General features: G+C 67.7%; 52 protein-coding genes and 3 pseudogenes (1 of these 55 cut by a window edge). 34 read left to right on the top strand and 21 right to left on the bottom strand.

All coding sequences use genetic code 11. The features are described from left to right. Positions 1–539: the end of a DNA polymerase III subunit gamma and tau gene (locus BLV31_RS00930; protein ID WP_064061185.1), read on the top strand. It extends 1,717 nt beyond the left edge of the window; only the last 539 of its 2,256 coding nucleotides appear in the window; its start codon lies beyond the left edge, outside the window; it ends in the stop codon at positions 537–539. Between the two features lie 33 nt (positions 540–572). On the opposite strand, the pseudogene BLV31_RS25755 reads toward BLV31_RS00930, so the two are convergent. Continuing rightward, positions 573–1,428: pseudogene (locus tag BLV31_RS25755) on the bottom strand (PDDEXK nuclease domain-containing protein). 108 nt (positions 1,429–1,536) lie between these two features. Here BLV31_RS25755 and BLV31_RS00920 point away from each other — a divergent pair. Continuing rightward, complete coding sequence (locus tag BLV31_RS00920; RefSeq protein WP_033097936.1) at positions 1,537–2,115, top strand: DUF2231 domain-containing protein; 579 nt, start codon at positions 1,537–1,539, stop codon at positions 2,113–2,115. A 79-nt stretch (positions 2,116–2,194) separates the two neighbouring features. On the opposite strand, the gene BLV31_RS00915 is transcribed toward BLV31_RS00920, so the two are convergent. The 8 genes from BLV31_RS00915 to BLV31_RS00880 all read right to left on the bottom strand — a co-directional run bounded on the left by BLV31_RS00915 (position 2,195) and on the right by BLV31_RS00880 (position 8,989). Next, complete coding sequence (locus BLV31_RS00915) at positions 2,195–2,614, bottom strand: RidA family protein (protein WP_006552495.1); 420 nt, start codon at positions 2,612–2,614, stop codon at positions 2,195–2,197. 28 nt (positions 2,615–2,642) lie between these two features. Continuing rightward, entirely contained in the window at positions 2,643–4,241 is a 1,599-nt protein-coding gene (locus tag BLV31_RS00910) for a gamma-glutamyltransferase family protein (RefSeq protein ID WP_064061170.1), read from the bottom strand. Next, a complete protein-coding gene (locus tag BLV31_RS00905; RefSeq protein WP_006552493.1) occupies positions 4,238–4,594 on the bottom strand; it encodes a Rieske (2Fe-2S) protein in 357 nt (118 codons plus the stop codon). Before BLV31_RS00905 ends, BLV31_RS00910 begins: the two co-directional genes overlap by 4 nt. Before the next feature lie 39 nt (positions 4,595–4,633). Continuing rightward, the gene (locus BLV31_RS00900; protein ID WP_019290277.1) at positions 4,634–6,088 is read right to left on the bottom strand and encodes an aldehyde dehydrogenase family protein; all 1,455 of its coding nucleotides are present in this window, start codon (positions 6,086–6,088) and stop codon (positions 4,634–4,636) included. Then, a complete protein-coding gene (locus BLV31_RS00895; RefSeq protein WP_064061169.1) occupies positions 6,085–7,311 on the bottom strand; it encodes an NAD(P)/FAD-dependent oxidoreductase in 1,227 nt (408 codons plus the stop codon). Before BLV31_RS00895 ends, BLV31_RS00900 begins: the two co-directional genes overlap by 4 nt. Further along, complete coding sequence (locus BLV31_RS00890; protein ID WP_024102767.1) at positions 7,308–7,709, bottom strand: Rieske (2Fe-2S) protein; 402 nt, start codon at positions 7,707–7,709, stop codon at positions 7,308–7,310. The genes BLV31_RS00895 and BLV31_RS00890 overlap by 4 nt, the downstream gene beginning before the upstream one ends. A gap of 69 nt (positions 7,710–7,778) precedes the next feature. Next, positions 7,779–8,498: an iron-containing redox enzyme family protein gene (locus tag BLV31_RS00885; protein ID WP_006552489.1), complete on the bottom strand. Its 720-nt coding sequence runs from the start codon at positions 8,496–8,498 to the stop codon at positions 7,779–7,781. A gap of 41 nt (positions 8,499–8,539) precedes the next feature. Next, positions 8,540–8,989 carry a GlcG/HbpS family heme-binding protein gene (locus BLV31_RS00880; protein WP_006552488.1) on the bottom strand — a complete coding sequence of 150 codons (450 nt, stop codon included), beginning with the start codon at positions 8,987–8,989 and terminating at the stop codon, positions 8,540–8,542. A gap of 328 nt (positions 8,990–9,317) precedes the next feature. Between BLV31_RS00880 and BLV31_RS00875 the strand changes: the two genes are divergently transcribed. Next, complete coding sequence (locus BLV31_RS00875) at positions 9,318–10,970, top strand: PucR family transcriptional regulator (RefSeq protein ID WP_064061168.1); 1,653 nt, start codon at positions 9,318–9,320, stop codon at positions 10,968–10,970. Here BLV31_RS00875 and BLV31_RS00870 read toward each other — a convergent pair. Continuing rightward, positions 10,957–12,429 carry an MFS transporter gene (locus BLV31_RS00870; RefSeq protein ID WP_006552486.1) on the bottom strand — a complete coding sequence of 491 codons (1,473 nt, stop codon included), beginning with the start codon at positions 12,427–12,429 and terminating at the stop codon, positions 10,957–10,959. The two genes, BLV31_RS00875 and BLV31_RS00870, sit on opposite strands and share 14 nt — an antisense overlap. Before the next feature lie 326 nt (positions 12,430–12,755). Between BLV31_RS00870 and BLV31_RS00865 the strand changes: the two genes are divergently transcribed. After that, the gene (locus tag BLV31_RS00865) at positions 12,756–14,426 is read left to right on the top strand and encodes a TRAP transporter large permease (protein ID WP_064061167.1); all 1,671 of its coding nucleotides are present in this window, start codon (positions 12,756–12,758) and stop codon (positions 14,424–14,426) included. Positions 14,427–14,466: 40 nt separating this feature from the next. On the opposite strand, the gene BLV31_RS00860 is transcribed toward BLV31_RS00865, so the two are convergent. Beyond that, positions 14,467–16,065 carry an FUSC family protein gene (locus BLV31_RS00860; protein ID WP_064061166.1) on the bottom strand — a complete coding sequence of 533 codons (1,599 nt, stop codon included), beginning with the start codon at positions 16,063–16,065 and terminating at the stop codon, positions 14,467–14,469. Between the two features lie 623 nt (positions 16,066–16,688). On the opposite strand from BLV31_RS00860, the gene BLV31_RS00855 reads away from it, so the two are divergent. From BLV31_RS00855 to BLV31_RS00845, 3 genes are all read left to right on the top strand, one after another. Then, entirely contained in the window at positions 16,689–17,384 is a 696-nt protein-coding gene (locus tag BLV31_RS00855; RefSeq protein WP_019290270.1) for a hypothetical protein, read from the top strand. Positions 17,385–17,454: 70 nt separating this feature from the next. Beyond that, a complete protein-coding gene (locus tag BLV31_RS00850) occupies positions 17,455–19,386 on the top strand; it encodes a sensor histidine kinase (RefSeq protein WP_064061165.1) in 1,932 nt (643 codons plus the stop codon). After that, positions 19,383–20,033: a response regulator gene (locus BLV31_RS00845; RefSeq protein ID WP_033097928.1), complete on the top strand. Its 651-nt coding sequence runs from the start codon at positions 19,383–19,385 to the stop codon at positions 20,031–20,033. Before BLV31_RS00850 ends, BLV31_RS00845 begins: the two co-directional genes overlap by 4 nt. Positions 20,034–20,041: 8 nt before the next feature. Here the strand turns inward: BLV31_RS00845 and BLV31_RS00840 are convergent, their stop codons facing one another. Next, the gene (locus BLV31_RS00840; protein ID WP_006552480.1) at positions 20,042–20,758 is read right to left on the bottom strand and encodes a GntR family transcriptional regulator; all 717 of its coding nucleotides are present in this window, start codon (positions 20,756–20,758) and stop codon (positions 20,042–20,044) included. A 16-nt stretch (positions 20,759–20,774) separates the two neighbouring features. Between BLV31_RS00840 and BLV31_RS00835 the strand changes: the two are divergent. The 4 genes and pseudogenes from BLV31_RS00835 to BLV31_RS00820 form a co-directional block, all read left to right on the top strand. Further along, positions 20,775–21,770 (top strand): annotated as a pseudogene (locus BLV31_RS00835) (FAD-dependent oxidoreductase); the annotation flags it as partial. Positions 21,771–21,811: 41 nt separating this feature from the next. After that, complete coding sequence (locus BLV31_RS00830; RefSeq protein WP_064061164.1) at positions 21,812–22,474, top strand: hypothetical protein; 663 nt, start codon at positions 21,812–21,814, stop codon at positions 22,472–22,474. After that, complete coding sequence (locus tag BLV31_RS00825; RefSeq protein ID WP_006552477.1) at positions 22,449–23,663, top strand: acetyl-CoA C-acetyltransferase; 1,215 nt, start codon at positions 22,449–22,451, stop codon at positions 23,661–23,663. The genes BLV31_RS00830 and BLV31_RS00825 overlap by 26 nt, the downstream gene beginning before the upstream one ends. Before the next feature lie 23 nt (positions 23,664–23,686). Beyond that, the gene (locus BLV31_RS00820) at positions 23,687–25,834 is read left to right on the top strand and encodes a 3-hydroxyacyl-CoA dehydrogenase NAD-binding domain-containing protein (RefSeq protein WP_019290266.1); all 2,148 of its coding nucleotides are present in this window, start codon (positions 23,687–23,689) and stop codon (positions 25,832–25,834) included. 93 nt (positions 25,835–25,927) lie between these two features. On the opposite strand, the gene BLV31_RS00815 is transcribed toward BLV31_RS00820, so the two are convergent. After that, a complete protein-coding gene (locus tag BLV31_RS00815; protein ID WP_019290265.1) occupies positions 25,928–27,235 on the bottom strand; it encodes a class I SAM-dependent methyltransferase in 1,308 nt (435 codons plus the stop codon). Next, a complete protein-coding gene (locus tag BLV31_RS00810; RefSeq protein WP_033097925.1) occupies positions 27,232–28,692 on the bottom strand; it encodes an FAD-binding oxidoreductase in 1,461 nt (486 codons plus the stop codon). The genes BLV31_RS00815 and BLV31_RS00810 overlap by 4 nt, the downstream gene beginning before the upstream one ends. Positions 28,693–28,840: 148 nt before the next feature. On the opposite strand from BLV31_RS00810, the gene BLV31_RS00805 reads away from it, so the two are divergent. The 5 genes from BLV31_RS00805 (at position 28,841) to BLV31_RS00785 (ending at position 32,491) form a co-directional block, all read left to right on the top strand. Then, entirely contained in the window at positions 28,841–29,275 is a 435-nt protein-coding gene (locus BLV31_RS00805) for an SRPBCC family protein (RefSeq protein WP_006552473.1), read from the top strand. A gap of 104 nt (positions 29,276–29,379) precedes the next feature. Continuing rightward, a complete protein-coding gene (locus BLV31_RS00800; RefSeq protein WP_019290262.1) occupies positions 29,380–29,703 on the top strand; it encodes a YbaB/EbfC family nucleoid-associated protein in 324 nt (107 codons plus the stop codon). Positions 29,704–29,712: 9 nt separating this feature from the next. After that, positions 29,713–30,321, top strand: a complete 609-nt coding sequence (gene recR, locus BLV31_RS00795; protein WP_019290261.1) for a recombination mediator RecR — start codon at positions 29,713–29,715, stop codon at positions 30,319–30,321. Further along, positions 30,318–30,917: a TetR/AcrR family transcriptional regulator gene (locus BLV31_RS00790; RefSeq protein ID WP_064061163.1), complete on the top strand. Its 600-nt coding sequence runs from the start codon at positions 30,318–30,320 to the stop codon at positions 30,915–30,917. The genes recR and BLV31_RS00790 overlap by 4 nt, the downstream gene beginning before the upstream one ends. 95 nt (positions 30,918–31,012) lie before the next feature. Continuing rightward, a complete protein-coding gene (locus tag BLV31_RS00785) occupies positions 31,013–32,491 on the top strand; it encodes an MFS transporter (protein WP_064061162.1) in 1,479 nt (492 codons plus the stop codon). A gap of 97 nt (positions 32,492–32,588) precedes the next feature. Here BLV31_RS00785 and BLV31_RS00780 read toward each other — a convergent pair whose 3' ends face one another. Together BLV31_RS00780 and BLV31_RS00775 are read right to left on the bottom strand one after the other, a co-directional pair. Beyond that, positions 32,589–33,554 carry an oxygenase MpaB family protein gene (locus BLV31_RS00780; RefSeq protein ID WP_006552468.1) on the bottom strand — a complete coding sequence of 322 codons (966 nt, stop codon included), beginning with the start codon at positions 33,552–33,554 and terminating at the stop codon, positions 32,589–32,591. 4 nt (positions 33,555–33,558) lie between these two features. Continuing rightward, positions 33,559–35,094 (bottom strand): aldehyde dehydrogenase family protein, encoded by a 1,536-nt coding sequence (locus BLV31_RS00775; RefSeq protein ID WP_064061161.1) that lies wholly within the window; start codon positions 35,092–35,094, stop codon positions 33,559–33,561. Between the two features lie 130 nt (positions 35,095–35,224). Between BLV31_RS00775 and BLV31_RS00770 the strand changes: the two genes are divergently transcribed. Together BLV31_RS00770 and BLV31_RS00765 are read left to right on the top strand one after the other, a co-directional pair. After that, positions 35,225–35,974 (top strand): GntR family transcriptional regulator, encoded by a 750-nt coding sequence (locus BLV31_RS00770; protein ID WP_162836420.1) that lies wholly within the window; start codon positions 35,225–35,227, stop codon positions 35,972–35,974. An 80-nt stretch (positions 35,975–36,054) separates the two neighbouring features. Continuing rightward, positions 36,055–36,912: an oxygenase MpaB family protein gene (locus BLV31_RS00765; RefSeq protein ID WP_064061160.1), complete on the top strand. Its 858-nt coding sequence runs from the start codon at positions 36,055–36,057 to the stop codon at positions 36,910–36,912. Positions 36,913–36,978: 66 nt separating this feature from the next. Here BLV31_RS00765 and BLV31_RS00760 read toward each other — a convergent pair whose 3' ends face one another. The 3 genes from BLV31_RS00760 to BLV31_RS00750 all read right to left on the bottom strand — a co-directional run bounded on the left by BLV31_RS00760 (position 36,979) and on the right by BLV31_RS00750 (position 39,386). Then, the gene (locus BLV31_RS00760; RefSeq protein WP_039586668.1) at positions 36,979–37,455 is read right to left on the bottom strand and encodes a DUF4334 domain-containing protein; all 477 of its coding nucleotides are present in this window, start codon (positions 37,453–37,455) and stop codon (positions 36,979–36,981) included. A 195-nt stretch (positions 37,456–37,650) separates the two neighbouring features. Next, the gene (locus BLV31_RS00755; RefSeq protein ID WP_064061159.1) at positions 37,651–38,112 is read right to left on the bottom strand and encodes an alcohol dehydrogenase catalytic domain-containing protein; all 462 of its coding nucleotides are present in this window, start codon (positions 38,110–38,112) and stop codon (positions 37,651–37,653) included. Next, positions 38,109–39,386, bottom strand: coding sequence for a TetR/AcrR family transcriptional regulator (locus BLV31_RS00750; RefSeq protein ID WP_064061158.1), 1,278 nt, complete (start codon positions 39,384–39,386; stop codon positions 38,109–38,111). Before BLV31_RS00750 ends, BLV31_RS00755 begins: the two co-directional genes overlap by 4 nt. Before the next feature lie 255 nt (positions 39,387–39,641). Between BLV31_RS00750 and BLV31_RS00745 the strand changes: the two genes are divergently transcribed. From BLV31_RS00745 to BLV31_RS00680, 14 genes are all read left to right on the top strand, one after another. Next, positions 39,642–40,631 (top strand): NAD(P)H-dependent flavin oxidoreductase, encoded by a 990-nt coding sequence (locus tag BLV31_RS00745; RefSeq protein ID WP_072740574.1) that lies wholly within the window; start codon positions 39,642–39,644, stop codon positions 40,629–40,631. Further along, positions 40,628–41,407, top strand: a complete 780-nt coding sequence (locus BLV31_RS00740; RefSeq protein WP_064061157.1) for an enoyl-CoA hydratase — start codon at positions 40,628–40,630, stop codon at positions 41,405–41,407. The genes BLV31_RS00745 and BLV31_RS00740 overlap by 4 nt, the downstream gene beginning before the upstream one ends. Before the next feature lie 293 nt (positions 41,408–41,700). Continuing rightward, entirely contained in the window at positions 41,701–43,299 is a 1,599-nt protein-coding gene (gene fadD5, locus BLV31_RS00735) for a fatty-acid--CoA ligase FadD5 (protein WP_064061156.1), read from the top strand. Positions 43,300–43,362: 63 nt separating this feature from the next. Then, positions 43,363–44,172: an MlaE family ABC transporter permease gene (locus tag BLV31_RS00730; protein WP_064061155.1), complete on the top strand. Its 810-nt coding sequence runs from the start codon at positions 43,363–43,365 to the stop codon at positions 44,170–44,172. Continuing rightward, complete coding sequence (locus tag BLV31_RS00725) at positions 44,172–45,035, top strand: MlaE family ABC transporter permease (RefSeq protein ID WP_064061154.1); 864 nt, start codon at positions 44,172–44,174, stop codon at positions 45,033–45,035. The genes BLV31_RS00730 and BLV31_RS00725 overlap by 1 nt, the downstream gene beginning before the upstream one ends. A 53-nt stretch (positions 45,036–45,088) precedes the next feature. Beyond that, complete coding sequence (locus BLV31_RS00720; RefSeq protein ID WP_232512435.1) at positions 45,089–46,321, top strand: MCE family protein; 1,233 nt, start codon at positions 45,089–45,091, stop codon at positions 46,319–46,321. Next, positions 46,318–47,340, top strand: coding sequence for an MCE family protein (locus BLV31_RS00715; RefSeq protein ID WP_064061153.1), 1,023 nt, complete (start codon positions 46,318–46,320; stop codon positions 47,338–47,340). The genes BLV31_RS00720 and BLV31_RS00715 overlap by 4 nt, the downstream gene beginning before the upstream one ends. After that, positions 47,337–48,374: an MCE family protein gene (locus tag BLV31_RS00710; protein WP_174556317.1), complete on the top strand. Its 1,038-nt coding sequence runs from the start codon at positions 47,337–47,339 to the stop codon at positions 48,372–48,374. The genes BLV31_RS00715 and BLV31_RS00710 overlap by 4 nt, the downstream gene beginning before the upstream one ends. Next, positions 48,371–49,486, top strand: coding sequence for an MCE family protein (locus tag BLV31_RS00705; protein WP_232512434.1), 1,116 nt, complete (start codon positions 48,371–48,373; stop codon positions 49,484–49,486). Before BLV31_RS00710 ends, BLV31_RS00705 begins: the two co-directional genes overlap by 4 nt. Beyond that, positions 49,483–50,550: an MCE family protein gene (locus BLV31_RS00700; RefSeq protein ID WP_248846262.1), complete on the top strand. Its 1,068-nt coding sequence runs from the start codon at positions 49,483–49,485 to the stop codon at positions 50,548–50,550. Before BLV31_RS00705 ends, BLV31_RS00700 begins: the two co-directional genes overlap by 4 nt. Then, positions 50,547–51,758 (top strand): MlaD family protein, encoded by a 1,212-nt coding sequence (locus BLV31_RS00695; protein WP_064061151.1) that lies wholly within the window; start codon positions 50,547–50,549, stop codon positions 51,756–51,758. The genes BLV31_RS00700 and BLV31_RS00695 overlap by 4 nt, the downstream gene beginning before the upstream one ends. After that, entirely contained in the window at positions 51,755–52,324 is a 570-nt protein-coding gene (locus BLV31_RS00690) for an Rv1363c family protein (RefSeq protein ID WP_064061150.1), read from the top strand. The genes BLV31_RS00695 and BLV31_RS00690 overlap by 4 nt, the downstream gene beginning before the upstream one ends. Before the next feature lie 79 nt (positions 52,325–52,403). Further along, positions 52,404–53,309, top strand: coding sequence for an LLM class F420-dependent oxidoreductase (locus BLV31_RS00685; RefSeq protein ID WP_081263455.1), 906 nt, complete (start codon positions 52,404–52,406; stop codon positions 53,307–53,309). Positions 53,310–53,320: 11 nt separating this feature from the next. Further along, positions 53,321–54,190: an SDR family NAD(P)-dependent oxidoreductase gene (locus BLV31_RS00680; protein WP_064061149.1), complete on the top strand. Its 870-nt coding sequence runs from the start codon at positions 53,321–53,323 to the stop codon at positions 54,188–54,190. On the opposite strand, the gene BLV31_RS00675 is transcribed toward BLV31_RS00680, so the two are convergent. Together BLV31_RS00675 and BLV31_RS00670 are read right to left on the bottom strand one after the other, a co-directional pair. Beyond that, the gene (locus BLV31_RS00675) at positions 54,139–55,287 is read right to left on the bottom strand and encodes a hypothetical protein (RefSeq protein WP_064061148.1); all 1,149 of its coding nucleotides are present in this window, start codon (positions 55,285–55,287) and stop codon (positions 54,139–54,141) included. The two genes, BLV31_RS00680 and BLV31_RS00675, sit on opposite strands and share 52 nt — an antisense overlap. Further along, complete coding sequence (locus BLV31_RS00670) at positions 55,287–56,222, bottom strand: metal-dependent hydrolase (RefSeq protein ID WP_064061147.1); 936 nt, start codon at positions 56,220–56,222, stop codon at positions 55,287–55,289. The genes BLV31_RS00675 and BLV31_RS00670 overlap by 1 nt, the downstream gene beginning before the upstream one ends. Before the next feature lie 233 nt (positions 56,223–56,455). On the opposite strand from BLV31_RS00670, the gene BLV31_RS00665 reads away from it, so the two are divergent. Both BLV31_RS00665 and BLV31_RS00660 read left to right on the top strand, forming a co-directional pair. After that, positions 56,456–57,115, top strand: a complete 660-nt coding sequence (locus BLV31_RS00665) for a TetR/AcrR family transcriptional regulator (protein ID WP_006552456.1) — start codon at positions 56,456–56,458, stop codon at positions 57,113–57,115. Continuing rightward, positions 57,112–57,400 (top strand): annotated as a pseudogene (locus BLV31_RS00660) (rhodanese-like domain-containing protein); the annotation flags it as partial. The gene BLV31_RS00665 and the pseudogene BLV31_RS00660, both read left to right, overlap by 4 nt.

Genomic DNA, 57,400 nt, shown 5'->3' with positions numbered 1-57,400 from the left:
TCGTGCACGACTCCGCTCCGCTCGCGAAGCGACTCGCCGACGCGCGCAACGCCACGGTCATCGCCGATGCGCTGAAGACGGTCTTCGGTGGAGAGTTCGAGGTCACCTGCGTCCACGGATCCGCTGCTGCGGAGGCGCCTGCCAGAACCCCGGCACCCGAAAAGAATTCGCGTCCGGCGGGTCAACCGCGTTTCTCCCGGCCGAGCCAGGCGAAGAATGCCGCGCCGCCCGCACCCGCCGAAGCCCCCGCGCCGCAGCGACCGGCGGCCGCACCGTCGGCTGCCCCGACGTTCACGCGTCCGTCCGTGGAGAGCGTCGACGACATCCCGCCGCCCGAAGCCCCCGATCTTCCCGACGACCCGGGCCCTGGCTACGACGCGCCGCCGCCCGACCCGTCGCAGATGACGGAGGCGGACGTCGAGGAGATGTTCGCCGAGGCCGCCACGCCCGGCGACCCGTCGACGCGCCGCGATCCGGAGGAAGTCGCGATCGAACTGCTCAAGGACGTGCTGGGAGCGAAACCGCTCGACGAGAAGTAGTCGTACCGGGCCTGGAGTTGCCGACGAACGGTGTCAGGTCTGCAGGTTGTCTCCGTCGGTGCGGTCCGTCGTGAGCTCGTCCCAGGTCGCATCGACCGCGTCGGCGAGTTCGCGGTCGGTAGGCACAAGTTCGCGGATGGGTTCGGGCAGGGTGTCGTAGGTGTAGTTCGCAACCGCCAAGGGAGCGGTCGTGCCCGCGAGCGAATAGCGCACGACGTGGTCGTTGCGCCCCGCGCACAGCAGGATCCCGATGGTCGGTGCGTGCCGGTCCGCGACTCGCAGGTTCTCGTCCACCCAGGAGACGTAGAAACCGAGTTTGCCGGCGTACTCGGGCTCGCTTCGAGTTGCTGTGCGAGGTCGGAGTCCTGTGGAGGAAGATGGTCCGGAAAATTCGACGGCGCGGCACCTACACGGCGATGTAACTGCCCGACGATCTGATGAGTCAGAACGTGACGCGACCACCCGTGTTCTGCTGCGCGAGCTGCGTACCAGTCGCGAAGCTCTCGGTTGTCGGGCTTCTCGAGAAGGACCGTCACATGTCCCCATGGCAATTGTGCGACAGGCTGTTGCACTATTTCCTGGGCCAGGCGTCCGCGAAGGACCGCATGTAGAAGAGATTGCGGCGCGAGAGACCGCGCATGTGTGGAAACTCGGAGCGCAGGTCCCTGGCCAGTTGGTCGACGACCTTCGATCCCCAGCCGTGTACACGTTGACGCTCGAGAAGGGAGTGCCCGAGCGTCCAGTACAGGATCAGCAGTTCGGTATTCGCGGCGCGTGTAGCCCGTAGACGCGCTCGACGAACCTGTGCTTCGAGTTCGTCCAGGAATTGCGGATAGTCCTCGGGAAGCCGATGGTCTTCTCGGTCACGGCCACATGGTGCCCTCGGGATACGACAGAAATACGAATGCCGACGTCGTCATGGCCAGCGATCGAAGGGTGCCGTCGCATCGCGCTCACCCGGCGATTCGTATCTGTTGCCGACGGGTATCGCCTCATCATGAACCTGCACGAACTCCTGCGCGCCGTCGAATCGTTCGACGCTGTGGATCGGCCCGCCGAGCGCATCGCGCAGCGCATACGGCGAGTCCTCGACGGCTCCGTCGTCGACGACCTGCTCCGAGGTTCCTGGCTCGGACACCCCGTCCATCCGCTCCTCGTCACCGTCCCGATCGGGTCGTGGGTGTCCGCGGCGGCGTTGGACGCGCTGCCCGGACAGCGCACCGCGTCCCGGCGACTCGTCGCGTTGGGACTGGGCGCGGCGGTCCCGACGATCGTCACCGGCTACACCGACTTCTCCACCCTGGAGGATGCCCCTCAGCGCAGGGTCGGTGCGGTGCACGCCGTGTCCAACGCGATCGGGGTGATCTGCATGGCGACGTCCTATCGCGCGCGACGTGCCCGCCACGACCGGGCGGGGACGATGTGGACTTTGATCGGTCTCGGCGCGGTCGGAGTCGGTGGCGCTCTCGGCGGTCACCTCTCCTACGCCCAGGGTGGCGGAGTGTATCGGTGGCAGCGACCGTCCGAGAGTGTCGATCTTGCAGCCGAACTCGAGGACATCGGCGCCAAGCGCTGAGCACTAGTCCCCGAGGTTCACAACCGAGAAACGAGGCTCACAACCCTGATGGTCGACCACCAGGATTGTGAACCTCCGTCTATCCGCACACGGCGGTCAGCGCGATCTCGAGCGGTGCCCCGCCGGGCAGGGTGTGGACGCCGACGGCGGTGCGCGCCGGTAGCGCATCCACACCGAGTTCGCGTTCGATCAGGTCCGACGCGCCGTCCGCGACCACCGACAGATCGACGAAACCGGGCGCGCTCGCGACGTAGACGACCATCTCGACCGGCCGGAACGACGTGCCCTCCGGCAGCGTCGCGCGGATCGCTGCCAACGCGTTGCCCACCGCGACGACCGCGGCGGCCCGGGCCTGTTCGACGGTGACCTCCGCGCCGACCCGTCCGGTGAGGATCAGCTCGCCGTCTCGCCGTGGGGTCATGCCCGCCGTGCGGACGGTGTCGCCGGCCAACACGGCCGGGACGTATCGCCCCTGCGGACGCGGTGCGACAGCGGTCACATCAGTGGACACCCATTGCGAAGCAATGTCAGAGGACACCCAGAGCCACCCCCTCCTGTCGTGGATCGCTGCCGCCGGAGAGCACCCCGCGGTCGTCGATCGAGATCACCTGCGCGCTGCCCTCGGCGTCGAGTGGTTCGAGCACTTCCACCAGGTGACCGAGTACGCGCAGTTCGTCGCACACGCCGTCGGCGACGTCGCCTTCGATCCGCAATGCGGTCGGTTCGCCGAGCACGTTGGCGTCCGATCCCGGGAAGACGGTGAAGCGCGGCGCCGAGACCGCCTCCTGGGGGTCGAGACCGTGGTCGAGCAGGTGCGACAGCAACTGCATGTTCCACTGCACCTGGCCGTCGCCGCCGGGCGTGTTGCCCACATGCCGCAGCTCACCCGCCGAGTCGGTGACGATCCACGCGTTGAGCGTGTGCAGGGGCTTGCGGCGCGGCGCCACCTCGTTCGGATGCCCGTCGATCAGGTAGGCACCGCGACCGAGCCGGTTGTTGAGCACGATGCCCGTCCTGGGCACCGTGAGCTTCGCTCCGAAGGTGAACGCCAGCGAGTGGATGAACGACACCGCCCGCCCCTCGGAGTCCACGGCGACGAACGACGTCGTGTCCCCGGCGGAGACGGCGAACGCCTCGGCCGGTGCACGCCCGTCGATCCGTGCGCGACCGGCTGCGATGTTCGCGGGATCGAGCACCCGTGCGACCCCGTCGTTGTCCGACGAGCACCAGCGGAGCCTGTCTTCGAAGGCGACGGTGGCCGCGCGGGCCATCCGGTCGATCGATGCCGCGCCGAGCACAGGGTGGGTGCCGAGCGCGTCGTCGCACAGGGCGGCCTGGTGCAGCACCATCCATCCCGGTGTGGGGAGCGGGGTCTGGTGCACGACGTGACCGGCATAGCTGCCGGTGAGCGCCGCCTCCGCATCCACTGACGCCCCGGCCTGCCATTCGTCGCCGCTGAACGGTGCTCCGCCCCCCTGCAGCGCAGCCACGCAGCGTTCGGCGAGCGTGCCGGTGTAGAACGATGCCGGATCCTCGGCCAGGGCACGGATCGTGCGGGCCAGATCGGGCTGGGGAAGCACGTCGCCGAGGCGCGGGACCCGGTCGCCCGGTGCGTACACCGAGGCGAGTCCGGCGTCGCCGCGGATCGCATGCAGAGCGGTCTGCACGTCGGTTCGGGTCTTCGCCGAGCACGGCAGGCCGCTCTCGGCGATCCGGGCTGCCGGCGCCCACAGCTCGGGCAGCGACCTGCTCGCTCCCCGCCGGTGCAGTGCCGCCAGCGCGGCGGGTGCGCCGGGAACGGCGACGGCGAGCGCCCCGTCGAGTGGGATCGCGTCGAGTCCCCGTGCCCGGTAGAAATCCGGTGTACCGCCGTCGGGTCCGTAACCGCTGCCGTTGACGGTCCACACCGACCCGTCGGGCTCGCGGACCACGGCGAACGCGTCGCCGCCGATGCCGCACTGCCCGGGCAGGGTCAGCCACGTGACCGCTGCCATCGCCAGGGCCGCGTCGACGGCGTTGCCACCGTCCTCGAGGACGCGGACCCCGGCGAGGCTCGCGAGCGGATGACTCGACGCGACCATGCCTCCGGTCGCGACCGTCGCCGGTCGTGTCACGCGCCGACTCATGCCGACCGCATCCGACGTCGACGGGGTCCTTCCGGCGGCTCGGCGGGGTCGATCCCGACGAAGATCTCGCCGTCGCGCTCCTCGCACGGATAGGTCTTGATGGGCTCGGTGGCCGGCGGGCAGATCGGCTCACCGGTCTCGAGGTCGAATGCGCTTCCGTGGCAGGAGCATCCGATGCCGTCCTGGACGAGCTTGCCGGACGACAGCAGGCAGTCGAGGTGTGAGCAGTAGTTGGACGTCGCGTACGCCTTGCCGTCCAGTCGGGAGATGGCGAACTCGTAGTCCTCGGCGTAGAACCGGCGGACGATGCCTTCGGGCACCTGCCCGGATCGGGCCACTCGCTTGAACTCCATGGTCTTTCCTCCAGGCTTGTCGAGGGTCGGTGTCGCCGGTCAGGCGTCGGGGGACAGGTAGACGGTCTTCTCGGACTGGTAGAACTGCATGAGCGTGGGGCCGGCCTGTTCCTTGAAGGTCTGCGTGCTCGACTGCTTGTAGCCGCCGAACGGCGCGTTCATGGCCATTCCCGTCGTGGGCTGGTTGACCTTCACGAGCCCGGTCCGCGACCCGGCGATGAAACGCTGTGCAGCGGAAAGACTCCGGGTGACGACCGAGGCGCTGAGCCCGAAGGCGGTGTCATTCGCCAGAGCCAGGGCCTCGTCGAAGGAGCCGGCGCGCTGGAAGGCCAGGACCGGGCCGAAGATCTCGTCGGTGAGCAGGCGCATCCCCGGGGCGGTGTCTGCGAACACTGTGGGCCGCACGAAGAATCCGTCTCGCAGCGCGTCGTCCTCGCATCGCACGCCGCCGCACACGAGCCGTGCGCCTTCGTCCGTGCCGATGGTGACGTACTCGAGGAACTTGTCGAGCTGACCGCGACCCGCGAGCGGGCCGACATCGACGGCGGCACCCGAACCTGGTCCCACCCGCAGTGCGAGGGTGCGTTCGGCGACCTTCTCGAGCAGTTCGTCGTGGATCGCGTCGACGGCGACGACCCGGCTGGTGCCGGTGCACGCCTGGCCCGACAACCCGAAGGCACCCTTGACGATCAGTGCGGCTGCGGCGTCGAGGTCGGCGTCGGCCAGCACGACGACGGGGTTCTTGCCGCCCATCTCCAGCTGCACGCGCCGGTCGGGGCCGACGCTGCGGTGGATGGCGCGTCCGACCTCGGTGGAGCCGGTGAAGGTCACGGCCGCGACCCGTTCGTCGCCGGACACGGCCGCGCCTGCCTTGCCGTCGCCCTGGACGAGTGCGATCGCGCCGGGCGGCAGACCACCGGCGAGCAGGGCCTCGACGAGTCGCTGCCCCATCAGCGGGGTGATCTCGGACGGCTTGAACAGCACCGTGTTGCCGGCGGCGAGCGCCGGACCGAGCTTGCGGGAGGGGATGTTGAGCGGGAAGTTCCACGGCGTGATCGCACCGACGATCCCGATCGGTTCGCGCACGGTGTAGATCGTCGTGGATCCGGGGGCCGGGAAGGTCGCACCGGTGGCGCGCAGTGCCTCACCTGCGTAGAAGCGCAGGTTCATGGGGGTGCGAGTCACCTCCATCGACGCCTCGGCGCGGGTCTTGCCCTCTTCGCGGATCAGTTCGTCGACGAGTTCGGCCGAGTGTGCGGCGAGGTGGTCGGCGGCTGCTTCGAGGATCGCGGCGCGGCGTTCGGGCGGGGCGGCGGCCCATTCGGGCGCGGCCTTGTCGAGAGCATCGACCGCGTTGCGGACGTCGATGGCGTCGGAGTCCGGGAAGGTGCCGATCAGATCGGTCTCGTCGGCGGGGTTGCGGCGTTCGAAGACCGCGCCGGAGGCGGCCGGTACCCAGTTGCCGTCGATGTGGTTCAGTCCGGTGATCGTCATGCGGGCTCGACCTCCTCGTACATCTCCCACAGATCGGTGTCCTCGTCGGCGAGCAGCGCTGCGTCGACCCTGCGGCCGATGAGTTCGCGGGCCGCCATGATGTCCTCGCCGCGGTCCATCGCGAAGGCAGCGGTCAGAACGTCGCCGGCGAGGTAGAAGACCGAGAACTCTCCGCTGTCGGTGTCACCGCGGACGACGAGTTCGGTTGTTCCGGAAGCTGATCCGGCGAACTGGATGTTGGTGTCGTACTGATCGGACCAGAACCAATGCGGGTCGTCGGAGAGCGACTGCCGCCCGACGATCGTGTCGGCGACCACCGCGGCCTGGCGGTTCGCGTTGTCGAAGTGTTCGACGCGCACGTGCCGGCCTTCGCGCGGGGAGAACCGCTTCGCGACATCGCCTGCCGCGTAGATGTTCTCGACCGAGGTGCGCCCGGTGGCGTCGACGACGATCCCGCCGTCGACGGCGAGTCCGCTCGCCGCCGCGATGTCGGTGTTGGGGACGATGCCGATGCCGACGACCACGGCGTCGGCCTCGACGATCCCGCCGGTGGTGGTCTCGATCCGCACACCGCGATCGGAAGTGGTCACCGACGCGACGCCCGTGCCGGTGCGCAGGTCGACACCGTTGCGGCGGTGCAGTTCGGCGCAGTGCCGGCCGACCTGCTCGCCGAGGATGCCTCCGAGAAGGTGTTCGGCCTGTTCGAGGACCGTCACCGTCACGCCGAGAGATCTTGCGGTCGCTGCGATCTCGAGTCCGATGAAGCCGCCGCCGACGATCGCGAGACTCGAACCCGGGGTCAGGCGGGCTGCGAGGGCGGTCGCGTCGTCGAGGGTGCGCAGGTAGTGGACGAGATCGGGCCGGGAACCGGTGGTGGTGAGGGTGCGGGGGCGTCCGCCCGTGGCGAGGACGATCGCGTCGGCGGCGATCTCGCCGCCGTCGAACTCGACGGTGCGGGTCGCGGTGTCGATGCGCTGGACCGACACGCCCGTGCGGATGTCGATGTCGTTGGCGTCGAGCCATTTCCGGGTCAGCAGTGCGAGGGAGTCGATTCCTTCACGACCCGCGAGGAATTCCTTCGACAGGGGCGGACGCTGGTAGGGGGCGTGCTGCTCGTCGCCGAGCAGCACGATGCGTCCGTCGAAGCCGCGGCGGCGCAGGGTGCGTGCGGCGACGGCGGCGACCTGGCCGGCGCCCACTGTGACTACGGTGCGAACGGTCATGCCGTGCACTCCTTTCCGGATGCGGCCGGTGCCGGACGCGGGGTGAGGTCGACGAGGACGGTCTCGTCGCGCACGAGGACGGGATAGACCGGCTGGCAGAGGTCCTGGTCCTCTTCGTATCCGGTCTCGAGATCGAAGCGCCACTGGTGGCCGGGGCAGATGACCCGGCCGTGCAGGAGCGTGCCCTTCACGAGCGAACGGTCCTGGTGGATGCACAGGTCGGCGAAGGCGTAGATGCGGTCGTTCGCATGGAACAGTGCGATCGCGAGGCCGTCGACCTCCACGCGGAGTTTGCGGCGGCGGGTCACCTCTTTCACCGTGGCGACGGCGACCCAGGTCGGGGACTCCGCGGCGGTGTCGGTGCCGGCGGTCCCGCTGCCCATGATTTCGGTGGACATGCTTCTCCTTCGCTCGTGTGCGAGAACGGGAGCGGAAGCCGCGAGCGACTTCCGCTCCCGCGCATCGGATCAGGCGGACGCCAGCTCCAGATCGGGGGCGACGTACGTGTCGTACAGGCCCTTCGTGTACGAGAAACGCATCTCCGCTCCCCAGCGGACGAGCTGCAGGCAGCGCTGCTGCAGCTGCGGGGTGTCCGCGCAGTCCAGGACGATCTGGTAGCCGCGCTCACCGTGCACGACGTCCGAGGTGATGTGCAGGTCGAAGAACTCGATCTCGTCCTCGGTGAAGCCGTACACCTCGCGGAGCGGGACGATCTGCTTCTTGTAGATGCTCGGCACCTGGGATTCGAGGCCCACGACCAGGGCCGCGGTGGCGACGACGAAGTGTTCGCGCTGCGACACCGCGTAGCACCAGGCCTGCAGTCCGCGGGTGACCGCGTTCATGTTGTTCGGATCCTCGACGCGCTCCTTGGTGGTGCCGCACGCCTCGGCGAACTTGATGAGCAGGTCGGTGTGCCGGATGTCGGCCAGCTCCTCCTCGTACATGTTCTGGAGGGTGAAGTCCTTGGCGTCGGTGAAGTGATCGGGGGTGTTGGAGTAGATGTTCGCCAGGTAGTCGGCGAAGGGGCCGACGTAGTGGTAGTGGTTCTCGGCCCACCGGGCGAAGTGGTGCTTCTCGAGCTTGCCTTCGGCCCACGCCTTGCTGAACGATGCGTTCTTCGCTTCGCGTCCCTTGATGGCGTCTTCGAGTGCGGCGCGGAATTCGTCGCGTCCGAGCAGTTCGGTCATGATGATGCCTTTCGATGAGGAGGTCGTGCGGGGGGATGCGATCAGGCGTTGATCGCGGAGGTCAGGGCTTCGAATTCGGCGATCATGGCGGCGCCGACCGCCTTGTCCTGCTCGCCGTTGCCGCCGCTGATGCCGACGGCGCCGACGATCTGTCCGTCGTAGACGAGGGGGAAGCCGCCGACGAAGATCGCGAACTTCCCGGGGAGCATGTGGCTGATGCCGAACGCTTCGTTGCCGGGGAGTGCGGGTCCGTTGGGACCCTCGTTGAACAGGTGGGTGGCGCGCTCGTGGCCGGCGGCGGTGAACGCCTTCGCCATGGCGATCTCGACGCCGGTGAGGCGGGCGCCGGGAAGCCGGTGCAGAGCAATGACGTTCGCGCTCTCGTCGCAGACGCAGAGGGTCTGCTTCACGCCGATCTCCTCGGCCTTCGCGCGGCCGGCGGCCAGCAGGGGGAGTGCGTCGTCGAGGGTGATGCGGTGGATTCGATGCATTGGTCTCCACTTTCGGAGTCGGGTCGGAGAGTCGGACGATTCCTGGTCCGCGTCGGGATCCGTGTGCGTCCCGCCGATGTCGCGTCGCTGAAGTGTCGGCGGGTGCCGGAGCGGTGGAGCGGTGTGTCCGGCGTGGCTCATTTCTAACAGGGCCGTGCGCCGATGGGGACGGTCAGGATCACCGTCGTTTTCGGGATTCGGTGTACACAGTGCACATGCGTCTGGGACGCATGACTCTGGTATCTGGTGTAGAAAGTGCACACCGCCACGGTGTCGACGGGCCCACCCCCTCACAGCCCGCCGATGCTCCCGATGGAAGCAGGTCCCCATGGAATCGAGCCCGCGTCTGACAGTCCGAGGGCTGCTCGACGAACCGCTCATGGAGGGCGCCCGGGTCGTGGATCGGGAGGCCGATCTCGACCGGGCGCTCACCTGGGTGCTGCCGTTCGGCGAGGTCGTCGGCCGATTCGATGATCTCACCGGCGTCGCCGTGTACATGCGGCCGGAGGCACTGGCCGACAGCGCGCACGCCCTGTCCGCGCTCGCGGCCCGCGACGCGGCGGCCCTGGTCGTCGACGGCGCGGTGCCCGCCGGAATGTGCTGGCCGGCAGGACTGGTGGTGATCGAACTCGACCTGCCCGTCGGATTCGCGGCACTCAACCGGTTGCTCGCCGAGCGGTCGCTGATGCAGGAAGTGCACGTCATGCGCTATTCCGCGCACGTGCACTCGACGCTCGCCGGTCTGCTGCACCGCGGCGCGGGACTGACCCTGCTCGTCAAGGAGGTCTCGGCGCTCGCACAGCATCCGGCGATCGCACTCGATGCACGTGGTCAGGCCGTCGCCTTACACGGCGTGGATGCCGTTCGGGCGGAAGAGATCTCGGAGATACTGCACAAGCAGCTGTCGACGGTGACGGCCGCGGAACGTCACGCCCCCCACGACACTCGCGTGCTGGAGGAGGTCGTCGGAGGCACACCCTGGACGTGCACGGCCAGCACCATCCGGCTCGGCAAACGGTTCGAGGGCTGGGTGGTCGTGCTCGCCTCGGGCGCGTCTCCCGGACCGCACGAGCTGGCCCAGCACGCGGTCGTCACCGAACAGGCGACGGCGATCATCGGATCGGAGATGCTGCGGCAACGCAGTGTCGACGAGGCCGAGGAACGGGCCCGCGGCGATTTCGTGCAGGCGCTGGTGCATGGCAGTTTCACCAGCCAGCACGACATGCAGGCGCGCGCCGAGTACCACGACATCGATCTCACCTCGTCGTTCGCGGTCTTCGTCGCGCCCGGTTACGGGGAGAACCCGGCCGGTCCGGGTGGCGACGAATCCGGTGGACTGTTGCGGTTGGCCCGGTACGCCGCGAGCGTCCTGCCCCACCCGTCGGTGCGCTCGTATGTCACGGTGATCGGCGACGTCCTGGTGGTGGTGCGGTCGCTCCGCTACCGCGACCCGAGCGACGTCGAACTCGAGATCGCCGAATACGCCGACGCGGTGTCGCAGGACCTGTCCCGCCGGCGCGTGCGTCCGGTGCCCGTCGCCCACGGCGCTCCGGCCGTCGGCGCGGACCAGATCCGGGAGAGCTACCGGCAGGCCCGCGTGGCGCTCGGCATCGGGCAGCGGCTCGGGATGTCGGGTTCGGTGGCCTACCGCGACCTGCGGGGTTACGGTGTGCTCGAGCTGGTCGCCGAGACCGATCGCAGCCGCAGATTCGTCGGCGACGTATTCGGGACGCTCAAGCCCGGCACCGACCTGTACGACACCCTGCTGGCCTATCTCGCGGCCGGCGGGAACGTCAACGCGGCGGCGCGGGAGCTGTCGGTCCACCGCAACACGATGCTGTCGAAGCTGGACCGGATCTCCCGTGCGATGGGGATGGACGTCCGGCTGCCGGAGAACCAGTTCACGGCCTGGCTCGCCGTCCGCCTCGAGCTTCTCGACCGGTTGCGCACCTCGGTCGAGAACGAGATCAACTACCGCTGAGAGCGGTCGACTCGGAGCCGGTCGGTGCGTGATCCTCGGGGTCGGCCCCCAGGAACGACGCGGCGAACCCCGCGCATACGACCACGGCGCACACCGCGAAGAGCGGTCCGACCGTCCACGAACCGAGCGCGACGGTCACCCACGCGGCCCCGACGGCGGAGCCGCCGAAGCGGATCAGGTTGAACACCCCCAGGCCCGTCCCGCGCTCGCCCGCCGGGGACCGCGTCGAGCCGGCCGCCGCGGGGGTCTGCACGGCGGCGATGCCGGCACCGGTGATCGCCAGGACGGTCGCGACGAGCCACAGCCGCGGTTCGTCCGCCGAGAGGACGACGGCAAGCGCGATCTGACCGACGAGCAGCACCACCAGTCCCGCCCGCAACATGTGCCGTCCGCCGACGCGATCGACAGTGCGGCCGACCACCGGTGCGAGGACCGCCATGACTGCGGGCAGTGCGAACAGGATCGCCCCGGCCGTGGCCGTCGACGCGCCCGTCGCGTGCAACCGCAGCGGCACCGCCAGCAGAGCGGCGCCCAGGCAGAACATCTGCGCGAAGGCGGCGGCCGCGCTCCGCGCGAATCTGCTCTCGACCAACAGTCGGACGTCGACGAACGGCACGTCCGCGCGTAGGCAGTGCACGACGAAACCGACCAGTACGACGATCGAGACCGCCAGGGCGATCCCCGCGACGGACGTGGGAACACCTGCTTGTCCGAACATGCTCAGTCCCAGCACGACTCCGGCGGAACCGAGGGTCAGTGCGATCGCACCGGGCACGTCGAGGGTCATCCGGCGGCCGGGGAAGATCGGGATCCAGCGCAACGTCCCGGCAAGACCGATCAGTGCAATCGGGATCATCGGGACGAATACCCATCGCCAACCCCAATGTCCCGCAACGAAACCGCCGAGGGTGGGGCCGATGGCCTGACCGAGTCCGTTCACGGTGGCCCACGCGCCCACCGCGCGTGCGCGTCGATGCGCGCCGAACAGCCACGCGATCAACCCCATGACAGCAGGCGCAAATGCAGCCGCCGCGACTCCGCCGAGGGCGCGCCAGACCACGAGGATCTCGAGGGTCGGCGCCGTCGCCGCTCCGGCCGCACAGATCGCGGTGCCGAGCAGGGCACCGCAGTAGACGCGACGCCGACCGTATCGGTCACCGATGTACCCTGCAAGGGGCATTGTCGCAGCAAAAGTGAGAAGGAAGCCGACGGCCAGGAGTGCGCCGTCTTCGAGGCTCGCGTCGAAGTCGGAAAGTATCTGTGGCAGTGGGACATTGATGATGTTGTTGCTCAATGTCCCGACGAGGGTTCCGGCGAGCAGGGCGGACAGGGCCAGGGGAGTGCCCGTATCCGTCTCGGCTGCCGGCGCTGCCGGTGTATCGGTGCGAGTGGTCATCGAACTCTCCGGAACCTCGGGGAACTGCGCGGCACGGTTCGTACCGTCGAACCACTTTCGCACTGCGCTACCGTCGGATGCATCGCCATCGCGGAGTGAAGGTGCACATCGGATCCGCGTAAGCCGGTGCAGGGTGCATATTCGACGACGTCGTGAGGGCGGCGCGGGGCGCGCGACACATGTTCGTAGCAATATTTCACACCGGAGCGCTTCGTCGTCACGAAATCGCAAAAGTGGAACACAGTGCACAACTAGCGTGGCGGGCACTGTGCACCGTTCTCGTTGACCGAGCACGGGCCGTAGCGGAAAGTTCCCCCAATACATCGAGTTCCCATTCACCGTCCACGAACACAGCCCGACTCGTTCCACCCCCTGTCGAAGGAATCGCCTTGGACGTACAACTCACCGCCGCGCACTGGGTCTACCTGGCCGGCATCCTCGTCATCCTGGCCACCATGGCCCTGCGGAAGAACATCGTCGTTCCTGCAGTCGTCGCAACCTTCCTGACCGCACTGACGTTCTCCGGCAGCATCGTCACGGGACTGTCGGCCATCTTCAATGCGAGCCTCGTCGCGGCGAAGGAACTGTTCAACATCTTCCTCATCATCGCGATGGTCACGGCCATGCTCGGCGCGCTGCGCCAGCTCGGCGCCGACCGGATGATGGTCGCGCCGTTCCGGCGGGTCATGCGTGCGGGCACCAGCAGCTTCCTCGTCCTCGCCGCGGTCACCTACGTGATCTCCCTGTTCTTCTGGCCCACCCCGGCCGTGCCCCTCGTCGGCGCGGTGCTCATCCCCGTCGCGATCCGCGCGGGCATGTCCCCGCTGTCGGTGGGCATGGTCATCGCGATCTGCGGCCAGGGCATGGCGCTGTCCTCGGACTACATCATCAAGGTGGCGCCCGGTATCTCCGCATCGGCGGCCGGCGTCGAGGCCGACGCCGTGGCGGACAAAGCCATGGTCCTGTCCCTGATCGTCGGCGGCACGGCTCTGCTGATCACCTACCTCGTGCAGAAGCGGCATTGGCGTGCACCGTCCCCCGACCTCCTCGTCGAGTGGGAGGCCGCAGCCGACCGCGGCATCGGTGACACAGCCGACCGCGGCATCGGTGACACAGCCGACCGCGGCATCGGTGACACAGCCGACCGCGGCATCGGTGACACAGCTGACCGCGGCATCGGCGAGACCCGTGGCGACTCCTCGGGCGACGGGGGTGGCTCCCGTCCTCCGCGTCGGCCGGAACCCGCCGGTGGCCCCAGCGGCGGCGGAGAGCAGGCGGCGACGGCCACGGCGGTGCTCGTGGCGCCGTCCGACCCGATCGCCGACCCCGACTCCGCGGCGGAGAAGGAACGCCGCGGTACCGCGAAGGCGTTCGCGATGCTCGTGCCGCTCGCCTACCTCGCGTTCATCGTCTACTTGATGCTGGGCAAGTTCACCGAGGTCGTGCCGCCACTGCAGGGTGGTGACGCCGCCGCGATCGTGGGTGGGATCGCAGCGCTGATCCTGTTCGCCGCCGCAGCGTCGACCGACCGCGGAGGTTTCCTCGAGACCACCTCGGACCATCTCGTCGACGGCCTGGTCTTCGCCTTCAAGGCCATGGGCTGCGTCCTCCCGATCGCCGGCTTCTTCTTCATCGGCAATCCGGAGTTCGCGGGACCGATCCTCGGCATCTCCGCCGACGCCGCAGGCCCGGCTATCCTGTTCGACCTCGTGACCACGGTGCAGTCGCACCTTCCGCAGAACGCCTTCATCACGTCCTTCGGCATCCTGCTCATCGGCCTCGTCGCCGGGCTCGACGGGTCCGGATTCAGCGGACTGCCCCTCACCGGTGCGCTGTCGGGTGCTCTCGGACCGGCCGTCGACGTCGACCCCTCGACGCTCGCGGCGATCGGTCAGATGGGCAACATCTGGGCCGGTGGCGGCGTCATCATCGCCTGGTCCTCGCTGGTCGCGGTGGCCGGTTTCGCCCGGGTGCCCGTGCTCGATCTCGCCCGCAAGTGCTTCCTGCCGGTGATGGCGGGGCTGATCCTCTCGACCGTCTTCGCAGTCCTGGTGTTCTGACGACGGCGCGTATTCCGACGGAAGCGACCGGGTCCCTGCTTCAGGGGCCCGGTCGTTCCGGGAGGGTCAGGATCCGGTAGCCGAGTTCGTGGAGACGGCGGTGCTCGATCCAGCGTTCCCGGGTCCACGCCGGCTCGGTGTGCGCGGCGATGACGGCCGCGGTGGTGGATGCGTGGAGGTCGAACTCGAGGTCGCGGCGCAGTTCGGGCAGTTCGCGGACGTCCGTCGACGCGGCGATTCTCGTGACGGCGTCGCGGACGCGGCCGTCGGCGAAGTCGAGGACGCGACGGTGGGCCCGGGGAAGTACGCCCCACAGCACCGCGAGCGCGACGAGGACGCCGACAACGGTCTCGAGGAAGCGGTCGCGCGCGACCGTCACCAGATCGCCGGGGGCACCCAACCCGCCGAGGACGACGACGAGTGGGGTGATGAAGACCATCGCCAGGCCGTAGTTCCGCACCAGGAACATTTCCGTGCCGGCCATCACCGCGGCCAGCACCACGACGAGGGCGACACCACCGGGATGGAAAGGCGTCAGGCAGGCCACCAGGACGAGTCCGAGCACGGTGCCGAGGAAGCGGTGCGCCGCCCGGTAGGAGCCGAGGATCCGATCCGGTCCCTGATGCAGGATCATCGCGGCCGTGATGACCGCCCAGTCGGGACGTCCGACGCCCAGCGCGATGGCGATCGTCCCGGCGAGAGGTCCCGCGACGAGCAGGCGCACCGCGATCGTCGCCGACCGGCTGCGCAGGTGCGCGGCGCGCGCGAGGCGGTACCGCACGGAGGGGCGTCGCAGCGGGGTCCGCAGTCGCAGATCGTCCTCGGGAACTGCCTCGTCCCGCGGACGCTCGTCCAGTGTCTCCGCGCATCGGAGGTGCGCCGCGCGCAGCGTCTGCTCCAGCGGATGCCCCGAATCGATGAGTCCGGCGTCGTGCAGGCACTGCCAGGCCGCGTGCAGATCGTGGACCGCGGCGCGGCGATTGCCGGGTGAGTTCTCCTCCAAGACCGCGTCGACGGCAGCGACCGCCGCGGCCACGGCGGTGCGTTCCGGGGTTCGCGGCCGGAACGGGGCACCGGACATGGAGGCCACGACGGCCGTTCCGGCGCCGATCGCGGTCCACGCCGAGACCGTCGGGACGGACACTCCCAGCGCGGGGAGAGCGGATGCGATCTCGAGGGACAGCAACATCAGGAAGGCGCCGGGCGCACCCATCCGCAGGGCGTCGACGACGAAGGCGCACACCGCGACGGTCGCGGTCATCACCGCGACGACCACCAGGTACCACCACGCCGACCCGCCCGCGGCCAGTTCGTGGTGGACGACCGAACCTGCTAGGGCGCCGATCGTCGCCAGTGTCACGAGCACCGTCCCGATGACGGCGACCGCTCGGGCACGGACGCGATAGGGGCGTTGCTCGCCGTAGACGACGGCGAAAGCGCCGAGTGTGGCGATCGCGGAGACGGTGCCGAATCCGAGAGCGACGCCCACGAGACCGGGCACCGCGACCGTGGCGGCTGCGCGCGCGGCGCCGGGCCACCGGCGTCCTTGCCGGGGAACCGACAGCATCGCCGTCCGCAACGGGGCGGGGGTGGGCAGCGGAAGGTCGACGACCCGATGATCTCCGCTCGCTTCCGCCACGTCGTACCACCCTAGGAACCGACGGGGCACTGCTTACCGCCGGCAGGCGCGCATGAGGCGCAGGTCACTGGGCGGATCCGCCGCATTTCCCCACGGAATATCCGACCCGGAATTCCGCGACGTGCGAATTGCGAACGTATCGAATTCGCCGGTGGAAAATGCGTCGACTCGCATATTTCTCGTAAATAGGATAGAAGAGGGGGGCGCCTGTTTCGAAGTCGGGAGAAATTCACCCGGCCCCGTGAAAGGACATTCCATGGCACTCAATGTTGTGTTGTTGTTACTGGTACTGGCTGCGGCCTTCGCGTCCGTCGCCGCTCTTCATTCGGCGGACGAGCGCCGGACCCGAAATCCCTGAGTGAATTCGGGGCGACGCGGATCCGGCAGCCCACGGAAATATCCGCGTCGGCATCCTCGGTCGTGGGGGAGGTTGTGTGCGTTTCCGTCGGGAGAATCGCACACAACCTCCCCTCGGTTGTGGTAGGTGCACGACGTCTGCCCGACGAGGGACGCCGGCGGCGATCCCGGAAGGTCGGGACAGTCGTCCCTTCCACCCGGGACATCGGGCACCGGATCGTTCCTTTACGACGCGCAGGGCGTCGCATCGATCCGAAGGGACCTTCATGAACACTCTCGGCACCGAGACCGAACCCCTCGCGCCGATCGCTCCCGATCGTCGTGGCCCCGGTTCGCTCTGGGCGTGGACGGGTGCGGTCGCCGGCCTCGCCGGCGTCGTGGGCATCCAGGCGAGCATGGCGATGAGCGCGGCATACAACGAGCGCACCGCCGGCAACGCGGTGGCGATCATGACCGAGTTCGCCGGGCAGCGCACGCCCATGCTCGTCATGCACCTGACGCTGATGGTGTCGACGACGCTGCTGCTCGTCTTCGCCGCCGGACTGCAGCGCCGACTGCGCGCAGGCACTCCGGAATTCAGCCTCGTGCCGACGGTCGCGGCATTCGGTCTCGTGCTCACCTCGGTCGCGACCCTCATGGGCACCGGACTCGACACCGAGTTGCTGTTCGGCCTCGGCAACACCGATCAGATGGTGCCCGAGGTGGCGGTCTTCGCCTCGCATTGGATGGGCACCATCCCATGGCTGTGGGTCGGTGCCGGTGTCAGCGGCGTCGCGGTCGCGGTCGCGGTCCTGCATCACCGCGCGGCGCCCCGGTGGATCGGTTGGGCGAGCATCGTCCTCGGTGGTCTGACACTGCTCCTCGGCATCTCCCCACTGCAGTACATGGCCGGCTTCACCGGCCCGGTGTGGGTGCTGGTGGCCGGAGTCGGCTTCGCCCTCGCGGACCGGCGTGCACGTTAGTGCCACTGCGAGCGGCCCAGCGGCGTATACCTGCCGCGTCAAGGACACGGCGGTGCATACTCACCGCACCATGAAGGACACCGTCACGACGACCGGATCGGCGGGTACCGGGGCTCCGGTACCCGCCGCCGTCGTGGCCGTCGTCTCCTGGCTGCTCGCCGTGGCGGCCGTCGTCGTGTTCGTCGCGGCACGACCCGCGCTCGATTCCGACCAGCTGTTCTTCCTCGTCGACGTCGTCGGAGCCGCCGTCTACGGGACGGTCGCCGGGGTGATCCTCGCCCGCCGGGTCCACGCCGTGCCGATCCTGCTGGCCGTCGCGTCGATCGGCGTCGGTGTGGCAGCGATGTCCTACAGCTGGACCCAGCTCGCCCTCGTCCGCCCCGAACTGCCCGTCGGATTCCTCGGTCCGCTGCAGAACACCACCTGGATCCCCGGGACACTCGCGTTGTTCCTGGTGGTGCCGTGGCTCGTCCGCGACCGTCCGGCCGATCCCGTGGTGCGGGCCGGGATCGGCGTCGGCGTCCTGACGATCGCCTGGTTCTTCTGGGCGCGCACCTTCACCGACATCGCCGACATCTGGTTCGTCGGACCCGTTGTGGCCGTGGGTTTCCTGACCGCCGGGCACGTCGAGTGGCGTCGCCGTCACGCCTCGGCGGGCGAACGATCCGGGACGGGATGGCTCGCGCTCGGCAGTGCCCTGATGACAGCCTCGTACATCCCGTTGGCGGTCCCGGACGTGCCGTGGATGCTCACACCGCTGCTCCACCTCGCGACGCAGGCCTTCTATCCCGTCGCGATCCTCGCCGTCGTGCTGCGCCAACGACTCTGGGGCATCGACCTCGCGGTGGGTCGCGCCGCGCTCGCCGGCAGTCTCACCGCCGTGCTCGTCACCTCCTATCTCGCGGTGACGGTCGCGGTGTCGCTGGTGCTCCCGAACGAATCGGTCTTCGCCCAGGCGGTCGCCGCCACCGCCGTCGCCCTGGCCGTGCAGCCGGTGCGGATGTGGCTCGGCCGGAAGGTGCACCGCCTCGTCTACGGCGACGGCGTCGACCCGGCACGCGCCGTCCGGATCCTCGGGCGGCACTTCGCCGGTGCCGATTCGCCCGACCTGCTGTTGGGCGAACTCGTCGCCGGAATCGGTACCGCACTGCGTCTCGAATCGGTCGAGGTGCGCCGCGGCGGCGACGTGATCGCACGCTGGGGGACCGCGACCGGACCCGTCGAGGAGGTTCCGGTCGGTAACGGCGACGCCACCCTCGCCGTCACCGCACCTCCGGGCGAATCGCTCGGGGCACGCAGCCGGCGGGCGCTCACCGAACTCGCGACCGTCGTCGACGCCGGGCTCGTCGTCCTGCGGTCGGCGGAGGACCTCGAAGACGCACGTCGCCGCCTCACCGAGGTGAGACTCGAGGAACGCCGCACCATCCGCCGCGAACTGCACGACGGTCTCGGCCCGTCGCTCGCCGGGGTGCGGCTCGGCCTGCAGGGCGCACGCAATCTCGTCACCACCGACCCGGACGCCGCGGCCGGACTCGTCGACGAACTGCTCCGCGAACTCGATCGGCAAGTCGACGGTGTCCGCGAGCTCTCGCGCAGTCTGCTGCCCCCGGTTCTCGACGAACTCGGCCTCACCGCCGCACTCGATGAACTCGTGATCACCCACGCCCGCGCGGGATTCCGCGTCGACCTGCGGTCCGACCTCCCCGCCGGGATGTCCGGGCCGATCGCGTGGGCCGCCTACGGCATCGCCTCCGAGGCGGTCATCAACGCGCGACGGCATTCCGGTGCCGACGAATGCACGGTGCGGGTCGCGGCGGAGGGCGACGTGCTGGCCCTCGACATCGTCGACGACGGGCGAGGACTCGCGACCGACGCACGAATCGGTGTGGGGACGCAGAGCATGCGGGAACGGGCCCGGGAGGTCGGCGGAACGGTGGGCATCGAACCCGGCGACCCGCGCGGTGTCGTGGTGCGGGCGCGGCTACCCTGGTCCGAATCATGAGCGACAACGGAGCGATACGCGTTGCGGTCGTCGACGACCATCCCGTCTTCCGCCTCGGTATGGCGGCACTGCTGGGCACTCTCGACGGGATCGATGTCGTGTGCCAGGCGAGTTCGGTGGGGGAGGCCCTCGAGGTCGTGATCGGCGATGTCGACGTCGTGCTCATGGACATCGAACTCGGCGACGGATCGGGGATCGACGCGGCCCGCAGCATCCTCCGGAAGTCGCCGGGCACCCGCATCCTGATGGTCACGATGCACGAGGACGAGGACATCCTCATCGCCTCCATCCGTGCCGGTGCCTCGGGTTATCTCGTCAAAGGGGCCGATCCGTCGGGGGTCGAACGGGCGATCCGGGCCGTGGCCGACGGTGAGATGATCGTCGGTGCGGCGGTCGCGGCGAAAGCCCTTGCGGCGGTCGCGAACTCCCGCAACACGTCGGCGGTCTTCCCGTATCTGACCGGACGGGAGCGGGAGATCCTCGACCTCGTGGCCCGCGGACTCGACAACGCCGCGATCTCCCGCCGACTCGTGCTCAGCCAGAAGACGGTGCGCAACCACGTGTCCAACATCCTCGGCAAGATCGGTGCAGCCGACCGGGCGAGCGCGATCGTCCGTGCGAGGGAAGCAGGCCTGGGCGTCGACTGACCTGCTGCTCAGGGAGTGACGGTCGTGACGAACGACATCCGGTCGCCGCGGTAGAGCGACCGGCGATGCTCGATCGGGACGTCGTTCTCGTCGTAGGAGATCCGCTCGAGCAGCAGCATCGGTGTGCGGGTGTCGGCGTCGAGCAGCGCCGCCTCGCGCGCATCCGGCAGCGTGGTCTCGATCCGCTCGACCGCCCGCGCGAACGTGATCCCGTAGGAACGGATCGCGGCGTACAGCGACGACGACGGATCGAGCGTCCGGCGCAGATCCGGAAAGCGGTGTGCGGGAAGGCGCGTGCGTTCGAGTCCGACATGCACTCCGTCGGTGAGCAGGACACGTTCGAGTTCGAGGACGGGATCGCCGGGTTCGAGACCGAGGCGGCAGGCCAGTTCGTCGTCGGCGACGAGGTCGGTCCACGCGACGAGCACACGCCCAGCGCTGCGCCCTTCGAGCAGGGCGGCTTCGGTATAGGAACCGATGACGAGGGGCTGGACGATCTTCGGGCCGGCGACGACGGTGCTGCGGCCCCGACGTTCGATGCGGCCGTCGACGAGCAGTTCTCGCAGTGCCTGGCGGACGGTTTCGCGGGCGACGTCGAACCGGGTGGCGAGATCGCGTTCGGAGGGGACCTGATCTCCCACGCTGAGCTGGTCGAGGAGGCACTCGACCTGGCGGCGCACGATCTGGTGCTTGAGGGTGCGCGCTTCGCGAACGACGGTGGCCACACATCCAGCGTAACCGAATTCCGGTCTACACCAACTGTTTCACCGGGAGTTCGACGAACCGGCCCTAACCCTGCGGTCCCGCGAGCTGTGGGAGGACCTCGGCGCCCGCGTTCCCGACGTCGGTTTCCGCGCGAACGGTTCGCTGACGCTGCCGCGCACCGCCGCCGAGATCGCCGTCGCGGAGGAAGCGGTCGCACGCGACGACGCGCAGCGACGGGGATTCGCCCTGCTCGATGCGGACGAGACGCGCCGCCGTAACCCCGCGCTACGCGGTAACTTCCTCGCGGCACTGCACTGCAGCACGGACGCTGCCGTCGAATCCCGCATCGCGCTCCCGGCGATCCGGCAACATCTCGCCATCTCGGGCCGCTACCGGTTCCTGCTGTCCACAGAGGCCCGGGACGTCTCCCGCAGGGCCCGCGGGACCGTGCAGTGCGCGACGACCACGGCACCGTGCACGAGACCGACCTCGTTCTCGTCTGCCCCGGCGCGACACTCGGTGGCCTCGCCCGCGACCTGCCATTGCGCAGGGTCCGGCTGCAGATGATGCAGACCGCACCGCTCGGCGAAGACCTCACCACGTCGATCGCCGACGGCGACAGCCTGCGCTACTACCCGGGATTCGCCGGTACCGCCCTCGACGAGCTCACCGCCTCCGAGGAGCAACGACCCGTCGCCGCGCAGCATCGCATGCAGTTGCTGTGCGTCCAGCGTCTGCACGGCGGCCTCACCATCGGCGACACCCACGCCTACGACGAACCGTTCGACTTCGACGTCGACGAAGAACCCTACGACCACCTCGTCGCAGTGACGGAGGAGTTCCTCGGCCGCCGACTGCCGCGCGTCGTCCGGCGCTCTGGGCCGGTGTGTACAGCCAGTGCATCGACCCCACGCGCTCGTGCACCGCGCGAAGGCCGACGAAGACGTATGGGTCGTCGCCGGCCCGGGTGGCCGCGGTATGACCCTCGGCCTCTATCTCGGCGAGGAGACCGCCGACCTGCTCGGCCTCTGACATCCCGGAACCGGACGCCCCGATTCGTCGGCCAGGGCGACGTGGGTACCTACTCCGAGTACATCGTGCTACCCGCGGGCGTGACGACCGTGCCCGTCCCGGCCGCGGTGCCCGACGTCGTCGCAGCTCCGGCCTCGTGTGCGACCGCGACGGCTGTCGCGGTGGTTGAGACGGCCGGCGATCTCGACGGCCGCAGGGTCGTGGTGTGCGGTGCCGGGATGCTCGGCGTCACGGCGGTCGCCATGTGTGCCGAAGCCGGCGCCGACGTCATGATCATGGACACCGACCCGCAGCACGCGGCACGCGCCGACCGGTTCGGCGCGGTTCTCGACGACGGTGGTCCTGCCGGTATCGCTCTCGACTTCTCGGGTTCGGCGGATGCGATCGCGTCGCTGGTGTCGCGCCTCGATGTGGGCGGGCGCCTCGTGCTCGCGGGCTCGTCGGCACCCTCGTCCCCCTCGATGCGCTGCGAGAAGTCCTGTATGCGGCGCCGCGCCTTCGGGCGGCGGTGGTCCCGTAAGGGGTTTGCGGACGTTCGGTTCGGTCACGGACACCGATCGCTTCGGTCCTTACGGCCGAGGGGTGCCCGCTTCTACCGTAGGAGAGGTTGGGCACGGCGGCCCTCTGCAGGGCCGTGGGTGCCGTCGCTCCGCAAGCACGGGAAGGAACCTGCGCACTGTGACCACCGAGGCATTCATCTATGAAGCCATCCGAACACCACGCGGCCGAGGCAAGAAGACGGGCTCGTTGCACTCCGTCAAGCCGATCTCCCTGGTTACGGGCCTGATCGACGAGCTGCGTGTTCGATTCCCCGATCTCGACGAGAACCGTATCTCCGACCTGATCCTCGGTGTCGTCAGCCCCGTCGGCGATCAGGGTGCCGACATCGCCCGCACCGCTGTCACCATCGCGAACCTGCCGGCCACCACGGGCGGCGTGCAGATCAACCGGTTCTGCGCGTCGGGCCTCGAGGCCGTCAACATGGCTGCACAGAAGGTCCGCTCCGGCTGGGACGAGCTCGTTCTCGCCGGCGGCGTCGAGTCCATGTCGCGTGTCTCCATGGGCTCCGACGGTGGCGCGTGGATGCTCGATCCCGCCACCAACTACGACAGCTACCTGGTTCCCCAGGGCATTTCCGCCGATCTCATCGCGACCATCGAGGGCTTCACCCGCGAGGACGTCGACGCCTACGCACTGCGTTCGCAGCAGCTCGCGGCGGCAGCCTGGTCGGGCGGCTACTTCTCCAAGTCGGTCGTGCCGGTCAAGGACCAGAACGGCCTGACCATCCTCGATCAGGACGAGCACATGCGTCCGGACACGACCCTCGAGGGTCTGGCCAAGCTGCAGCCGTCGTTCGCGACCATCGGTGAGATGGGCGGCTTCGACGCCGTGGCGCAGCAGAAGTACCACTTCGTCGAGAAGATCGATCACGTCCACCACGGCGGCAACAGCTCGGGCATCGTCGACGGCGCGGCACTCGTGCTCGTCGGTTCCGAGCAGGCCGGCAAGGACCTCGGTCTGACCCCGCGTGCCCGCGTCGTCGCCACGGCCACCTCCGGTGCCGACTCGACGATCATGCTCACCGGCCCCACGCCGGCCGCGCACAAGGTTCTCGCTTCGGCGGGCCTGACGGTCGACGACATCGACCTGTTCGAGATCAACGAGGCGTTCGCCTCCGTCGTCCTGAAGTTCCAGAAGGACCTGAACATCCCGGACGAGAAGCTCAACGTCAACGGCGGCGCCATCGCGATGGGCCACCCGCTCGGCGCCACCGGCGCCATGATCACCGGCACCATGATCGACGAGCTCGAGCGCCGCGGAGCCAAGCGCGCCCTCGTCACCCTGTGCATCGGTGGCGGCATGGGTGTGGCCACCATCATCGAGCGCGTCTGACACCGGAAGGAATTCGAAAAACAGTGAGCGACAACATGATTTCCTGGGATAAGGACGCCGACGGCATCGTTGTGCTGACACTCGACGATCCGAACCAGGGCGCCAACACGATGAACGAGCTGTACAAGGCGTCGATGAAGGCCACCGTCGACCGTCTGTACGAGGAGCAGGACTCCATCACCGGTGTGGTGATCACCTCCGCGAAGAAGACCTTCTTCGCCGGCGGCGACCTGCGCAACATCATCGCGATCGGCCCCGACGACGCGCAGGTCGCGTTCGACGAGGTTCAGGGCATCAAGGCCGACCTGCGTCGTCTCGAGACCCTCGGTAAGCCCGTCGTCGCCGCCATCAACGGCGCGGCTCTCGGTGGCGGCCTCGAAATCGCCCTCGCGACGCATCGCCGCATCGCTGCCGATGTCAAGGGCGTGCAGATCGGTCTGCCCGAGGTCAGCCTCGGCCTGCTCCCCGGTGGCGGTGGCATCACCCGCACCGTGCGCCTGCTCGGCATCCAGACGGCGCTGCTCTCGGTTCTGCTGCAGGGCAACAAGTACAACGCGGTCAAGGCCAAGGAGATCGGCCTGGTCCACGACGTCGTGGGTAGCGTCGAGGAACTCGTTCCGGCCGCCAAGGAATGGATCAAGGCCAACCCCGAGGGCGGCATCCAGCCGTGGGATGTCAAGGGCTACAAGATCCCCGGCGGCACCCCTTCCAGCCCGGCCTTCGCCGCGAACCTTCCGGCCTTCCCCGCGAACCTGCGCAAGCAGATCAAGGGCGCCCCGATGCCGGCTCCGCGCGCCATCATGGCCGCCGCCGTCGAGGGCTCGCAGGTGGACTTCGACAATGCGTCGACCATCGAGTCGCGGTACTTCGTCGAACTCGCCACCGGCCAGGTCGCGAAGAACATGATCCAGGCGTTCTTCTTCGACATGCAGTCCATCAACTCGGGCGCTTCGCGTCCGAAGGACGTGCCGAAGCGCGAGATCAAGAAGATCGGCGTTCTCGGTGCGGGCATGATGGGCGCCGGCATCGCCTACGTCTCCGCCAAGGCCGGCTACGAGGTCGTCCTCAAGGACGTCACCCTCGAGGCCGCCGAGCGTGGCAAGAACTACTCGGAGAAGATCGAGACGAAGGCTCTCTCGCGTGGCAAGACCACCGAGGAGAAGTCGAAGGCTCTGCTCGACCGCATCACGCCGACGGCCGACCCCGCCGACTTCGCGGGCGTCGACTTCGTCATCGAGGCAGTGTTCGAGAACACCGAGCTCAAGCACAAGGTGTTCCAGGAGATCGAAGACATCGTCGATCCCGACGCGCTGCTCGGCTCGAACACCTCGACGCTGCCCATCACCGGTCTCGCGACCGGCGTCAAGCGTCCCGAGGACTTCATCGGTATCCACTTCTTCTCGCCGGTCGACAAGATGCCTCTGGTCGAGATCATCAAGGGTGAGAAGACCTCCGACGAGGCCCTGGCCCGCGTGTTCGACTACACGCTCGCGATCCGCAAGACTCCGATCGTCGTCAACGACAGTCGCGGCTTCTTCACCTCGCGTGTGATCGGCACCTTCGTCAACGAGGCCATCGCCATGCTCGGCGAGGGCATCGAGCCCGCGACCATCGAGCAGGCCGGTTCGCAGGCGGGTTACCCGGCTCCGCCGCTGCAGCTGACCGACGAGCTGAACATGAAGCTCATGCAGAAGATCGCGAAGGAATCCGAGGAGGCCGCCAAGCAGGGCGACACCAAGCTCGGCACCACGCGTCATCCCGCACTCGACGTGGTCGACTGGATGGTCGAGCAGGGTCGTCCGGGTCGTCTCGAGAAGGCCGGCTTCTACGAGTACGACGAGAACGGCAAGCGTCAGGGCATCTGGCAGGGTGTGCGCGATCACTTCAAGACCGAGGCGACCCTCGATGTGCCGCTGCAGGATCTGATCGACCGCATGCTCTTCGCCGAGGCGATCGAGACCCAGAAGTGCTTCGACGAGGGTGTTCTCGAGACCACCGCCGACGCCAACATCGGCTCGATCTTCGGCATCGGCTTCCCGGCCTGGACCGGTGGTGTCGCTCAGTACATCGTCGGCTACCCGGGTGGCAAGGAAGGCTTCGTCAAGCGCGCCGAGGAACTCGCCGCCAAGTACGGCGAGCGCTTCAACCCGCCGGCGTCGCTGCGCAGCTGACGCACACGACGGTTGCACGGAAGGGCTCCCGACGCCACGGCGTCGGGAGCCCTTCCCGTTCGCGCTCTTCTGTTTTCGTGCCGATGGGGTCGGCTAGGCGACCCACCAGGGGCGCAGCGGCGTCTGCGGCTTCTTGTCGTCGCCGAGCTTGACCGCGAGCACCTGGTGCAGCTGGACCACGTTGCGTTCGAAGCCGAGGCGCGAGCCTGCCATGTACAGGCCCCACAGGCGGGCCGTGCCCTCACCGACCTCGGCGACGCAGGCCTGCCAGTGCTTCTCGAGGTACTCGCACCAGCCCTTCAGCGTCAGGGCGTAGTGCTCGCGCAGGTTCTCCTCGTGCATCACCTCGAAGCCGATGTTCTGCGCCTCGGTGATGATGCGACCCGAACCGGTGAGTTCCCCGTCGGGGAAGACGTACCGGTCGATGAACCCGCCGGCCTTGGCGCGGGTGTTGTTGGTCGGCCGGGTGATGCAGTGGTTGAGCAGCAGACCGCCCACCCGCAGTTTGCCGTGGAGGAACCGGAAGTAGGCCGGATAGTTGGCGACACCGATGTGCTCGGTCAGGCCGATCGACGAGATGGCGTCGAATCCTTCCTCGGGCACGTCGCGGTAGTCGGAGTGCCGGACCTCCGCCAGGTCGCTCAGGCCCTCCTCGACGATGGCCTTCTGCGCCCACTCGGCCTGTTCCTTGGAGAGCGTCACGCCGAGGGCCTTCACACCGCGCCGAGCGGCGTAACGCACCATCCCGCCCCAGCCGCAACCGATGTCGAGCAGGCGGTCGCCCGGCTTCAACCGCAGCTTCTCGAAGACCAGACGGTACTTGTTCTCCTGGGCGTCCTCGAGGCTCTGATTCTCGGATTCGAAGACGGCGCAGGTGTACGTCATCGAGGGGCCCAGAACGTACTCGTAGAACTCGTTGGACACGTCGTAGTGGTGATGGATGACCTCGGCGTCGCGCGATTTCGAGTGCCGCAGACCCTCGGCGATGCGGCGCCAGCGCGGCAGGTGCTCCTGCGGCGGCGGTGCGATCGGCTTGAGCAGTTCGGTGCCGAGCGACCGGGCGATCTGCGCGAGGATACGTGCCGGGGGACGCTCGAAGTGCAGGTCGCCGAGCGAGGCGAGCAACTCGTAGGGGTTGCCGGGATGCACTCCCTTCGCCTGGAGATCGCCCGAGATGTACGCCCGTGCCATACCCAGATCGCCGGGGGCCGTGGCGATGTACGTCGCGCCCTTGGGCGACGCGAGATGTAGACCGTAGGGAGAGTCCTCGGGACCGGCCGCCGATCCGTCGTAGGCCGTGAAGCGCAACGGCATGTCGCCGCCGGTCACGATCTCCACGATCTGGGCGAGTGCGAGCTTGTCCTCGGTGGACCGATCGTTCTCGGTCCTGAATATGGTCACTTTCGTTGCACCGCCTTCGAAAACAGGTCCAGTAGACGGGACCGAGGGTCGTATTTCTGCTTGAGAGCGGGGTATTCACCGCCGCCGTAATAGAGCTTCTCGAACTCGTCCTTCGAGTAGTAGGAGTCCGAGTAGAGCGATTTGTGCCCGTCGAGTTCGGCGACCTTCTTCTCGATCAGCCGGTTGGCGGCGCCCTCCTCGGCGCCGGGCACGATGGGAACGGACGACCAGAACCCGACGTTCACATAGGCGCGCTTCGGCTCGAGCGGGTACAGCGGCCAGGGACGCTGGGCGTCCGAGGTGCTCGGACGGCCGGCGTCCGGGGACGACTCGATGTCGCGCAACTTCAAGGGGCACAACCAGATCGGCTCGATGGGAATTTCGTCGAGGAACCACTCGACGAACTCCTGCGTGCGTTCGAGCGGGACCTCGATGTCCTGCACGACGCGCTCGCGGGGTGGATTGCCCTTGCGTGCCTCGATCCGGTCGGCCACCGAATACTTGTGGTCGAGCGCGATGAGCTTCCAGTAGAAACTGCTGCGCAGCAACTGTTTCGGCCACATCCGGCGGATCTTCGGGTTCTGGGCGCCGAAAGCCCGGGAGCACCAGAACCAGTCGGTGTCCCACCGCCACAGATAGTCGCGGATCGTGAGCCGATCCTCCTTGGGTCGGTTGACGGAGACGTGCTGGATCGACCGGTAGTAGATGTCCTGCCCGGTGTAATCGCTGACGGGACCCGGCTCGTCGGTCTGTGTGCCGAGCGTCAGGTAGCTCTCGGTCGCGGAGAAGACGACACCGTCGAGATAGTCGACCGGTGTGCCGTCCCAGGTCCGTTCGTCGACGATCCGCGCGAGGGCGGACTGCAGATCGGCGATCGTGTCGAAACGCAGGTGACGCAGTGCGACGAAACGTTTCACCGGTTCGAGTGCGATGCGCAGGCGCGTGGCGTACCCGAGCGAACCGTACGAGTTGGGGAAGCCGTGGAACAGATCGGCGTGCTCACCCTCCGGGCGGGCCGTGATGATCTCGCCGGACCCGGTCAGGATGTCCATCTCGAGCACGGACTCGTGGGGGAGGCCGTTGCGGAAGGACGTCGACTCGATGCCGAGCCCGGTGACGGCGCCGCCGAGCGTGATCGTCTTCAGCTGCGGGACGACCAACGGTGCGAGGCCGTAGGGCAGGGTCGCGTCGACGAGGTCCTCGTAGGTGCACATGCCGGCGACGTCGGCGGTGCGGGCCTGCGGGTCGACGGAGATGACACCGCCGAGACCGGAGACGTCGAGCCCCGGCGCGTTCGCCGCGGCGCGTGCCCGGAAGAGGTTCGACGTCTTCTTCGCGAGTCGCACGGGCGCGTCGGCCGGTATCGCGCTGTACGAGCGCAGCAGGCGGTCTACACCCTGGCGGTGTACCGCCTCCCCGTACGGGACCTTCACACCTGACGATCTCGGCATCTGCATTCGACTCCTCCGGAGCGGCGCATCAGTGGCACGTCCACAATAGACCCGGCGGTCGCATCCGTCCCGGAACGCGCAGGGCAGGATGGATGCTGTCGTCACAGGCACATTCGAGCCCGCATCAGCGCGGAAGAAGCAGAAGGAGTCGTTCATGGCACAGGTCAGCGCAAGCAGTTCGATCCAGTTGGCGGCAGCTCCCGAGGTGGTGCTCACCGCCCTGGCCGACTACGAGACCGTGCGCCCGCGCATCCTCACCGAGCACTACCGCGACTACCGCGTGATCTCCGGTGGTCGCGGCGACGGCACCGTCGTGCACTGGATCCTCCAGGCCACGGAGAAGCGTCAGCGCGACGTGCAGGCCACCGTGTCGGTGAAGGGCAGTACCGTCACGGAGACGGACGCGAACTCGACGCTCGTGACGACCTACAGCGTCGTGCCGAACGGGACGGGTTCGACGGTCGTCGTGCTCACTCAGTGGAAGGGTGCCGGTGGCGTCAAGGGCTTCTTCGAGAAGACGTTCGCGCCGCTCGGCCTGAAGAAGATCCAGCAGCAGGTGCTCGAGAACCTGAAGAAGGAAGTCGACTGAGCCCGGTTCGGTCGACCTCGGCGTCTGTGTCCACCCCGATGCGCGGCGACTAGGCTGGCATCACAAACGTGCAGAAAGGACGTGCCGTGCAACCCGGTGGTGGAATGCCCGACATGCAGCAACTCCTCGCTCAGGCCCAGCAGATGCAGCAGCAACTCGTCGCTGCGCAGAACGAGATGGCGCAGGCGGAGGTCACCGGCCAGGCCGGCGGTGGCCTCGTGACCGCGACGGTGAAGGGCACGGGCGAGGTCGTGTCCGTGAAGATCGATCCGAAGGTCGTCGACCCCGAGGACGTCGAGACCCTGCAGGATCTGGTGGTCGGTGCGATCGCCGACGCCTCGGCGAAGGCCCAGGAGATCGCGGCCGAGAAGCTCGGTCCGCTCGCGGGTGGGCTCGGCGGCGGAATCCCCGGCCTGCCCGGTTTCTAGAGGTCGGCGTTGTACGAAGGACCGGTACAGGACCTCATCGACGAGCTGGGCAAGCTTCCGGGCGTCGGCCCGAAGAGTGCCCAGCGCATCGCGTTCCATCTGCTCTCGGTCGAGCCGCCCGAGATCGACCGCCTGCAGGCGGCGCTGCAGCGGATCCGCGACGGCGTGCAGTTCTGCGAGGTCTGCGGAACGGTCTCCGACCAGCGGCGTTGCCGCATCTGCTCCGATCCTCGCCGCGACCGCACGGTGATCTGCGTGGTCGAGGAACCGAAGGACGTGCAGGCGATCGAACGCACCCGGGAGTTCCGGGGGCGCTATCACGTCCTCGGTGGTGCGCTCGACCCGCTCAATGGCGTCGGCCCCGACCAGCTGCACATCCGCGAACTGCTCACCCGTATCGGCAACCAGGAGGACGGCGTCGACGTCTCCGAGGTGATCATCGCGACCGACCCCAATACGGAGGGCGAGGCGACGGCCACCTATCTGGTGCGTATGCTGCGCGACTTCCCGGGGCTGAGCGTCACCCGCCTGGCCTCGGGTCTGCCGATGGGCGGCGATCTCGAGTTCGCCGACGAGCTGACGCTCGGACGAGCGTTGTCGGGGAGGCGGGCGATGTGACCGTGCGCAGCACGGAGGCATCGCACCGAGGGGAGCCCGAGAAGCGTCGCCGAACTTCCGACGAGACGAGGAAGTTGATCATCGACGCGGCCGGTAAGGCGTTCGCGACGCGCCCCTACCGCGACATCACCCTCAAGGACATCGCGGAGGAAGCGGGTGTCAGCGCACCGCTGATCATCAAGTACTTCGGTTCGAAGGAGCAGTTGTACGAAGAGCTCGTCGACTTCCAGTACGGCGCGCAGGTGTTGTTCGACGGTCCACTTGAGAGTCTGGGCGAGCGGATGGTGGCGATGCTCGCTCGCCCGCTCGAGCCCTACAAGCCGTTGTCGATGAACATTCTGTTCATGAGCGGGGGCAGCGAGGAGAGTAATCGCATGCTCCGCGACAACTACTCCGCGCAGATGATCGACGCGCTCGCCGCGCGTCTTCCGGGGCCGGATGCCCGTCTCCGGGCCGAGCTGGCGATGTCGGCGGTGATGGGGTTGGCGATCATGCGTCGTCGGATGATGCAGGAACGCGCGACCGGCAGAGTCGAGGATGTGGTGGCGCTGTACGCGCCGCTGGTGCAGCGACTGCTCGACGGAGACGGTTCTTAGCCACAGAAATGACTTTGGTCACTCCCCTTGAGGGTAAATAGCCGTTCACCTAATGTGGTGAACGGCTATTTACCTATTCGGTGAGGAGGGCGTCGATGTCGATCTCGCTCCCTCTGCGCCTGCACGTACCGGGTAGGTACGCCTCCGCTCCGACGCGCTCGGCGTCGGGAGCTGCGGAGAAGAAGCGACGCGACCCGGGGCACCTCGTCTTCCCGGTCCTCGCGGTGGGAGCCGTCTTCCAGGCCATCATGCAGACCGTCATGGTGCCGCTCCTGCCGAGCATGCCGGGCTTCACCGGCGCCGGAACCACCGCCGTCTCGTGGCTGGTGACGAGCACCCTGCTGGTCGGTGCGGTGATGACGCCCATCTTCGGCCGTCTCGCCGACATGATCGGCAAGAAGCGGATGCTGCTCATCGCGTTCTCGCTTATGACACTCGGCTCGTTGATCTGCGCGCTGACCTCGGACATCGGACTGCTCATCGTCGCCCGTGGCCTGCAGGGCGCCGGCGCGGCGGTGCTGCCGATCGGCATGGCGATCCTTCGCGAGGTCCTGCCCCGTGAGCACGTGGAGCGCTCGATCGCGATGCTCAGTTCCACCCTCGGCATCGGCACCGCGGTCGGTATCCCGTTCGCTGCCGCCATCGTCCAGTTCGCCGATTGGCACCTGCTCTTCTGGACCACCGCCGCCATCGGCGCCGGTGTGGCCCTCGCGGCGTGGATCGTCATCCCGGAATCGGACACCCGCACCGGCGGTCGCTTCGACGCCGTGGGTGCCGCCGGCCTGTCCGCCGCCCTGGTGTGCCTGCTCGTGCCCATCACCCAGGGCAGCACGTGGGGCTGGACGAGCCCCGCAGTGCTGCTCTCGTTCGCCGCGTCGGTGCTGCTGTTCGTGCTCTGGGGAGTGCAGCAGCTGCGCAACCGCAACCCGCTCGTCGACCTGCGTGTCTCGGCCCGCCGTTCCGTCCTCGCGCCGCACCTGTCGGCACTGCTCGTCGGGTTCGCCTTCTACGGCAACACCCTCATCACCACACAGTTGCTGCAGGCGCCGTCCGGGCACGGAGCCGGATACGACCTGACCATCCTCCAGGCCGCGGCCTGCCAGCTCGCCGCGAGCTTCGCGATGATGATCTTCGCGATCGTGGCCTCCCGGATCACCGAACGTTTCGGACCCAAGATCACGATCATGACCGGAGCGGTCTTCCTGCTCGCCGGCTACAGCGTCCACGCGGTGCCCGGCAAGCCGCTGTGGCTCGTCGTCGCCGCCATCTTCGTCGCGGCGATCGGCACGTCGCTCGTGTACTGCACGCTGCCGGTGCTCCTCCTCGGCGCGGTGCCGCTGTCGCAGAACGCCGCGGCGAACGGCGTCAACGTCCTGCTCCGCACCGTGGGCAGCACCGTCTGCAGCGCGGTCGTCGCCTCGGTGCTCGCGGCTCACACCCTCGGGGGCGGGCTCGGCATCGGCACCGCGGGCTTCGTGATCGCCTACCTCGTGTGCGCCGGTTGCGCCGTGGTCGTCTTCGTCTCGGGTTTCGCACTCCCGTCGAAGCAGGCCCTGCGGCCCGTCGAGAACTGACCCCGGCCCGCCCTCCCGGAACAGTTACGGCCCTGCACCCCGGTGGTGAAACCGGAATGCGGGGCCGCCCCTCCTGTCCCCCAGGTCTGTCGGTGCGTCAGTGTTCGACGCCCAGATCGTTCGGACGGTAACCGAGGGGGTAACCCGGATACGTCCGGTTGGTGGCGTTGCCCGCCGACAGCGACACGCGTCGCTTCGGCAGTCGCCGCACGAACGCCGACCGTGCCCGCAGCGCGCCCTCGACGATCTCCGTCACCTGCGGTGAGCTCTTCGGGAAACCGAACGCCGACGCCATGCGGTCGTCGATCAGCGCGAAAACGACCTTCTCGATGCCCTTGTTCAGCACCTTCGGGTACCACGACTGGAAGAGGCGCAGCGTGTAGGTGCCGATGGCGTGGTTGTCGTCGCTGTAGGTGAACTTCTCGCGCTCGTATTCGAGCTTGAACCGGTGGAACTCCTGGAACGACTCCGGGATGTCCTTGATGCCCATCCGGATGCCCACCTGGCGGTAGAAGTAGAACGACGCCAGCCGCTCCTTCGGGTGCAGGCGACGCCACCCGTAGCGGTCGATCCAGTCGAGCGGGTCGTACACGAAGGTCGACAGGACGTACAGCATGTCGTCGTTGTCGATCGAGTACTTGCCGTGCATCCGGTTGATGTTGCGCAGCGACTCGCGTCCCCGCTCGGCGTCGTAGCCGTGCTCGACCAGCTCGGCCATCAGCAGCGCCGTGTCGTCGTACCGCTTCTGCGGCCGCTTCTCGAACTCGCCGGTGCGGGCGAGCAACTCCGAGATGCTGGGCACACAGTACGTGCGGAAGAGGGCGAACTCGAGCGACCGCTGGTAGTCCCACGGGAACTCGTAACCGGCGGTGATCCGCACGATGTCCTGGTGCTGCGTGACCGGGTCGAGCTCCTCGATCACCTCGACCCAGCCCATCCGCCCACGCTTCGGGTGCGGGTCCCTGTTCGGGGGTGGGAACGTACCGGCCTTCTCGATGCGTGCCTCGGGCTTCGCGACGACGGCGGCCTTTCGGCTGCGAGTGCGCGGGGGAGTGGTCGTCATCGGCTCACCTTCCGTGCATGAACTGGAGCATCGCTCGCGAGATTTTCAGATCGCGCTCCGGACGCTCGAGGCTCATGAGTTTGAGCGGCGAGCTGAACTTCGCCACCGTGACCGACTTGGGACGGCTGAACTCGCGCAGGCCGTCGGCGCCGTGGATGCGGCCGAAGCCGGACTCGCCGATGCCGCCGAAGGGCAACGAGGCGATGGCGGCGAAGCCGAGCACCGAGTTGACCGACACCATGCCGTTGCGCAGGCGCTCGGCGAGCTGACGGCCTTTCTTCTTGTTGCGCGTGAAGATCGACGCACCGAGACCGTAGTTCGTGCCGTTCGCGCGTTCGACGGCCTCGTCGAGGTCGCGAACCTTGTTGACGACGACCGTCGGGCCGAAGGTCTCCTCGCACACCGCGGCCGAGGTCTCGGGCACGTCGGTGAGGATGACGGGCTCGACGATGCGCTCCTGCACCGAATCGAGTCCGCCGAGGACGGCCTTGCCACCGGACTTCAGGGCGTCCTCGATGTGACTGCGCACGATGTCGACCTGGCGCGGGAGCGTCATAGGGCCGTAGGTGGAGTCCTCGTCGCCGCCCGGCTTCGCGCGCCGGACGGTGGCGGTGAGCTTGTCGAGGAACTCGCGGTAGACAGGCTCCTCGACGTAGATGCGCTCGACGCCCGCGCAGGTCTGGCCGGCGTTGCCGAAGGCGCCGAAGGCGGCGAACTCGACGGCCTCGTCGATGTTCGCGTCGGCCGCGACGATCATCGCGTCCTTGCCGCCGCATTCGGCGACGAGCGGGGTGAGCGACTCGGCGCACACCGCCATGACCTTGCGGGCGGTGGGGCCGGAGCCGGTGAAGGCGACCTTGTCGACACCCGAACGCACGAGCGCCGAACCCGTCTCACCGAGACCGGTGATGACCTGGAAGACCGGCTGGGTGGGGGCGATCGAGTTCCACTTGTCCTCGAGCCACTTCGCAACACCGGGGGTGAGCTCGCTCGGCTTGAAGACGACGGCGTTGCCGGCGGCCAGCGAGTAGGCGATCGAACCCATCGGGGTGTACACGGGGTAGTTCCAGGGGCCGATCACGCCGATGACACCGAGGGGCTTGTACTCGAGGGTTGCGGCCTGGTTGAAGCTCGCGACGCCCGAGGGCACCTTGCGGGGCCTGAGCACCTTCTTGGCGTTCTTGGCCGCCCAGTCGAGGTGCTCGACCGCCAGCATGACTTCGAGGAAGGCGTCGCCGAAGGGCTTACCGGTCTCCTTCGCCACCACCGATGCGAGCGAGGTCGCGTCGGATGCGATGGCCTTCTTGAACTCGAGGAGCCAGTCGCGGCGGCCGCGGAAGCCCTGCGCCTCCCACCAGCGCGCGGCGACGCGGGCGCGCTCGACGGCCGCGCCCACGGCGGCCTCGTCGGCGACCGGATACTCGGCGATCACCTCGCCGTTCCGGGGGTCGAGGCTGGCGAAGGTGTCGGTGCTTGCTGCCGTGGATGCCTTGTCCGAGCTGCTCTTCGCGTTCTTCGGACTGGTGAGGTTCTGGGTCATGTTCGACACTTCCTGGTGAACCACATCACATATATTTGATGTGATAGCTGTAGTGGACATCACATTAGGCGTTCGCGGGACAATTGGACAACCCCCGTGCGCAGTTGTCCGGATTCCTACAGGAGACACGATGGCGGCACCGACACGTAGCCCCGGGACAGCGGCGGATCACGCTGCGGCATCCCGACGTTCGGAGGGGGCCGTACGGCGCCGTCCGCAGCTTTCCGACGAGGTGGCCGGTCACCTCCGCGGCTCGATCATGTCCGGCGTGTTGCGTCCGGGCGACTTCATCCGGCTCGACGAGACCGCCGTCGAACTCGGCGTCAGCGTCACCCCGGTCCGGGAGGCGCTGCTGACGCTGCGCGGGGAGGGGATGGTCGAATCCGCCCCGAATCGCGGCTACCGGGTCTCGCCCCTCACGCGCGGCGACATCGACGACATCTTCTGGCTGCAGGGGCAGATCGCCGTCGAGCTCGCGCTCCGAGCGGCCGACCGTGCCACGCCGGCCGACCTCGAGCGTCTGGCCGAACTCAACGAGAGGCTGCGCAGGCTCGTCGTTGCCCCGGAGGGAGTGACACCCGACATCGAGCGGATCGCCGACGCGGAGTTCGACTTCCATCGCGAGCTCAACCGCATCGCCGACAGCCCCAAGCTCGCGTGGTTCCTCAACACCGCCGCGCGCACGATTCCGTACCGCCTCTACGCGCGCGACGCCGAGTGGGGAACGCTCGCCATCCGATCGCACACGAAGCTGATCGAGGCGATCGCCGCGCAGGACCACAGCGAGGTGATCACGCAGACGCTGGTGCAGTTCGAGGACGCGGCCGCGCGTCTGGTCGTCCACCGCGAGCGAGCGGGTGTCGATTCGCCTCCCGGATAGGCACTTGCATATCTGAGTACGGGTGTGAACAATTTGTATGACAGTGCTGCACCAGTGCTTTCACCGTCAGGAGACCTCCGATGACGACCCACGCCGAAGAGCGCGTCCCCACCGTCACCACCGACGAACCGGTGGCGACCCCCGCTCCGCTTCCGGCGGGCTCGGTCGAACTGGCCGACTTCGTCGGAGAGTCGATGCTCCTGCTCGGCGCCGGCGCGACGGTCCTCCTGCAGCTGGCATCGCGCGGTGTCGGGCACGGCGTCGCCGATCACAGCACCACCCTGCAGCGGCCGCTCGACCGGTTGCGCACCACGATGACCTACGTCTACGCGGTCACGCTCGGTACTCCCGAGGAGAAGAAGCAGATCGTCCGGATGGTCAACAAGGCGCACGTCCCGGTGCGCTCGGAGACCTACAACGCCTTCGATCCCGAACTCCAGTTGTGGGTCGCCGCAACGCTGTACCGTAACGGTGTCGACATGTACCGGCGGATGTTCGGGCCTGTCACCGATGCCGACATCGAATGCATCTACCGCCAGTCCGCGGTCTACGGCACGGCCCTGCAGGTCGAGGACGACATGTGGCCGAAGACGCGGGAGGAGTTCGACAGGTACTGGGACGAGATGATCGCGACCTTCGAGGTCGACCGGAAGGTGCGTTCGTTCACCCGCGATCTCCTCACCGGCGGTGACGCCCCGCTTCCCGTTCGCGCCCTCGTGCCGCTGCAGCGCTTCATGACGATCGGTCTTCTCCCGCAACGCATGCGCGACGAATTCGCGCTGCCGTGGAGCCCGCGCGACCAGCGGCGCTTCGACCTGTTCTGGAAGGTGGTCCCGCCGATCTACCGCGCGGTGCCCAGGCCGATCCGACAGCTGTCGGCCACCTACTACCTCAACGACATGCGCCGCCGGATGAAGGCGCACGGACACGTCATCTGAGCTCTCCGCCGAGAACGTCGAGTGGCCGGACGCGCGTCCGGCCACTGTGCGTTTCCCGTCCGACGGTCACACGGCGGTGTCGCGTTCGAGACCGAACCAGTAGTGCTCGCCGTCGTCGAACACCAGCGAGCCCTTGCCGTTCATCACCCCGACGACGGTGTCGTCGTCGACCTTCTTGAAGTGGTCGAAGACCGGCATGCCGTCGTAGACCATCGTCGCCGTCATCTCACCGCGGAAGACGATCTCCCACAGGCTCGCTTCGCCGCGTCCGGTCTTCGTGTCGGAGAACAACTCGCCGTCCTCGCCGTAGCACACGAGCGGCTGGACCTCGGACACCGACGCGAACGTCTTTCCGTACCACCGCGACCTGCCGAGCAGTGTGTGGGTGCGGTGCCCGGTGTCGAAACTGTAACCCTTCCAACGGTATCCGACGAGATCGTCGAGGCGTGCCGGAGCGAGATGCTCCCAGAGGGCATCGAGTTCGCGAGGATCGATCCGGTCGGTGCGGGCGCGCAGTTCCTCGAGTCGCTGGACGACGTTCATGTGTTCCCCCGGATGTCGAAGGTGAGTACGGCTCTGATGATCTCGCCGGAGGCGACAGCGGCGAGAGCGTCGTCGAGTTTCGTGAAATCGAAGGTCTGCACGAGTTCGTCGAGCGGAAAGTGCCCGTCGCGCCACGGCGCGGCCAGCTCGTGAAGGAGACACCGGGGCTGGTCAGCGACGACAGTGCCTGCCGGATCACGGATTCGGCGCCCACGGACTCCACCGCATCGCCGGCACCACCGCCGGTGAGGCGACGCAGATGGCGTCCGAGGTCGTCGTGATCGTCGGGGGAGAGGACCTCGGTGGCCCCGAACGATCGCGGAGCCCGTGCCGTCGTGGATCGGGGGCGACGACGATGATGTTCTCGCACAAGGAAATCCGTTCTGTCATCACCGCGGCCGTGCCGACGGCGCCGAGATCGAAGACGACGATCGTCGAACCCTGTTCCGTGACGACTCCGGCACCCTCGTGTCCCGGTACGACGGGCCTCGGGACGGGAACGCCTCCCGCGGCGGCGGTGAGGTCGGTGTGGCAGATCCCGACCCCGTGGATCTGTACGAGCACTTCGTCGTCGCGCAGTTCGGGCACGGTCATGGTCTCGAGCCTCAGCGGTGCGCCGTACTCGCGGAGTACCGCTGCGGCCCTGGTGCGGGTCATCCCACCGCCTCCGGCGAACCGGTGTCGCCGAGCAGTACCGAGAGCATCAGTTGCTGCACCCTGCGCTGCCGGGAGGGGGTGGGCAGGAAGTGCACGAGGTTGCCGGTGTCGAGCACGAGGTTGAGCGCGGCGTGCACGAGGAAACGGCATTCGACGGCGGGCAGCTCGGGGCGGAGCTCCCCGACCAGACGGGCCCATTCCTCGATGTTGAGCCGCTGGATGTTCCGCAGGTCGCTGCGATGGTGCGCGGGCAGGTTGCCGATCTCGGCGAAGTACACCGACATCAGTTCGCTGTTCTCGAACGACATCCGGACGTACGCCTCGGTGAGGACGTCGAGGGCCTGCGCGGAGGTCGTCGAGTCGGTGAGCGTTTCGCCGATGATCATCGCGACGCGATCACCGGCCCGGTGGAAGGCGGCGGCGAGCAGATCGGCCTTGCTCGCGAAGTGACGGTAGACGCCGGACGCGTTGATACCTGCCGCAGCACCGATCTCCTCGATGCTCACCTCGTGATAGCCCCGGGCGTCGAAGAGCAGCACGGCCTCGTGCAGGAGGACCTCGCGCTTGTTCGCCACGGACAACCCGCCCGGCTCGGGAGTCGGTGCGGGTTCGTCGATGTCGGGCACCAGGTCGGTTGCCGCGACCGCTGTGCACGCGTCGAGCAGCAGCTGCTGCAGGCGCCGGTTGGACAGCGGAACGCGGTGAGTGGTGATGGAGCCGATGACGCTGAGCATCGCGCTGCTGAGCAGCACGTAGTCGTCGTCGGTGAGATCGGGCCGCAGCCGCGCGGCCGTGCGGGCGAGATGGCGGTTGAGTGCCCGCGTCTTCGAGCGGATCTCGCTGTGGTCCTCACCCGTGAGGTAGCGGCGTTCCCAGCGGTACAACCCGCCCGTCCGGCGGTTCTCGATCGTGGTGCGGATGAGCGCGAGGAGTTTGCGTTCGAGCTCCTCGGCGGCGGCGAGTCCGGTGGCGTTCGCTCCGCTCTGCTCGTCGAACTCCGCGAGGGCGGCGCCGAGGGCGTCGGCGAGGGTGACCACGGCGTGGTGGAACAGGGCGTACTTGTTCGGGAAGTGCCGGTACAGGGCGGGGCCGGAGATGCCGACGGCAGTGGCGATCTCGTCGATGCTCACGCCGTGGTAGCCGCGTTCGCTGAACGCCTCGGCCGCGACCGTGGCGATCTGTGCCTTGCGGTTCTTCGGCCGGCGCCGCACGGTGGGGGTCGGGGTGCCGGTCTTGGCGGCTGTGCGTGCACCGGCCTGCGCTTGTTCGGGCACCCTGCCTCCTCGTCGTGGATCCTGTTGCCGGCCGCGATGTCGCGGTGAATGTTCGTCGGCCTCAAAGGTAACAGTCGAACCCCCCTGCGGAGAAACACTACTTTTGGGTAAGAATTGCCAAAACTGCAGGGCAGAACGTATTGACAAACCAGCACCCAGACCGCAAAGTTAGCACCAATTCTTCAGCTGCGTCACCGCTGTGCGCATACGGAACCGTCACGACAGCGGCACTTTTCGAAGGACCGAGGAGGACTCGTGAGAACCCGATTCACCGAGATTTTCGGGGTGGAGCATCCCATCGTCCAGGGAGGCATGATGTGGGTCGGCCGCGCCGAACTCGTGGCCGCCGTGGCGGAGGCGGGAGCGCTCGGCTTCATCACTGCACTGACCCAGCCCACCCCGGAGGATCTCGTCCGCGAGATCGAACGGACACGCGAACTCACCGACAAGCCGTTCGGCGTCAACCTCACCATCCTGCCGTCGATCGATCCGCCGCCGTACGCCGAGTACCGCCAGGCGATCATCGACTCGGGCGTGAAGATCGTCGAGACCGCCGGCTTCAACCCGGCCGACCACCTGCCGCACTTCAAGGATGCCGGCATCAAGGTGATCCACAAGTGCACGAGCGTGCGGCACGCGGTCAAGGCCGAGCGCATCGGCGTGGACGCCGTGAGCATCGACGGCTTCGAGTGCGCCGGGCACCCGGGCGAGGACGACGTTCCGGGCCTGATCCTCATCCCCGCCGCGACGAGCAAGCTCAGCATTCCCGTGATCGCGTCGGGCGGCATCGCCGATTCCCGCGGGCTCGTGGCGGCACTCGCGCTCGGCGCCGACGGTGTCAACATGGGCACCCGCTTCATGTGCACGGTCGAATCGCCCGTGGCCCACGAGGTCAAGGAGCAGATCGTCCGCAACACCGAACTCGACACGAAGCTCATCTTCCGCACGCTGCGCAACACCGCTCGTGTCGCCACCAACGCGGTGAGCGAAGAGGTTGTCGAGATCGAATCGCGCGGAGCCGAATTCGGCGACATCGCCCACCTGGTCGCCGGCGCCCGAGGCCGCAAGGTCTTCGAGGACGGCGAACTCGACGCCGGCATCTGGACGGCCGGGCAGAGCCAGGGGCTCATCCACGACATCCCCACCGTCGCGGACCTCGTCGAACGCATGGTCACCGAGGCCGAGGCCGTCATCACCGGCCGCCTGAACGACATCGTCGGTGCCGACCGGACGGTGCGGGCATGACCGCGAGTACGACGGAGAGTCTGCGCTCCGAACTCTCGGACGGCATTCTGCGGCTGGCCATCACACGGCCGAGGCGGATGAACGCCATCGACCTGTCGACGATGAAGGCTCTCGACGACGCGGTGAAGGAAGCCGGGGAGGACGATCGCGTCCGCACGATCGTCGTCACCGGTGAGGGATCTGCCTTCTGCACGGGCGCGGATCTGGCCGCGGGAGCGGCGGACCCTCGGGATCCCGGTGTCGTGATGGACACCGCCAACGACCTGGTGCGCACCATTGCGTCCGTCCCGGTGCCCGTGATCGCTGCCGTCAACGGCCCTGCGGCCGGTGTCGGTGTCTCGATCGCGCTCGCCGCCGACTTGACATATGCGGCCGAGAGTGCCTATTTCCTGCTGGCCTTCGTGAACATCGGACTCATGCCCGACGGGGGAGCGAGTCTTCTCGTGCCCGCGGCGATCGGCCGGGCTCGGGCGGCCGAGATGGCACTGCTCGGCGAACGTGTCTCCGCTGCCGATGCCGACCGCTTCGGATTGGTGGCGCGCACACTGCCCGATGCGGAACTCGGCGCGCACGTCGACGCGATCGCGGCGCGAACCGCGGCCGGCCCGCGACGGGCACTGGAGTTGACGAAGCGTGCCCTCAACGCCTCGACGCTGGCCGCACTCGACGCCGCGCTCGCGCGCGAGAAGGAAGGCCAGGTCGAACTTCTCGGCTCACCGGACTTCGCGGAGGGTGCCATGGCGATGCTCGAGAAGCGCCCCGCCCGTTTCGCCTGAGAGCGGCCTACACCGGGATTGACAATGCACTTCCCGGGCGGGAGCCGATGCCCGGCCCTGTCGCCGGAGCATGCGCTCCCGTCCGGTGAATTCCATGCTCGAGCACCATTTACGGCGCTCGCCGACGCCTCGGCGTCTCGTGACCACGTCGTGACGATCCGATGCGCGAATCGCGGAATCTTCGTTAACAAAACCTCTGCCCTAAACCTATCCGGGCCTGTAATGTGCCTCACACATCGACGGCTCGGCACCGGCCGTGTCCGCACTCCTGCCCCGTCACGAGAGGATCATCGATGGTTCCCCCCTCTGTCGTTTCCGAAGCGGTCGGTAACGAAGCCGCCCGCTTCCGTAGCAACAACTGGAACAATCAGCTGGCTCGTCACGCCCTGATGATTCCCGAGCGCACGGCATTCCGGTTCCGCGGTGAGAGCATCACCTGGTCGCAGCTGGACACGCGTGTCGAGAAGCTCGCAGATGCGCTCTCGCGCCGCGGTATCGGCTTCGGCGACCGCGTGATCATCCTGATGCTCAACCGGCCCGAGTACATCGAGATCGTGCTCGCCGCCAATGCCCTCGGCGCGATCGCGGTGCCGGTGAACTTCCGTCTCACGGCACCCGAAGTGGCGTTCCTCGTGTCGGATTCCGGCGCGAAGGCGATCGTCGCGGAGGGCCCTCTCGTTCCGCTCGCCGATGCCGCGCGTGCCCAGGCCGAGGGGCTCGAACTCTCCATCACGGTCGGGGTCGATCCGCAGGGCGACTCCCTCGCGTACGAGGCGCTCGTCGCCGAAGAGGGCGAACCGCACCCGCATGCTCCGATCCCGAACGACACCCCGGCCCTCATCATGTACACCTCCGGCACGACGGGCCGGCCCAAGGGCGCAGTGCTCACCCATTCCAACCTGGAAGCCCAATCGCTCACCTGTATCCGCGCCTTCCGGTTGTTCGACGAATCCGGCATCGGTTTCTGTGCGTCGCCGATGTTCCACATCGCGGCCCTCGGCTCGATCGCCCCGAGCCTGATGCTCGGTACGCCCACGGTGATCCATCCGGTCGGTGCGTTCGATCCGAACGAATTGCTCGACGTCCTCGAAGCCGAGAACGTCACCAGTCTGTTCCTCGTCCCGGTGCAGTGGCAGGCGATGTGCGCGGCACAGCAGGCGAATCCCCGGAAACTGAAGCTGCGCAACATCTCCTGGGGAGCCGCTCCGAGCTCGGACACCATCTTGCAGGCGATGGCGGAGACCTTCCCCGACGCCTTCAACGTGGCGGTCTTCGGGCAGACCGAGATGTCGCCCATCACATGCGTTCTCGACGGCGACGACGCCATCCGCAAGCTCGGTTCCGTGGGCCGGGTCATCCCCACCATCCAGGCGCGCGTCGTCGACGACGAGATGAACGACGTCGCACCCGGTGAGGTCGGCGAGATCGTCTATCGAGGCCCCACGATGATGCGCGAGTACTGGAACAACCCCACGGCCACGAGCGAGGCGTTCTACGGCGGGTGGTTCCACTCCGGCGACCTCGTGCGCGTCGACGACGAAGGTTTCGTCTACGTCGTGGACCGCAAGAAGGACATGATCATCTCGGGTGGAGAGAACATCTACTGCGCCGAGGTCGAGAACGTGCTCTTCGGACATTCCAAGGTGCTCGAAGCCGCGGTCATCGGCCGTCCGGACTCGAAGTGGGGCGAGGTGCCCGTCGCCGTCGTCGCGCTGAAGTCCGGCCACGACGACCTCAGCATCGAGGAACTGCAGCCCTATCTGAACGAGCACCTCGCTCGGTACAAGCATCCCAAGGAAATCGTGATCGTCGAGGCCCTGCCGCGCAACGCCAGCGGCAAGGTCGTCAAGGGTGAGCTCCGCGGCGGTCTGCCTGCCGTCACTCAGGGCTGATCTCGGGGCGCAACATCGCGCGACGGGGACCGGACCGTGGCAATCGCGTAGGAGGGGTGGCCGGTGACGTTCGAACTGCCCAAGGCGAAAGGGCCGGTACACGACCTGGCCATCCAGGTCGGCGCACTCGTCGGCTTCTCTCTCGAAACCCTCGTGGCCGCGGTCCGGGTTCTCGTCCGGCGTCGCCTGTCACTGGGCGAGACGATCACTCAGGCGCTGTTCATCGCAAAGGTGTGCAGCGGACCGGCCCTGCTGCTCATGCTGCCCGTCGGTGTGCTGATCGCGGTGTCGGTCGGCTCACTGGCGGGCCAGCTCGGCGCGGGCGCCTATTCCGGGGCGATCGTCTCGTTCGTCGTCGTCGGGCAGGCTGCGGCGCTGGTGTGTGCGCTCATGCTCGCCGGGGTCGGCGGATCGGCGATCTGCGCCGATCTCGGCTCACGGACGATCCGTGAGGAGATCGAGGCGATGGAGGTGATGGGACTCGACGTCATCGAGCGGCTCGTCGTCCCGCGCCTGCTCGCCTCGGTTCTCGTCTCGCTCATGCTGTGTTCGCTGGTGACCCTCGTCGGTGTCACCGCGTGCTATCTCTACGATATCTACCTGAACGACGGTTCTGGGGGTGCGTTCCTGCGGACGCTCGGCGAATACGGGCGCTTGTCCGATTTCGCCACCGCCATGGTCAAATCCGCGTGCTTCGGCATCACCTCCGCGCTCATCGCGTCCTTCAAGGGACTGCATGCGAAGGGAGGGCCGAGCGGCGTTGCCGATGCCGTCAACGAAGGTGTGGTGCTCGCGTTCGTCATGGTCTTCGTCGTCAATACCGTGCTGTCCCAGCTCTACACGGTCATGGTTCCGGCGGTCGGTACGTACTGATGATCTCCTACACCACTTTCGAACGCGCGCGCTCGACCACTCGCAGGCCGGTCGCCGCCACCGTCGACGGCTTCGCGGCGATCGGCCGCCACGTCGTCTTCGGATGCAAGGCGATCGCCGGCATCCCCACCGCGCTCCGACGGTATTTCAAGCACGTCATGTTCCACATCGGTGACGTGAGTTTCGGCTACGCCTCTCTGCTCGCCGGCGGCGGAACGATCGGCATCGTGTTCGCGATGTCCGCCGTCGCGGCGATGATGGTCGGCGTCGAGACCCAGCGCGGACTCGAACTGATCGGCATGACCTCGCTGTCGGGCATGCTCTCGGCCATCGCCAACACCCGCGAACTCGCTCCCGTCGTCGCCTCCATCGCTCTCGCCGCCAAAGTGGGAACCGGCTTCACCGCTCAGCTCGGCGCGATGCGCATCTCCGACGAGATCGACGCACTCGACGCGATGGCGGTGCGCTCCATCCCGTTCCTCGCGAGCACGCGGCTCGTCGCCTCCGCGGTGTGCGTGATCCCGATCTACATGGTCGGCCTGCTCGCCTCGTACGTGGCCACACGTCTGATCGTCGTGAACTTCCAGGGCAACTCGGCCGGAACGTACGACTACTACTTCCATCTCGCGCTCTCGCCGTCGGATCTGTGGTACTCGCTCACGAAGGCCGTGGTGTTCGCCATGATCGTCGCGGTCGTCCACTGCTCCTACGGTTTCTACGCCTCCGGCGGACCCGAGGGGGTGGGGCGTGCAGCCGGACGAGCGCTGCGGACGAGCATTCTCGCGATCGGTGTCACCGACGTCGTGCTGACCTTCGCCCTGTGGGGGCTCGTCCCGACCATCCCGGGGGTCGGCTTGTCATGACCGCCGGCTACCAGCAACCACCGCCCGTGGCCTCCCGGACGAGGCCGGGGCGCGTGAACCGTGCGGCCGGTCCAGGTCGCGCCGCTCTCGCGGTGATCGGTCTGGTCTCGACCGTGGTCATCGTCGTCTCCGGTGCCCTGCTCGTGGCCTCCGGATCCGACATGCTCTCGCGCGATCCGGAGATCACCGCGAATCTGCCCGCCTCCGCGGGGCTGATCTACGGTGCCGCCGGTGTGCAGTATCAGGGTGTCCACGTCGGAAGCATGTCCGCCATCGACGCGGGCGTCACCACCTCGCGGGTGACGATGAAACTCGACCCCGAGGCGCTCGCCGAGATTCCCGCCGCGGTGAGTGTGCGGGTCGTGCCCCGCACACTGTTCGGGGACGTCTTCCTCGAACTCGTGCCGCCGGAGAAGCCCGAATACGGTCCCAGGCTCGCGGCGGGTACCGAGATCCCTGCCGACACCTCGGCCGAAGCAGCTCAACTCGCGAATCTCTACTACCGGGCCGCCGATCTCATGCAACAGCTGCGGCCCGAACAACTCGCGGTCGCTCTCGACGCGATGAGCCAGGCACTGCAAGGACGTGGCGCCGCTCTCGGCGAGACCATCGACCGGATGGCCGTGTTGTCGGAAGATCTGGGGCCGCTCGTCGATGCCGGCATCGCCGCTGCACCCCAGGTTGCCGCTGTCACCGAGTCGATGTCCGCGGCCACCGACGACGTCATCGCCGTGATGCGCAACGCATCCGAACTGTCGCAGATCGCGCTCGGCAACGAGGACGGTATCCGCCGTCTGCTGACAGGCGGGGCGTCGCTCGGGCAGCAGAGCGCAGACCTGTTCGCCGCCAACACCGGAAACATCATCTCGGTGGTCCGCAACGGTGCTCCGGTTCTCGGTGCGTTCGCAGCCGACACCCCCGGTCTCGACGACACCCTGCGGTATCTGTCGATCTTCGGCGATGCGGGCGGGCGCGTCTTCCAGACGGGGCATTTCGACATCACCGCCGCGGTGGACTTCTCCGATCCCATGCCGTACACCTCGGCGGACTGTCCTCGCTACGGGCCGTTGGCCGGGTCCAACTGCGGTGATCCGGTACGGACCTCGCCCGCGACCGGCGGGCAGATCGTCGCTGCGAACGCCGAGCGCGGTCCGCTCGGCTTTCTCGAGCAGATCGCTAGGGGAGCGGATCCGGACGATCCGGCATCGCGGGATGCCGGCCCGTCGACCGCCGCCTCGACCCTGCTCGCACCGTTCGTCCGTGGAGCGGAGGTGAGTATTCCGTGAGGGCACCGACGTGGCCGGCCCTGCGTTTGACGGCGTTCTGTGTCCTCGGTGTGCTGGCGGCGGTCGTCGTCGGCAACACTCTCGACCGGCCGGTACGCGGGGCGACGCGCGAGTACGCGGCCGAGTTCACCGATGTGGAAGGTTTGACTCCGGGCAGTGACGTGACGCTCGCGGGTGTGCGCGTCGGGCGGGTCGCCGATGTGCGTTTCCAGCCGCAGGACGACGGAACCTCCCGCGCCCGTGTCGAATTCGAGATCGAATCGGGCCACGCGCTGACCACCGACGTGACCGCGAAGATCAACTACGGCGACATGATCGGAGTGCGCTACGTCGCTCTCCGCCTGCCGGAGAACTCGGCCGGGAACGCGCTCGAGGAGGGGGCGACGATTCCGGTCGAGCGGACGCAGCTACCGGTGGATCTCACCGCTCTCGTGAACGGATTCAAGCCGCTGTTCGAGGCGATGGACCCGGCCCGGGTCAACTCCCTCGCCCTCTCCGTTGTCGACGCCTTCCAGGGGCAGGGAGGCACGCTCGAATCGCTTCTGCTGCACGTCGCTGCGGTGAGCACCGACATCGTCGACCAGGAGCAGGTGTTCAACGAGGTCATCGCGAATCTCGAACAACTCGCCACGGTCGTCGACCGGCGGAACGAGGACGTCGCGTCACTGATCTCCGGGCTGGGTGTCGTGAGCGAAGCCCTCGCGGGCGATTCCGCCAGGCTGGCGACACTGGTCGACCGGGGTGCTTCGTCGGTCCGTGCGACCGCCGCGCTCATGTCCGGGGGTGCCGCGCCGCTCGGAACCGCGGTGTCCGACCTGCGCACGATGACCGATGCGTGGATCCCGCAGACCGACCACTTCGACCGGGCGATGGCGAATCTGCCGCAGTTGGCCGACAGCATCAACCGGGTCGGCGATTACGGTGGCTGGCTCAACCTCTACATGTGCAACTTCACCGTCATGGCCGATGGTTTCGAGGCGAATCTCTTCGGTTCGGCGTACACGGAGGTGTGCAAGTGAACATCGTGCGGAAATCGAAGGATGCGGTCGCGGCGATCTTCTCGGGACGCCACGACCGCAATGCCGATCCGATCGCGCTCGGCATCGTCGGCATGGTGCTCGTCGCGGTGATCATGCTCGTCGCGGTCTCCCTTCCGCGAGTGAGTTATCTGATCCGTACCGGCTCGTACACAGCAGAATTCGCGAACGCCGCCGGATTGGCGCCGAACGATCCGGTCTATGTCGCCGGTGTTCCGGCCGGACGCGTCGAGACCATGGAACTGGCCGGCGACCGCGTTCTCGTGAAGTTCCGGGTCGACCGGGGGCAGGATCTCGGCGACCGCACCGCCGCGGAAGTCAAGCTCAGGACGATCCTCGGCAAGCGGTATCTGTCCGTCACCCCGGCAGGCGCGGGTGAACTCACAGGCGATCGCATTCCCCTGTCCCGCACCACGGTTCCGTACAGTCTCGACGAGCTGACGACCGACGCCCAGCGGATCGCGGAGGGCCTCGACGTCGACGCGCTCGAGGCCATGATGAAGACCCTTACCGAGACGATGCCGACGAATTCCGAGCAGGTCTCCGACACCCTCGCCGGTGTCGAGGCCACCTCCCGGATGATTGTCCGCAACGACGAGCGGATCACCTCGCTGCTCCGGTCGGCGAAGTCGCTGAGTTCGATCGTCGGTGAGCAGAGCGAGGATGTCGCCCGGCTGGCGGGCAACAGTACGGCGGTCGTGTCGATCCTCGCGGCCCGGAAGGAAGCGCTCGTACTGCTCGTCGACGACCTGCGGCAGTTGCTCACCACGGCGGAGAGTTTCCTCGCCGACAACTCGGCCGACATCGACGCCCTGCTCGTGAATCTCGAATCGGTGACGGGAACGCTCGAGGACAATGCCGCCAACATCGACCAGGTGCTCGCGAAGTTCCCGGCGGCCCTGCGGGCAGCGGCCGACGCATCCGGTAACGGCAACTGGGTCGATGTGCACGCACCGGCCGGCCCGCTTCCCGACAACTTCCTGTGCTCCGTCGGAGTGATGGAGGGGTGCAATTGAGTACCACCGCGAAGACCTGGACCATCCGTGGATTCGTGATCGTCGTCGTGCTCGCGCTCTGCGCGGCGGGGCTCTGGTACGTGGTGGGCCCGGACCGCACTCGCACGATCGTGGCGCAGTTCGCGTCGGTCAACGGCATCTATCCCGGCAGCAGCGTCGCGGTGCTCGGTATGCCGGTGGGCACGGTCGAGGAGGTGAAATCCGCCGGTCGCGTCGTCGAGGTACGCATGAGCATTCCTCGCGACATCGTCCTGCCGGCGGAAGTGTCGGCCTTCGTGATGAATCCGTCCGTCATCAGCGACCGTTTCGTCGAGCTCGGGCCGGCCTACCGGGAGGGACCGACCTTCGAGGACGGTCACGTCATCCCCGTCGAACGTAGTCACGCCCCGATCAACTGGGACGAGCTGCTCGAGAACGTCGATGTGCTGGCCACCGCACTCGGTCCGGAGGGCGGGGAGATCGGCCGCACGCTGGAGGTCGCCGCCGACGCGACCGACGGGATGGGCGAGGAGATGAATCGTGCCATCACAGCGCTGAGCCAGGCCACCGCGGTGGTGGGCGTGAAGTCCGAGGACATCGGGCAGGTCGTCGACGATCTCGCCGTCGCCCTGGCAGCGATCGAGTCCCGCGAAGGCGACCTGTCCGAACTCGTCCGGGGAATGGGGGAACTCGGGGAAGAACTGCAGCGGCAGAATCTCGACGTCGCCGGGCCGGTCGATCAGCTCGCGGCGATCCTCGACCGGCTCGACGTTCTGCTCGCCGACCGCGGAGGCGACATCGACCGGATCATGGCGAACGCCCGCACGCTGACCGACACCTTCGCCGCGCACGAGGTGGGCTTCGCCGAGATCTTCGATGTTCTGCCGCTCACCGCACAGAACATCGACAACGCGATCGGCGAGAACGGACGTGCCCGGATCCGTCTGAGCGTGTCGACACAGATCGGCCAGTTCCCCCGGGCGCGAGAACTGTGCGAACGCGAGCCGCTGCCGCTGTGTACGGGAGCGGGATTCACCAATCCGATCACGGTGCCCTTCGACCTGGCCGACCCGTTGCAGGATCTCGTCCCGGAATCGCTCGACCGGGCGCTGAATCAGGGAGGGACGCGGTGACTGCGCCCGCCCGTCTGCGTGCGGCCACTCTCCTGAGCTGCCTCGCGGCACTGACGAGTGGGTGCGGCCTGAGCCTGCAGGAACTACCGCTCGGCCGCAGTGGCCCCGGCGACACCTACGAGGTGACGGCGGTCTTCGACAGTGCCGACCGGATCGATCCCGGCGCCGAGGTGCGGGCGGGCCAGGCCGTCGTCGGCCGGGTGCGTTCGCTGAGCACCGACGGCGGTCGCGCCTATGTCCGGCTGAGCATGTCGGCCGCCGTGCAGTTCCCCGAGAACGTCGGCGCATCGGTCCGGTTGCCGTCGGCGCTCGGCAGTCCGTTCGTCCGGATCGACCTGCCCGAGGATCCCTCGCCGGGACTGTTGACGGATGGCGACAGTATCGAGCGGACGGAAGTCGGCCCCGACGTCGAGACCACCTTCGCGATGCTCGGGCAGATCGTCAACGGCAGTGGGCTCGACCAGATGCGCACCATCACCACCGAACTCGACGAAGCCTTCGGAGGGCGCGGCGAGAAGATCCGCGACATGCTCGTCCGCTTGGACACCACCATGGCGTTGGCCGACGAGAACAGCGAAAGCTTCGAACGGACGCTCGCCGCAGCCGATTCCGTCACCGAGAGGCTGGCACAGCAGCAGGAGGTGCTCGACCGCAGCATCGTCGACAGTGCCCGGATGGTGGAACTGCTCGCGGCGCAGCAGCAGGATCTCGCAACACTGGTCGCGAGCACGGCCACAGTGGTCGAGTCGGTCGACACCGTGATGGCCGAACAGCAGTCGGCCATCGGTGGCAGCATCGACGATCTCGCGCAGATCACCGCCGGCATCAGGGATTTCAACAACACCGTGGAAGCGGCTCTGGTGAACGTGAACAAGTTCGTGGACGGCTTCAACAGGTCGGTGCGCGGCGACTATCTGCTGTTCGACGGTGCGCTCGACATCCCCGGAGCCATCGATCTGCTCCTCACCGGCGGGATGCCGCTCGACGGCGGCCCTCCGGTCGAGTTGCCGCAGGCCGACGTCGCGGCCGGCCTCGCCGAACTCCTTCTCGGAGGTGTGCGATGAAGCGCGCCGTGCTCGTCCAGGTGATCGTCTTCGTCGCCCTCGGCATCGTCACCACCGTGGTCGGTGTCCGGTACGTGCTCGGGCCGCAGAGCCTCGGCGGCGCGACCCACCTGCACGCTCACCTCGAGGATGCACGGGGTATCGGATCCGGCACCTCGGTGACCTACCGCGGTGTCCAGGTGGGAGAGGTCGCTTCACTGTCGGTCGCCCCTGGCGGGCGGGGATCCGACGCCGTCCTCTCCATCGATCCGGGGGTGCAGATCCCTGCGGGGAGCACCGGGCGGGTCGTCACCGCGACGGCGATCGGCATCCTGAGCGTCGACATCGAACCCGACACCGACCAGGGGCCGTTCCTCGGCGACGGCGACGCGCTGCTCGTCCCGGCCGAGGACCAGGGGTTGCGCCTCGATCAGTTGCTCGTCGACATGACGGCGCTCGTGGAGAGCCTGGACGCGGAGTCGATCGTGACTCTCGGCGAGACGTGGGGAACGGCGCTGGACGGCACCGGACCGGAGCTGCAGGCACTGCTCGAGAATGCCGACGCGCTCTCGCGCATGGTGGCCGATCGTGCCCCGGCCATCGCGTCCCTGCTCGACGAGGGTCTCGGTCTCGTCGATGCGATGTCCGACAACGCGGGCACCTTCCCGGGATCGATGCGGGCGGTGAGAGACGTCTCCGACCAGCTGGTGGGCAGCAGGGATTCGCTCGTCTACCTGGTGGACCGGTCACCCGAGGCGCTCGCGCGGACCGAGGAACTGTTCGCCGCGACGCGCGACGACTTCGGCGTCCTGCTGACGAATCTCGTCACGGTCGGGGAGGTGATCGGGCCTCGCGCCCCGTCGCTGAGTGCCGGACTCGACGCGCTGCCCGCGGCGATGAAGGACCTGACCAGCGTCGTCGAAGGGGATCGCGGCAACTTCGCACTCGTCGCCACGCAGGGGCCGGTCTGCTACTACGACACACAGCGCCGCATGATCGGCGACGAGAGTCCTCGCGAGGCGAATCTGTCGCTCTACTGCCCACCCGGTGAGGACGTCGGTCAGCGCGGCGCGTACACGGCGCCGAGACCGGACGCGACGGGACTGACGAACTACACCACTCCGGGCAAGGTCACCGGTCCGGACATGGCCGACGATCCCCTGCTCATCCCGACCGGAGTGGAAGCGTTGAACTACTGGCAGAAGCTGTTGGAAGGACTGGGCGGATGACACCCACCGATGTGCCGACCGAGAAGGATGCCGAGGAGACCGACGCCGGTTCGGCAGGCTCTCCACCGGAGGTCCCCCGGGATGCGCCGGCTCGTGGGGGCGCGGCCGGGTGGATCACCCTCGCGGTGATCGCGATACTGCTCGCCGCCACCGCGTTCTTCGGCTTCCGGTGGTGGCAGGCCGAGCAGGACGCCGCGCTGCGGGAGGAGGCCGTCGCCGAGGCGCGTGAATACGCCGTCGTCCTCGGGACATACGACTATCGTTCCTTCGACGACAATCTCGCCGCGGTGACCGCGAACTCCACCGAGGAGTTCGCCGCCAGATACGACAGTGTGGCCGGCGACCTGCGCGGACTCGTCGAAAACGGTGAGGGTACGTCGACGGCGCGAGCGGATCATGCCGGGCTCGAGAGTTTCGACGGCGAGGTCGCCACGGTGCTGGTCTTCCTCGACCAGGACGTGAAGAACGTCGTGGTACCGGAAGGGCGTACCGACGCCACCCGCTTTCTCATCACCCTGAAGCGGATCGACGGCCGCTGGTTGCTCGACGGAGCCGACGCGCGCTGATCCTCGAAGATCGGCGTTGCACATCTCGAGAATAAGACTATCTTTTCGGAAAGTCTTATTGTCGCGAGAGGTTCTTCGAATGACGTTGCGGTTCATCTTCCACTACCCGGAGATCAACGGGCCCGAGGGTGACGTGCTCGATCCCGGGCCCGTCCGGGATGTGGCCGTCGCCGCCGAGAAAGCGGGATTCGACGCGTTCGCGTTCAGCGAGCGTCCTGCGCCCGGTGCCCGATGGCTCTCGGCCGGAGGGCACCAGACCCTCGACCCGTTCGTCGCACTCGGATATGTCGCCGGGGCGACCGAGCGGCTGCGTCTGCTGACCTACCTGGCGGTCGCGCCCTACCGGAATCCGATGCTCCTCGCCAAGGCTGCGGCCAGCCTGGACAAGCTCTCGGGTGGGCGCTTCACGCTCGGTCTCGGAGTGGGTTACCAGAAGAGTGAGTTCCACGCGCTCGGCGTCGATTTCGACGAACGCAACGCCCTCTTCGACGAAGCGCTCGACGTGCTTCCGCTCCATTGGCGCGGTGAGCCCTTCGATTACCGGGGCCGCCACTTCAGTGCCCGCGACATCATCGCCCGGCCTCGGCCGGTGCAGGATCCGATACCCATCTGGATCGGCGGGAATTCGAAGCTCACGCGGCGGCGGGTCGCACAGCGTGCGCAGGGATGGATGCCGATGTCGGGAGGCGGGCAACTCAGTGCCACCGCTCGTACCCGCACGCTCGGCCCCCTCGAAGAACTGGGGGAGCAGATCGCCGACGTCCGATCCGGCGCACTCGCTGCGGGCCGCACGGACCGGATCGACGTCGTGTATTCCTACGGCACCGAACTCATGTCGTCGACCGCAGGACCCGACCGGCACCGCGAGGTGTTCGCCGAGCTGGAGAAGGCCGGGGTCGACTGGGTGTCCGTCTCGTGCCGTATCGAGGGCCTGTCGGCCACAGTCGATTTCCTCGAGTCGTTCGGCTCGACCTATCTGTCGTGAAGGAGCCCGCAATGGGGTGGTTCGAGGAACGCGCAGGGCTCGCCGGGGCGGTTGCGGTGATCACGGGTGGCGCGGGTGGGCTCGGGGAGTCGATCGTCCGGGACCTCGCGGCCAACGGCGTGCGCCCGGCCGTTCTGGATATCGACGCGGATGCCGCCGAAGCGCTCCGCTCCGATCTCGTCGCCGCGGGAACCGAGTGTCTCGTGCACTGCGGCGACGTCCGCGATCCTGCCGTCCTGGCCGGCCTGTTCGATGCGGTGGACGAACGGTGGGGACGCGTCGACATCCTGGTGAACATCGTCGGCGGCACCTTCCGGTCGCCCTTCGTCGACACCTCGCCGAAGGGCTGGGATGCCCTCGTGCGTACCAACCTGTCCCACGTGCTGCAGGCGTGCTCGCTCGCAGTTCCCCGGATGCGGGAGGGCGGACGCGGCGGGAGCATCGTGAACATCACGACGATCGAGGCGCACCGGGCCGCACCCGGCTATGCGGTCTACTCCGCGGCGAAGGCGGCCGTCGAGCAGTTCGCCCGGACTCTCTCCGTGGAGGTGGCACCGTACGGGATCCGGGTGAACAACGTCGCTCCCGATTTCGTGCCCACTCCCGGACTGGAGAAACTCGCAGTCGGGGAGCATGCTCTGGCCGACGCCACCAGTGCCGGGATCGCGATTCCGATGGGACGTGTGGGGCACGTCCACGATGTCTCGAACTGCGTGGTGTTCCTCGCATCCGGGTTGTCGTCGTTCGTCACCGGGACGACCCTCCACCCCGACGGCGGCGTCCTCGCGTCGTCGGGGTGGTTCAACTGGCCGGGCACCGGCTGGGCGAACTACGCCCCGGCGAGCGTCCTCGAAGGGATGTCGTCGGTACCTGCCGGCTGAGGGCGCGGAACGGTGAAGGTCGCAGCCACACATGCGATCGCGACGACGAAGCACGCCAGGGTGTACCACAGGTTGCCGATGGGGTCGCCGTTCTCGGTGACCCCATCGACCGCGGCGAAGTAGTCGGGCAGCGCACCGATCCACAGCACGGCCATCACGACGAGATAGACGAGGGCGTACCAGCGGACGAGGTCGTTGGAATAGGGACGCTCGGAGCCGTTGTTGCGCAAGCGCACCCATTGGCGTGAGAGCACATAGAGCGCGACGAGCGACAGGATCGCGAGTTCGGCGGCGTAGATCGTCGCGCGCACCGTGGTGCTGCCCATGCCGATGACGGTCGCCGGCGCAGGGAGGATCACCACACCCACGGACGCGAGTAGTCCGACGGTGATCGTGCGCCAGGTCAGTTCGAGCCCGCCGAAGGTGCGACCGGCGTCGATGTGCCGGCCGACGAAGAACTGCGCGCAGAATGCGAGCGACATCGGCCACAGGGCAGCGAAGACCACGACGCTCGGGAGCGGAACGGAGTCGAAGAAGGGCTGGTTGATCGGGTTGTCGAGCGACCACTCCCACCACCGCAGCTGCGGTCCGAGGTGATCGAAGATCTCGTAGAAGGCGTGGTGGACGAAGCCCACGCAGACGGCGCCGACGACGGTGCCGTACTGCCGGAACACCCCGAGCATCCGAACGATGTCGAACGCGATCGTCGCCATCATCGGGTAGATCGCGATGATGTACAGCGGCAGGCGTCCCCACATGAACTCGACGGTGAACACGTTGTGCGCGAACATCGTGTCGAGGTAGTCCTCCACGCCGAAGGCGTCGGGGAAGTACAGCAGCGGTTCGATGATGAACAGGAACGCGAGGGTGCCGAGCCAGACGACGAGGTTCGTGGCGTCACCGGTGCGCCGCAACCGGACGATCGCGTACACGAGCATCAGCACCGCCCCGAGCACGATGGTCAGCTCGAGGACGGGCAGCGTCCAGTTCTCCAGCGCGAACGGACTGCGCAGTTCGAAGATCCCCCCGGCTTCGTCGCACGAGAATCCGAGGCGGGTCGAGAGGTCCTCGAAGGTGGGCGAGCACAGGTCCGACATCAGTTGTTCCTCCCGCCCACGGTTTCCGCCGTGTACCAGTGCGAGACGTCGTAGCCTTCGTCGAATCGACGGAACCACACGTCGGCGAGGGCCGGCAGCTTCTCGTGGTCGGGATTGTGCTTGGGCATCTGGCTGCGGATGATGCCCACCAGCGCGACGAGCTGTTCGCCGAGCGGCAGGACGTCGAAGGCGCGCGGCATCGGGCCGTGATCCTGGTACTGGAGGAACGGCAACCGGCGCCGCAGGTTCTGCTTACGGCGGTGCGACGCGAACATCGACATCGTGTCGATCTTCCGTTCCTCCAGCGGCACATGCTTGTTGAAGCCCTCGCACGCGATGGCGATGACGTCGAGCACGTGCTTGAACACCGAGGGGGCCTGCCGCATGCGGTACAGATCGCTGCCGACCACCGCGTCGAAGATGATGAGCGCCGAACTGCGGTGTTCGACCTCCTCGACGAAATGCCAGATGAACAACGAGGCGACCCGGTCGTCGCCGGGGCGGAAGAGCGCCGCGTCGTTGTCGAGCATGAGCTTGAAGACGGGAGTGAAGGTCGCCTCGAGATCGGCGGTGTACGCGAGGCGGTATTCGGGGGAAGTCTCGGCGGTGAGCTTGTCGAAGGCGCCGATGACGTCGTCGAGCGTCTCCTGCAACTCCGGATAGCTCTTGATCAGTCCCTTCACGTGCTGCCGGTGGGCGGTGGAGTGCTGCCCCTCCTGGTACATGAAGGCGTTGGCCTCTTCGAGGACCTCGGGATCGGTGATGCGCGGGGTGATCTCGCGGATCATGTTGACGATCATCTTCTCGAAGCCGATCGCGAGGAACGAGACGGCGTTGGCCATGCTCGAGAAGGCCGGGTTCTCCTCGTTCCACAGGAACGGCACGTCGTAATCCGCGAATGCGAAACGCATCTTGCGGACCTGCAGGTTCGTCATGGGGCGGTACCTCGTCTCTTCGACGCCGGGCTGGCTGTGGACCTGTTTCGGGACACGGTCGGGAGGACCTCTAACGAGCCGGGAGGCCCCGATCGGAGTGAACATACACGAAATGCGTCATGTGTATGATAGGTGTCCCACTCGCTCGCGGGAGCCCGTTTCGCACCACATCCACCGAGGTCGGCTGTGTTACCGTCGGGCCTTCTCCAGGCGACGGCTCGAGGAAGCGCGAAGTGGCACGTAGACGTGGGTGGGGTGGGAGTCCTCCCGCCGACGACGAAGAGGCGTCGCAGCGGATCGTTGCCGCCGCCGTCGACCTGATCGACCGGACCGGCGCGGAGATCAACATCGCCGATGTGGCCCAGTCCCTCGGGGTGATCCGCCAGACGGTCTACCGCTACTTCCCCAGCGCGGACGCCCTCATGCGTGCGGCCGCCATCGCCTCGGTCGAAGGATTCCTGGAACGACTCACCCGGCAGGTCGCGGGACTCGACGATCCGGTCGAGGCCATGACCGAAGGTGTGGTCTACACGCTCGCGGAGGTGCGTCGCACCCCGCATCTCGGCATCCTGCTGTCGAGCACCTATTCGAACCCGCATCCCGAAGCGATCGCCTCGGAGGAGGCGTGGATGTTCGGCATGGCGATGATCAAGCGGTTCGACGTCGACTGGGAGGAACACGGCTACGACGACGACTCCCTCGCGGAGCTGGTCGAGTACGTGCTGCGCACGATGCAGTCGTTCTTCGTCTCGCCGGGAACCCCGCCACGCTCCGACGACGATCTGCGCCGCTACCTGCGACGATGGATGGGTACGGCGATGCTCGCCCAGCGGGAGTGGGATTCCGGCAATCCCGCGAAGCGCGACTGCTCTCCCGTAGAGTCCGGCTCGTGACGAACGAGCAGCAGATCAGGCGTGCCGATCGTACGCGCGACGGCGATCCCCAGAACGTTCCCCGCCCGCTGGAGGGTGAAGCCGACCGCACGGTGGTGGAGACGACCTGGGGCGAGGTGCAGCCGATGCAGGTGGTGGCGGGCGTGGCGACCGTCGGTGAACTCGAGGTGATCGAACTGCTCGACCGGGGCGCTGCGCTGGTGGACACGCGGGTGCCCGATTCCCGGAGCGGGGTGAGCCTCCCCGGTGCCGTGAACATCCCGCACGAGGATATCGTCGCGAGAA

Origin of the sequence: Rhodococcus pyridinivorans, assembly GCF_900105195.1 — a bacterium.
GTDB classification, from domain to species: domain Bacteria; phylum Actinomycetota; class Actinomycetes; order Mycobacteriales; family Mycobacteriaceae; genus Rhodococcus; species Rhodococcus pyridinivorans.
The sequence above is the reverse complement of the archived record's forward strand: the minus strand, read 5'-3'. Positions and strand labels throughout refer to the sequence as shown.

Coding starts and splice junctions, on each gene's coding strand:
- BLV31_RS00920 (WP_033097936.1), top strand. CDS start 1,537: ATGAACCTGCACGAACTCCTGCGCGCCGTCGAATCGTTCGACGCTGTG.
- BLV31_RS00910 (WP_064061170.1), bottom strand. CDS start 4,241: ATGAGTCGGCGCGTGACACGACCGGCGACGGTCGCGACCGGAGGCATG.
- BLV31_RS00905 (WP_006552493.1), bottom strand. CDS start 4,594: ATGGAGTTCAAGCGAGTGGCCCGATCCGGGCAGGTGCCCGAAGGCATC.
- BLV31_RS00900 (WP_019290277.1), bottom strand. CDS start 6,088: ATGACGATCACCGGACTGAACCACATCGACGGCAACTGGGTACCGGCC.
- BLV31_RS00895 (WP_064061169.1), bottom strand. CDS start 7,311: ATGACCGTTCGCACCGTAGTCACAGTGGGCGCCGGCCAGGTCGCCGCC.
- BLV31_RS00890 (WP_024102767.1), bottom strand. CDS start 7,709: ATGTCCACCGAAATCATGGGCAGCGGGACCGCCGGCACCGACACCGCC.
- BLV31_RS00885 (WP_006552489.1), bottom strand. CDS start 8,498: ATGACCGAACTGCTCGGACGCGACGAATTCCGCGCCGCACTCGAAGAC.
- BLV31_RS00880 (WP_006552488.1), bottom strand. CDS start 8,989: ATGCATCGAATCCACCGCATCACCCTCGACGACGCACTCCCCCTGCTG.
- BLV31_RS00875 (WP_064061168.1), top strand. CDS start 9,318: ATGGAATCGAGCCCGCGTCTGACAGTCCGAGGGCTGCTCGACGAACCG.
- BLV31_RS00855 (WP_019290270.1), top strand. CDS start 16,689: ATGAACACTCTCGGCACCGAGACCGAACCCCTCGCGCCGATCGCTCCC.
- BLV31_RS00850 (WP_064061165.1), top strand. CDS start 17,455: ATGAAGGACACCGTCACGACGACCGGATCGGCGGGTACCGGGGCTCCG.
- BLV31_RS00845 (WP_033097928.1), top strand. CDS start 19,383: ATGAGCGACAACGGAGCGATACGCGTTGCGGTCGTCGACGACCATCCC.
- BLV31_RS00810 (WP_033097925.1), bottom strand. CDS start 28,692: ATGCAGATGCCGAGATCGTCAGGTGTGAAGGTCCCGTACGGGGAGGCG.
- BLV31_RS00805 (WP_006552473.1), top strand. CDS start 28,841: ATGGCACAGGTCAGCGCAAGCAGTTCGATCCAGTTGGCGGCAGCTCCC.
- BLV31_RS00800 (WP_019290262.1), top strand. CDS start 29,380: ATGCCCGACATGCAGCAACTCCTCGCTCAGGCCCAGCAGATGCAGCAG.
- BLV31_RS00785 (WP_064061162.1), top strand. CDS start 31,013: ATGTCGATCTCGCTCCCTCTGCGCCTGCACGTACCGGGTAGGTACGCC.
- BLV31_RS00780 (WP_006552468.1), bottom strand. CDS start 33,554: ATGACGACCACTCCCCCGCGCACTCGCAGCCGAAAGGCCGCCGTCGTC.
- BLV31_RS00775 (WP_064061161.1), bottom strand. CDS start 35,094: ATGACCCAGAACCTCACCAGTCCGAAGAACGCGAAGAGCAGCTCGGAC.
- BLV31_RS00770 (WP_162836420.1), top strand. CDS start 35,225: ATGGCGGCACCGACACGTAGCCCCGGGACAGCGGCGGATCACGCTGCG.
- BLV31_RS00765 (WP_064061160.1), top strand. CDS start 36,055: ATGACGACCCACGCCGAAGAGCGCGTCCCCACCGTCACCACCGACGAA.
- BLV31_RS00760 (WP_039586668.1), bottom strand. CDS start 37,455: ATGAACGTCGTCCAGCGACTCGAGGAACTGCGCGCCCGCACCGACCGG.
- BLV31_RS00755 (WP_064061159.1), bottom strand. CDS start 38,112: ATGACCCGCACCAGGGCCGCAGCGGTACTCCGCGAGTACGGCGCACCG.
- BLV31_RS00740 (WP_064061157.1), top strand. CDS start 40,628: ATGACCGCGAGTACGACGGAGAGTCTGCGCTCCGAACTCTCGGACGGC.
- fadD5 (WP_064061156.1), top strand. CDS start 41,701: ATGGTTCCCCCCTCTGTCGTTTCCGAAGCGGTCGGTAACGAAGCCGCC.
- BLV31_RS00725 (WP_064061154.1), top strand. CDS start 44,172: ATGATCTCCTACACCACTTTCGAACGCGCGCGCTCGACCACTCGCAGG.
- BLV31_RS00695 (WP_064061151.1), top strand. CDS start 50,547: ATGAAGCGCGCCGTGCTCGTCCAGGTGATCGTCTTCGTCGCCCTCGGC.
- BLV31_RS00690 (WP_064061150.1), top strand. CDS start 51,755: ATGACACCCACCGATGTGCCGACCGAGAAGGATGCCGAGGAGACCGAC.
- BLV31_RS00685 (WP_081263455.1), top strand. CDS start 52,404: ATGACGTTGCGGTTCATCTTCCACTACCCGGAGATCAACGGGCCCGAG.
- BLV31_RS00680 (WP_064061149.1), top strand. CDS start 53,321: ATGGGGTGGTTCGAGGAACGCGCAGGGCTCGCCGGGGCGGTTGCGGTG.
- BLV31_RS00675 (WP_064061148.1), bottom strand. CDS start 55,287: ATGTCGGACCTGTGCTCGCCCACCTTCGAGGACCTCTCGACCCGCCTC.
- BLV31_RS00670 (WP_064061147.1), bottom strand. CDS start 56,222: ATGACGAACCTGCAGGTCCGCAAGATGCGTTTCGCATTCGCGGATTAC.